The sequence below is a fragment of the Acinetobacter sp. TUM15071 genome, assembly GCF_008980925.1.
Taxonomy (GTDB): Bacteria; Pseudomonadota; Gammaproteobacteria; order Pseudomonadales; family Moraxellaceae; genus Acinetobacter; species Acinetobacter dispersus.
In genome coordinates, this window is record NZ_BKGB01000002.1 from 230,686 (window position 1) to 288,356 (window position 57,671).

General features: G+C 40.3%; 54 protein-coding genes and 1 riboswitch (1 of these 55 running past the window's edge). Of the genes, 26 read left to right on the top strand and 28 right to left on the bottom strand.

What is annotated here, in order from left to right:
• Window positions 1-211: 211 nt before the first annotated feature.
• Window positions 212-1,021, top strand: coding sequence for an MBL fold metallo-hydrolase (locus tag GBI66_RS03125; RefSeq protein ID WP_151715125.1), 810 nt, complete (start codon window positions 212-214; stop codon window positions 1,019-1,021).
• A 5-nt stretch (window positions 1,022-1,026) separates the two neighbouring features.
• Window positions 1,027-1,611 (top strand): dual specificity protein phosphatase family protein, encoded by a 585-nt coding sequence (locus GBI66_RS03130; protein WP_151715126.1) that lies wholly within the window; start codon window positions 1,027-1,029, stop codon window positions 1,609-1,611.
• A gap of 120 nt (window positions 1,612-1,731) precedes the next feature.
• Here GBI66_RS03130 and GBI66_RS03135 read toward each other — a convergent pair whose 3' ends face one another.
• The 5 genes from GBI66_RS03135 to trpA all read right to left on the bottom strand — a co-directional run bounded on the left by GBI66_RS03135 (window position 1,732) and on the right by trpA (window position 6,814).
• On the bottom strand, window positions 1,732-2,670 hold the full coding sequence (locus GBI66_RS03135) for a hypothetical protein (RefSeq protein ID WP_151715127.1): 939 nt from the start codon (window positions 2,668-2,670) through the stop codon (window positions 1,732-1,734).
• A gap of 94 nt (window positions 2,671-2,764) precedes the next feature.
• Entirely contained in the window at window positions 2,765-3,844 is a 1,080-nt protein-coding gene (locus GBI66_RS03140; RefSeq protein WP_151715128.1) for an SPOR domain-containing protein, read from the bottom strand.
• Window positions 3,835-5,121, bottom strand: a complete 1,287-nt coding sequence (gene folC, locus GBI66_RS03145) for a bifunctional tetrahydrofolate synthase/dihydrofolate synthase (protein ID WP_151715129.1) — start codon at window positions 5,119-5,121, stop codon at window positions 3,835-3,837. Before folC ends, GBI66_RS03140 begins: the two co-directional genes overlap by 10 nt.
• On the bottom strand, window positions 5,118-6,014 hold the full coding sequence (gene accD, locus GBI66_RS03150) for an acetyl-CoA carboxylase, carboxyltransferase subunit beta (protein ID WP_005192992.1): 897 nt from the start codon (window positions 6,012-6,014) through the stop codon (window positions 5,118-5,120). The genes folC and accD overlap by 4 nt, the downstream gene beginning before the upstream one ends.
• Window positions 6,011-6,814 carry a tryptophan synthase subunit alpha gene (gene trpA, locus GBI66_RS03155; protein ID WP_005192993.1) on the bottom strand — a complete coding sequence of 268 codons (804 nt, stop codon included), beginning with the start codon at window positions 6,812-6,814 and terminating at the stop codon, window positions 6,011-6,013. The genes accD and trpA overlap by 4 nt, the downstream gene beginning before the upstream one ends.
• A 275-nt stretch (window positions 6,815-7,089) precedes the next feature.
• On the opposite strand from trpA, the gene GBI66_RS03160 reads away from it, so the two are divergent.
• Complete coding sequence (locus tag GBI66_RS03160; protein WP_151715130.1) at window positions 7,090-8,421, top strand: Na+/H+ antiporter NhaC family protein; 1,332 nt, start codon at window positions 7,090-7,092, stop codon at window positions 8,419-8,421.
• A gap of 264 nt (window positions 8,422-8,685) precedes the next feature.
• On the opposite strand, the gene GBI66_RS03165 is transcribed toward GBI66_RS03160, so the two are convergent.
• Window positions 8,686-9,708: an AraC family transcriptional regulator gene (locus GBI66_RS03165; protein WP_151715131.1), complete on the bottom strand. Its 1,023-nt coding sequence runs from the start codon at window positions 9,706-9,708 to the stop codon at window positions 8,686-8,688.
• Window positions 9,709-9,824: 116 nt separating this feature from the next.
• Here GBI66_RS03165 and GBI66_RS03170 point away from each other — a divergent pair, with 116 nt between their 5' ends.
• The gene (locus GBI66_RS03170; RefSeq protein ID WP_005206151.1) at window positions 9,825-10,700 is read left to right on the top strand and encodes a metal-dependent hydrolase; all 876 of its coding nucleotides are present in this window, start codon (window positions 9,825-9,827) and stop codon (window positions 10,698-10,700) included.
• A gap of 58 nt (window positions 10,701-10,758) precedes the next feature.
• Here GBI66_RS03170 and GBI66_RS03175 read toward each other — a convergent pair whose 3' ends face one another.
• Together GBI66_RS03175 and GBI66_RS03180 are read right to left on the bottom strand one after the other, a co-directional pair.
• Window positions 10,759-11,154 carry a hypothetical protein gene (locus GBI66_RS03175; RefSeq protein ID WP_151715132.1) on the bottom strand — a complete coding sequence of 132 codons (396 nt, stop codon included), beginning with the start codon at window positions 11,152-11,154 and terminating at the stop codon, window positions 10,759-10,761.
• A 226-nt stretch (window positions 11,155-11,380) separates the two neighbouring features.
• Complete coding sequence (locus GBI66_RS03180; RefSeq protein WP_151715133.1) at window positions 11,381-12,376, bottom strand: DUF2804 domain-containing protein; 996 nt, start codon at window positions 12,374-12,376, stop codon at window positions 11,381-11,383.
• A gap of 214 nt (window positions 12,377-12,590) precedes the next feature.
• Here GBI66_RS03180 and GBI66_RS03185 point away from each other — a divergent pair, with 214 nt between their 5' ends.
• Window positions 12,591-14,369, top strand: a complete 1,779-nt coding sequence (locus GBI66_RS03185; protein ID WP_151715134.1) for a bifunctional metallophosphatase/5'-nucleotidase — start codon at window positions 12,591-12,593, stop codon at window positions 14,367-14,369.
• Between the two features lie 62 nt (window positions 14,370-14,431).
• Here the strand turns inward: GBI66_RS03185 and GBI66_RS03190 are convergent, their stop codons facing one another.
• The 3 genes from GBI66_RS03190 to GBI66_RS03200 are packed head-to-tail and all read right to left on the bottom strand — an operon-like array spanning window position 14,432 to window position 16,838.
• Window positions 14,432-14,944 carry a DUF1543 domain-containing protein gene (locus GBI66_RS03190; RefSeq protein WP_151715135.1) on the bottom strand — a complete coding sequence of 171 codons (513 nt, stop codon included), beginning with the start codon at window positions 14,942-14,944 and terminating at the stop codon, window positions 14,432-14,434.
• Between the two features lie 9 nt (window positions 14,945-14,953).
• Window positions 14,954-16,198: a tryptophan synthase subunit beta gene (trpB, locus tag GBI66_RS03195; RefSeq protein WP_005193001.1), complete on the bottom strand. Its 1,245-nt coding sequence runs from the start codon at window positions 16,196-16,198 to the stop codon at window positions 14,954-14,956.
• Complete coding sequence (locus GBI66_RS03200) at window positions 16,179-16,838, bottom strand: phosphoribosylanthranilate isomerase (RefSeq protein WP_151715136.1); 660 nt, start codon at window positions 16,836-16,838, stop codon at window positions 16,179-16,181. The genes trpB and GBI66_RS03200 overlap by 20 nt, the downstream gene beginning before the upstream one ends.
• Window positions 16,839-16,957: 119 nt before the next feature.
• A riboswitch (cobalamin riboswitch) is annotated at window positions 16,958-17,172 on the top strand.
• 36 nt (window positions 17,173-17,208) lie between these two features.
• On the opposite strand from GBI66_RS03200, the gene GBI66_RS03205 reads away from it, so the two are divergent.
• From GBI66_RS03205 to GBI66_RS03215, 3 genes are all read left to right on the top strand, one after another.
• A complete protein-coding gene (locus GBI66_RS03205; RefSeq protein ID WP_151715137.1) occupies window positions 17,209-19,032 on the top strand; it encodes a TonB-dependent siderophore receptor in 1,824 nt (607 codons plus the stop codon).
• Window positions 19,033-19,136: 104 nt separating this feature from the next.
• A complete protein-coding gene (locus tag GBI66_RS03210; protein ID WP_151715138.1) occupies window positions 19,137-19,724 on the top strand; it encodes a cob(I)yrinic acid a,c-diamide adenosyltransferase in 588 nt (195 codons plus the stop codon).
• 21 nt (window positions 19,725-19,745) lie between these two features.
• On the top strand, window positions 19,746-20,462 hold the full coding sequence (locus GBI66_RS03215) for a glycerophosphodiester phosphodiesterase (protein ID WP_151715139.1): 717 nt from the start codon (window positions 19,746-19,748) through the stop codon (window positions 20,460-20,462).
• A 34-nt stretch (window positions 20,463-20,496) separates the two neighbouring features.
• On the opposite strand, the gene GBI66_RS03220 is transcribed toward GBI66_RS03215, so the two are convergent.
• Window positions 20,497-21,024, bottom strand: coding sequence for an META domain-containing protein (locus GBI66_RS03220; protein ID WP_005208816.1), 528 nt, complete (start codon window positions 21,022-21,024; stop codon window positions 20,497-20,499).
• 211 nt (window positions 21,025-21,235) lie between these two features.
• Between GBI66_RS03220 and GBI66_RS03225 the strand changes: the two genes are divergently transcribed.
• The 3 genes from GBI66_RS03225 (at window position 21,236) to GBI66_RS03235 (ending at window position 24,640) form a co-directional block, all read left to right on the top strand.
• Window positions 21,236-22,405 carry an acyl-CoA desaturase gene (locus GBI66_RS03225; protein ID WP_005193015.1) on the top strand — a complete coding sequence of 390 codons (1,170 nt, stop codon included), beginning with the start codon at window positions 21,236-21,238 and terminating at the stop codon, window positions 22,403-22,405.
• 137 nt (window positions 22,406-22,542) lie between these two features.
• Complete coding sequence (locus GBI66_RS03230; protein WP_151715140.1) at window positions 22,543-23,985, top strand: YdiU family protein; 1,443 nt, start codon at window positions 22,543-22,545, stop codon at window positions 23,983-23,985.
• A gap of 73 nt (window positions 23,986-24,058) precedes the next feature.
• Entirely contained in the window at window positions 24,059-24,640 is a 582-nt protein-coding gene (locus GBI66_RS03235; protein ID WP_151715141.1) for a murein L,D-transpeptidase family protein, read from the top strand.
• A gap of 821 nt (window positions 24,641-25,461) precedes the next feature.
• Here GBI66_RS03235 and GBI66_RS03240 read toward each other — a convergent pair.
• Both GBI66_RS03240 and baeS read right to left on the bottom strand, forming a co-directional pair.
• The gene (locus GBI66_RS03240) at window positions 25,462-26,148 is read right to left on the bottom strand and encodes a response regulator (RefSeq protein WP_005193024.1); all 687 of its coding nucleotides are present in this window, start codon (window positions 26,146-26,148) and stop codon (window positions 25,462-25,464) included.
• A 45-nt stretch (window positions 26,149-26,193) separates the two neighbouring features.
• On the bottom strand, window positions 26,194-27,864 hold the full coding sequence (baeS, locus tag GBI66_RS03245) for a sensor histidine kinase efflux regulator BaeS (protein WP_005208824.1): 1,671 nt from the start codon (window positions 27,862-27,864) through the stop codon (window positions 26,194-26,196).
• Between the two features lie 131 nt (window positions 27,865-27,995).
• On the opposite strand from baeS, the gene GBI66_RS03250 reads away from it, so the two are divergent.
• The 3 genes from GBI66_RS03250 to GBI66_RS03260 all read left to right on the top strand — a co-directional run bounded on the left by GBI66_RS03250 (window position 27,996) and on the right by GBI66_RS03260 (window position 32,428).
• A complete protein-coding gene (locus tag GBI66_RS03250; RefSeq protein WP_151715142.1) occupies window positions 27,996-28,370 on the top strand; it encodes a heavy-metal resistance in 375 nt (124 codons plus the stop codon).
• Between the two features lie 311 nt (window positions 28,371-28,681).
• Window positions 28,682-30,484, top strand: coding sequence for an acyl-CoA dehydrogenase C-terminal domain-containing protein (locus tag GBI66_RS03255; RefSeq protein ID WP_005193034.1), 1,803 nt, complete (start codon window positions 28,682-28,684; stop codon window positions 30,482-30,484).
• A gap of 162 nt (window positions 30,485-30,646) precedes the next feature.
• On the top strand, window positions 30,647-32,428 hold the full coding sequence (locus tag GBI66_RS03260) for an acyl-CoA dehydrogenase C-terminal domain-containing protein (RefSeq protein WP_004652441.1): 1,782 nt from the start codon (window positions 30,647-30,649) through the stop codon (window positions 32,426-32,428).
• Window positions 32,429-32,495: 67 nt separating this feature from the next.
• On the opposite strand, the gene GBI66_RS03265 is transcribed toward GBI66_RS03260, so the two are convergent.
• Window positions 32,496-32,909 carry a hypothetical protein gene (locus tag GBI66_RS03265; protein WP_005193036.1) on the bottom strand — a complete coding sequence of 138 codons (414 nt, stop codon included), beginning with the start codon at window positions 32,907-32,909 and terminating at the stop codon, window positions 32,496-32,498.
• 173 nt (window positions 32,910-33,082) lie between these two features.
• Here GBI66_RS03265 and GBI66_RS03270 point away from each other — a divergent pair, with 173 nt between their 5' ends.
• The gene (locus GBI66_RS03270; protein WP_151715143.1) at window positions 33,083-33,580 is read left to right on the top strand and encodes a phosphate-starvation-inducible protein PsiE; all 498 of its coding nucleotides are present in this window, start codon (window positions 33,083-33,085) and stop codon (window positions 33,578-33,580) included.
• Window positions 33,581-33,621: 41 nt separating this feature from the next.
• Here the strand turns inward: GBI66_RS03270 and GBI66_RS03275 are convergent, their stop codons facing one another.
• Entirely contained in the window at window positions 33,622-33,993 is a 372-nt protein-coding gene (locus tag GBI66_RS03275) for an RcnB family protein (RefSeq protein WP_005322419.1), read from the bottom strand.
• A 153-nt stretch (window positions 33,994-34,146) separates the two neighbouring features.
• On the bottom strand, window positions 34,147-34,638 hold the full coding sequence (locus GBI66_RS03280) for an RcnB family protein (protein ID WP_005193043.1): 492 nt from the start codon (window positions 34,636-34,638) through the stop codon (window positions 34,147-34,149).
• Between the two features lie 179 nt (window positions 34,639-34,817).
• Here GBI66_RS03280 and GBI66_RS03285 point away from each other — a divergent pair, with 179 nt between their 5' ends.
• Window positions 34,818-35,255, top strand: a complete 438-nt coding sequence (locus GBI66_RS03285; RefSeq protein ID WP_151715168.1) for a hypothetical protein — start codon at window positions 34,818-34,820, stop codon at window positions 35,253-35,255.
• An 84-nt stretch (window positions 35,256-35,339) separates the two neighbouring features.
• Here GBI66_RS03285 and GBI66_RS03290 read toward each other — a convergent pair whose 3' ends face one another.
• From GBI66_RS03290 to znuD, 3 genes are all read right to left on the bottom strand, one after another.
• A complete protein-coding gene (locus tag GBI66_RS03290; RefSeq protein ID WP_151715144.1) occupies window positions 35,340-36,149 on the bottom strand; it encodes a hypothetical protein in 810 nt (269 codons plus the stop codon).
• Between the two features lie 25 nt (window positions 36,150-36,174).
• The gene (locus GBI66_RS03295) at window positions 36,175-37,638 is read right to left on the bottom strand and encodes a phospholipase D family protein (RefSeq protein WP_151715145.1); all 1,464 of its coding nucleotides are present in this window, start codon (window positions 37,636-37,638) and stop codon (window positions 36,175-36,177) included.
• A 79-nt stretch (window positions 37,639-37,717) separates the two neighbouring features.
• Window positions 37,718-39,796 (bottom strand): zinc piracy TonB-dependent receptor ZnuD, encoded by a 2,079-nt coding sequence (gene znuD / locus GBI66_RS03300; RefSeq protein ID WP_151715146.1) that lies wholly within the window; start codon window positions 39,794-39,796, stop codon window positions 37,718-37,720.
• 137 nt (window positions 39,797-39,933) lie between these two features.
• Between znuD and GBI66_RS03305 the strand changes: the two genes are divergently transcribed.
• The 6 genes from GBI66_RS03305 to GBI66_RS03330 all read left to right on the top strand — a co-directional run bounded on the left by GBI66_RS03305 (window position 39,934) and on the right by GBI66_RS03330 (window position 45,876).
• Window positions 39,934-40,704: a DUF4184 family protein gene (locus GBI66_RS03305; RefSeq protein ID WP_151715147.1), complete on the top strand. Its 771-nt coding sequence runs from the start codon at window positions 39,934-39,936 to the stop codon at window positions 40,702-40,704.
• 144 nt (window positions 40,705-40,848) lie between these two features.
• Window positions 40,849-42,630 (top strand): aspartate--tRNA ligase, encoded by a 1,782-nt coding sequence (gene aspS / locus GBI66_RS03310; protein WP_005193067.1) that lies wholly within the window; start codon window positions 40,849-40,851, stop codon window positions 42,628-42,630.
• A 160-nt stretch (window positions 42,631-42,790) separates the two neighbouring features.
• Complete coding sequence (locus GBI66_RS03315) at window positions 42,791-43,012, top strand: hypothetical protein (RefSeq protein ID WP_004802750.1); 222 nt, start codon at window positions 42,791-42,793, stop codon at window positions 43,010-43,012.
• A gap of 4 nt (window positions 43,013-43,016) precedes the next feature.
• Window positions 43,017-43,886 (top strand): lysophospholipid acyltransferase family protein, encoded by an 870-nt coding sequence (locus tag GBI66_RS03320; protein ID WP_151715148.1) that lies wholly within the window; start codon window positions 43,017-43,019, stop codon window positions 43,884-43,886.
• Window positions 43,887-44,015: 129 nt separating this feature from the next.
• A complete protein-coding gene (locus tag GBI66_RS03325) occupies window positions 44,016-44,795 on the top strand; it encodes a glycosyltransferase family 32 protein (RefSeq protein WP_151715149.1) in 780 nt (259 codons plus the stop codon).
• 304 nt (window positions 44,796-45,099) lie between these two features.
• Window positions 45,100-45,876 carry a glycosyltransferase family 32 protein gene (locus tag GBI66_RS03330; protein WP_151715150.1) on the top strand — a complete coding sequence of 259 codons (777 nt, stop codon included), beginning with the start codon at window positions 45,100-45,102 and terminating at the stop codon, window positions 45,874-45,876.
• A 6-nt stretch (window positions 45,877-45,882) separates the two neighbouring features.
• Here the strand turns inward: GBI66_RS03330 and GBI66_RS03335 are convergent, their stop codons facing one another.
• The gene (locus GBI66_RS03335) at window positions 45,883-46,671 is read right to left on the bottom strand and encodes a glycosyltransferase family 25 protein (protein ID WP_151715151.1); all 789 of its coding nucleotides are present in this window, start codon (window positions 46,669-46,671) and stop codon (window positions 45,883-45,885) included.
• A gap of 70 nt (window positions 46,672-46,741) precedes the next feature.
• Here GBI66_RS03335 and GBI66_RS03340 point away from each other — a divergent pair, with 70 nt between their 5' ends.
• Complete coding sequence (locus GBI66_RS03340; RefSeq protein WP_151715152.1) at window positions 46,742-47,752, top strand: glycosyltransferase; 1,011 nt, start codon at window positions 46,742-46,744, stop codon at window positions 47,750-47,752.
• 37 nt (window positions 47,753-47,789) lie between these two features.
• On the opposite strand, the gene GBI66_RS03345 is transcribed toward GBI66_RS03340, so the two are convergent.
• The 4 genes from GBI66_RS03345 to GBI66_RS03360 form a co-directional block, all read right to left on the bottom strand.
• Complete coding sequence (locus GBI66_RS03345) at window positions 47,790-48,569, bottom strand: glycosyltransferase family 25 protein (RefSeq protein ID WP_151715153.1); 780 nt, start codon at window positions 48,567-48,569, stop codon at window positions 47,790-47,792.
• A gap of 91 nt (window positions 48,570-48,660) precedes the next feature.
• Complete coding sequence (locus GBI66_RS03350; RefSeq protein WP_151715154.1) at window positions 48,661-49,575, bottom strand: glycosyltransferase family 32 protein; 915 nt, start codon at window positions 49,573-49,575, stop codon at window positions 48,661-48,663.
• 73 nt (window positions 49,576-49,648) lie between these two features.
• Window positions 49,649-50,407: a glycosyltransferase family 25 protein gene (locus tag GBI66_RS03355; protein ID WP_151715155.1), complete on the bottom strand. Its 759-nt coding sequence runs from the start codon at window positions 50,405-50,407 to the stop codon at window positions 49,649-49,651.
• Between the two features lie 3 nt (window positions 50,408-50,410).
• Complete coding sequence (locus GBI66_RS03360; protein ID WP_151715156.1) at window positions 50,411-51,409, bottom strand: Stealth CR1 domain-containing protein; 999 nt, start codon at window positions 51,407-51,409, stop codon at window positions 50,411-50,413.
• Window positions 51,410-51,784: 375 nt separating this feature from the next.
• Between GBI66_RS03360 and GBI66_RS03365 the strand changes: the two genes are divergently transcribed.
• Genes GBI66_RS03365 through GBI66_RS03375 form a run of 3 tightly spaced genes read left to right on the top strand, consistent with a single transcriptional unit; the run spans window position 51,785 to window position 54,896 of the window.
• Window positions 51,785-52,669, top strand: coding sequence for an ATP-grasp fold amidoligase family protein (locus GBI66_RS03365; protein WP_005193085.1), 885 nt, complete (start codon window positions 51,785-51,787; stop codon window positions 52,667-52,669).
• Between the two features lie 35 nt (window positions 52,670-52,704).
• Complete coding sequence (locus GBI66_RS03370) at window positions 52,705-53,874, top strand: nucleotide sugar dehydrogenase (RefSeq protein ID WP_151715157.1); 1,170 nt, start codon at window positions 52,705-52,707, stop codon at window positions 53,872-53,874.
• Window positions 53,871-54,896 (top strand): NAD-dependent epimerase, encoded by a 1,026-nt coding sequence (locus tag GBI66_RS03375; RefSeq protein ID WP_151715158.1) that lies wholly within the window; start codon window positions 53,871-53,873, stop codon window positions 54,894-54,896. Before GBI66_RS03370 ends, GBI66_RS03375 begins: the two co-directional genes overlap by 4 nt.
• Before the next feature lie 86 nt (window positions 54,897-54,982).
• Here GBI66_RS03375 and GBI66_RS03380 read toward each other — a convergent pair whose 3' ends face one another.
• The 3 genes from GBI66_RS03380 to glnE form a co-directional block, all read right to left on the bottom strand.
• Window positions 54,983-55,738 carry a glycosyltransferase gene (locus GBI66_RS03380; RefSeq protein ID WP_151715159.1) on the bottom strand — a complete coding sequence of 252 codons (756 nt, stop codon included), beginning with the start codon at window positions 55,736-55,738 and terminating at the stop codon, window positions 54,983-54,985.
• 177 nt (window positions 55,739-55,915) lie between these two features.
• Complete coding sequence (locus tag GBI66_RS03385; protein ID WP_005149867.1) at window positions 55,916-56,842, bottom strand: branched-chain amino acid transaminase; 927 nt, start codon at window positions 56,840-56,842, stop codon at window positions 55,916-55,918.
• A 29-nt stretch (window positions 56,843-56,871) separates the two neighbouring features.
• Window positions 56,872-57,671, bottom strand: the final stretch of a protein-coding gene (glnE, locus tag GBI66_RS03390) for a bifunctional [glutamate--ammonia ligase]-adenylyl-L-tyrosine phosphorylase/[glutamate--ammonia-ligase] adenylyltransferase (protein WP_151715160.1). Its footprint extends 1,948 nt past the window's final position; only the last 800 of its 2,748 coding nucleotides appear in the window; its start codon lies off the right edge, out of view — the gene reads right to left on this strand; it ends in the stop codon at window positions 56,872-56,874.

The following is a 57,671-nucleotide window of genomic DNA, read 5'->3' on the forward strand; positions in this document are numbered from 1 at the left end:
AAGCGTATGCTTTAATCGCAGTGCAAGACAAACGAAGTACGTAGTAGAGGATAAACCCAGGCAGTAATAAAATAATATTAAATCTGAATAACATGCATCTCAGCCTATCCTCTGGATAGGCTTTTTTATATATAAGCTAAAATTGTTTTGGTATTTCTGAATCAATCGGTTATAAAAATAGTTCGATCCGCTACACAATAAAAAAAGCATCATGATCTACAATATCCACCATCTACATTGCGGCAGCTTCTGCCCGACTTGTGCGCCATTATTTGGACAAAAAGGCTGGAAAGCACACCTCGTTTGTCATTGTCTATTGATTGAAACTGATCGCGGATTAGTGTTAATTGACACAGGTTTAGGGCTTCAAGACTATTTACATACCGAACAGCGTTTGGGCCGTTTACTGAAACAGTTTGGCTCAATTGTCCCGAATTTAAAACTCACCGCCATCCAACAAATTCAACAACTCGGTTTTAATGCGAATGATGTACAACATATTTTTGTGACCCATCTAGATTTCGACCATGCAGGCGGAATTTCCGATTTTCCTAATGCAACCGTACATCTCTTAGCTGCTGAATTTAATGCCACTCAATCACTCACAGCTAAAGGCAAGCTTCGTTATAAAATGGAGCAATTCAAACAACATCGTCATTGGAACTTTGCTGAACATAACGATGGAGAACCATGGTTTAATCTACAAAAAGTTAAAGGATTACCTTTCTTTAAAGATGAAATTTTGATGATTCCATTGATTGGGCATACTGCTGGACACTGTGGGATTGCGATTAAAAAGGCTGATGGCTGGGTCCTATTCTGTGGCGATGCCTATTACACCCATTTGGAGCTCAATCCGAAAAATAAACTGAGAGCCCTAAATCTTACCGAACGCTTACTGGCCGAAGATAACCAACAGCGTTTGCAAAATCTGAAACAGTTACAATATCTCGCTCAACATGAGCCAAGCATTGAGTTAATTTGTGCGCACGATCCAGTCGAATTCAGTCGTTATCAGTAAAGCATATGAAAAAAACACTCATTACCGTTGCTCTTGTTTCAACATTAACGCTCAGTGGGTGCATGAAACACCCAAGTTTGGATGATGAACAACGCCCTAAAAACTGGGGAACGCTAATCTCCCATACACATAATTTTTATCAAATTAGCAATGATGTATTTCGTAGTGATCAGCCCAGCAATGAGCTCATTCCAAGCCTAAAACAATATAATATTGATACGGTCATCAATCTCAGAGCTAGAAATGAAGATGCCAAAGTTTTAAAAGATCAGCCTTTTAATCTAGTGCATATTCCGATTTATACATGGGCCATCAATCGTCAAGATTTATTGCAGACCATGCAAGCGATTCAAACGGCCAAGCAAAACAATCATAAAATTTTAGTGCATTGTTATCATGGCTCAGACCGTACTGGTGCAACGATTGCCATGTATCGGATTATTTTTGAAAACTGGTCAATTGAAGATGCAGTCAAAGAAATGAAACAAGGTGGATATGGCTTTCATGTGATCTGGAAAAACATTGATCATTTATTTACGCCTGAAAATGTAAAATGGATTCAACAACAACGGTCTAATCCATCTCGCTAAACATTGGAATTATTTTGGACCAAGCTCTATTTATTTAATAGATAGAGCTTATTAAGGGAACTGGCTTGTCCAGTCAATAGAAATCAATCTGCTCAAAATTGCATGATCACCAAGCAAGTTTTACTTCCCCTTCTGGTTTTCAAAAACTGAATGAGCCAACCAGACCTTTAAAATTTCAGAATCACCGCCATCACTATCCGTGACCAATAAGAATACTTCTCCATCGGATCTCGACTCTAACCAAGTAATCCCTTCAACTTTAATCGCAAGCGTTTTACCGTCTTCATCTTGAATCAAATGACTGAATAACGCCTTACCATCTGGCGAGAACAGCAAAATAAAACTACCCAGCACATCACCATCGTCATAGGTATTTAATGTTTGCTCAACCGCTGCCGTGGCGGCAATTAGATTTTTATCCACAAAGAAATAGGCATCAGAAATCCCACTTGCAGCACCCTCAATCTCAGGCAAGTTGAGATTAAGCGAGTTGATAAACGCATTTTCTAACGATTTTCCTGCTTGAATTTCAGCTAAATCAAAAACTAAAACACCGTGATGGCGATTAATATTGCCACGTTGAAAGATATAGAGATGATGATGGTCTGAACAGATTGCTTCTATATTCAGTTCAGCTCCACCCGTTAATTCAACACTGTTCTCTAAAAAGTGATAATCGACTGCATCCAGAAAAATGCTGATTTGATTGTTAGATGGATTATAAAGTAATGCTTGTTTCCGATTTTCGGTAGAACCAGATCCCATCACCAGTAGTTGCTGTTGCCCATCCAAGGTTATGCAACTTAGTGCTTCAAAATCAGGCTTTTTTGCTTTGCTCAATACGCTAAATGATATTTGTTCAGACGACTCAGATAACGGAACTTTTTCAAAAACTGTTGCACCATCTATATTGTTGTTTCGATTGGTTTTTAATAAGTAACGAACATCATCACCAACAAAATAAACATCGTCCCCTATACAGGCGACACCAGACAGTGCACTAACATCAGAATCTTGTGAAAAAACAAATCGTTCTAATATTCTGATCGCTGTATTCATGATCGCAAGTCCCCTATTTAATTTTGCTGGAACACTCACAGCATAAATAAAGCCTGTGATGTGTTCCTGATTTAATCTAGGGGATGGTCAAGGTTTATCGTTGGTCAAGCGGAACCCAATCAATCACCCAAGCAGATTTCATATTTAAGCTTTCATCAGTTGTGATTTTCTTACGCGTGTTATCCGCAGTATCACGATCCTTAGCAGGACCAACCATAATACGGATTCCTTTAGAGGTCTGGCTGGTCGTTACCTTGTAGCCTTTAGCACGTAATTTCGACACAACAGCATCTGCATTGGCTTGGTTTGCAGCCAAAGCCACTTGTACCATCCACTTTTTATCGCCATTTTCCATCAGATCGCGTGCTTTCTCAGCCTCAGCTTTCTTCTTGCTATCTTCGTCAGCTTTACGTTTTTTCTCATCAGCAGCTTTTTTCTCTGCTTCTGCCTTCCGTTTATCTTCTGCTGCTTTCTTGTCAGCTTCTGCTTTGCGTTTATCTTCAGCGGCTTTCTTGTCTGCTGCTTCAGCTTTACGCTTATCTTCCGCAGCTTTCTTGTCTGCTTCTGCTTTACGTTTATCTTCAGCAGCTTTCTTGTCTGCTGCTTCAGCTTTACGCTTATCTTCCGCTAACTTCTTATCAGCATCAGACTTTTGTTGATCTGTTTTCTGTTGTTCAGCGCGCTTCTTTTCATCCGCTTTACGTTTTTCATCCGCAAGTCGTTGAGCCTTGGCTTTTTCATCTTCAACCAATTCAGGTGGAATATTATCCGAGCTTTCTTGAGCTGCAGTACGACGTGCATTAATCGCTGCATATTCTTCTGCAGCTTTACGTGCTGCTGCGGCTTCAGCCTGTTGCTGCATCTTTAAGAATTCAGCTGCACGCGCTTCTTGTTCAGCCACCGCTTTTTCACGTGAACGACGCTGCTCTTCCAGCAACCGCTTTTCTGTTTCCACATCGACCGCCAATGGTTGCAATGACACCATTTCGCTGTCTTGAGCTGGCTGTGCCGTTTTCGGCTTAGACTCAGTTTTGGGAATCGGATGAGTAACTGGAGCTTGCGTGTGATCTTGCTCAATTTCATCATTGCCCTTTAACAGCAATGCAGCTAATAAAACACCACCACCGAGTAGAACAACGCCGCCCATCCAACGTTGTTTGTTATTCATCGACATTCTTCTAAATACTCCCAGACCGCTTCTAAGGTATGAAACGAACCACAGACTAAAATCAGCTGATTGTTATTACTTTGTTTCAGCACAGTTTCAAACGCTTGCTGGATACTGCCGAACTCGTATACCTGTTGCCCTTGCAATGCATCATGGATCTGTTGCACTAGTGCGGCTCTAGGCACATCTAAATTAGCAATAAACCAATCTTTTACTGTTGTTTTTAGTAAATCGGTGACAGAAGCAATGTCTTTATCTGCCAGCATTGAAAATACTGCAACAACATCTGTGTACTGTTTATTGTATTTTAAGAATTTTCGCAACTGCTTCAATAAAAATTCGACGCCATGCGCATTATGCCCAGCATCAAAAATCACGGTTTTATCTTGGATTTGTCGTATTTCAAAACGACCTTGTAAACGTGCTTGTTGAATACCTGTTGCAATCGCTGCTTGCGAAACTTCAACACCACTCACCAATATAACGGCAACTGCAGTAGAAATATTATCGAGCGCTAGTTGTCCAACAGGAAGCTGTAAGGTTGTGCCTGAAGACGCAAACGACCAAGTTTGGCCATCATCATTCTGCTGGTAAAAATAATCTCGATTCAAGGCATATAGCTGAGCTTGGGTTTCAACGACTTTATCTTGAATGGCTTGTGGCAGTTGTTGCTGACCTGCGAACACCACTGGAATATTCGGACGAATAATCCCTGCTTTTTCAAATGCGATTTTTTCTACGGTGTCTCCGAGCCAATCTACATGATCTAGACCAATATTGGTAATCACAGCAATATCAGGATCGATCACATTGACCACATCAAGACGACCGCCTAGACCGACTTCAAGCACCCAAACATCACATTGTTGCTGTTTAAAAATCAAAAAAGCAGCCAAAGTGGTTGCTTCAAAAAAAGATAAACTTAAACCACATTCGCGTCGTGCTTGATCGACTAAAACAAAAGCATCAACCAGACTTTGATCATCAACTTCAGCACCCGCCAGCTTTACCCTTTCATTAAAACGATAAATATGCGGTGATTGATACAGGCCAACCTTGTAACCTTGCGCATTTAAAATCGCAGCCAAGGTTGTGGTGGTTGAACCTTTACCATTGGTTCCAGCGACGGTAAACACCTTCGCTTGAGGTTGCATCACACCGAGCTTTTCAGCAACGGGAATGACGCGTTCTAAACCTAAATCAATGCCTGTAACATGAACATGGCCCCAATAATCGAGCCATGTTGTTAATGTGTCTGTTGAATGTGGAGCGAGTGGTTTCAAGGTAAATTCATCAGCTTAGCGACAAGTCTGTATACAGTATCACGTAATGCATGACGATGAACGATCTGATCGACCACACCATGATCAAGCAAATATTCTGCACGTTGGAAAGGTTCTTCCAGTTTTTCACGTACTGTTTGTTCAATCACGCGTTTACCTGCAAAACCAATCATCGCTTTCGGTTCAGCAATATGGACATCACCGAGCATCGCCAATGAAGCGGTCACACCACCATAAACTGGATGAGTGAGTACCACCAAGTATGGAACACGCGCTTCTTTCATTTTTTGGATTGCCGCAGCAGTACGCGCCATCTGCATCAAAGACAACATGCCTTCTTGCATACGTGCGCCGCCAGAAGCAGCAAAACAGATCATTGGTTGATGCAATGCGATTGCACGTTCAGCCGCTTGTACAAAACGGTCTCCGACCACGGTTCCCATTGAACCGCCCATAAAGTCGAAGTCAAATGCACACGCAACCAAGTCCAAACCTTTGAGTGAACCTTGCATAACAACAAGTGCTTCGGTTTCGCCAGTTTTGTCTTGTGCTTCACGCATACGATCTGGATAAGGTTTGCTATCCACAAATTTTAATGGGTCTTTGGCACTAAACTCCTGCCCCAACTCGCCATTCACTTGATCAAAGAACCAGTTCAAACGATCACGTGCACGCATCCGTAAGTGCTCATCACACTGAGGACACACATAGGCATTAAATGACATTGCAGTACGTGTTACCAGCGCATGGCACTCAGGACACTCAATCGTAGGCTCAGTAAAGGTCGCTTTAAATATCTGCTGTTGATCTGCAACCTGAATACCAGGGACATGACGCTCAGTCCAAGGTGTTGAAGGGTTAAGAACCTTCCCTGATGTTAACTCTTGACTCATACTAACTCATCGAGCGCAGCTCGAAGCTCCTTCACTTTATTCACCGTCTGTTGCGCAGCTTCATCCGCTGGCAATGTCGCAAAAGATTTAACGAAAGCACTTCCTACAATCACGGCATCGGCAACTTGACCCATCGCTTTTGCAGACGCAGCATCACTAATCCCGAAACCGACGCCTACTGGCACATTGGTCTTAGACTTAATTTTTGCAATACGCGCTGCTGCTTCAGAAGTATCTAAAGTTGCTGCACCTGTCACACCTTTGAGTGACACATAGTAAACAAAGCCGCTCGCCTGATTGACCACATGTTGGATACGTTGGTCGGTTGAGGTAGGTGCAAGCAAGAAGATCTGATCCATTCCATTTTGTTGAAGAACTTCACCTAATTGCTTAGACTCTTCTGGCGGTAAGTCCACCAAAAGTACCCCATCCACACCACAGTCTTTCGCATAAGCAACAAACTTTTCATAGCCAATGACTTCAACAGGATTTAAATATCCCATCAATACCACTGGTGTGGTTTGATCCTTTTCACGAAAGGCTTTCACCATATCCAATGCATCTAAAGTATTGGTTCCACCAGCCAAAGCACGCTCAGCGGCTAAAGCAATCACAGGGCCATCTGCCATTGGGTCAGAGAATGGTAGACCCAGTTCAATGACATCGACACCCGCTTCAACCATTTGGTGAAGCAATGGAACGGTTACCTGTGGATGCGGGTCACCTGCCATAACATAAGAAACAAGCGCTTTACGTTGCTGAGATTTAAGCTGTTCAAAACGAGTGGCAAGACGTGACATAGGATTATGCTTTCCTGATTTATATAAATTAAGGAGTTGTTTGTAGTCATACAAAAACACTGCATTGTAACGCTATTTTTTGTTCATTGAACAGAGTTTGACGTGAATGCGACAGTGAATCTTGCTACTTACAACAGCCTTGCTACATTTATCTATATTTTGAGTTTTTTCTCAATGATCAAAGCTTCCTAATTTTGGACTGTTCGCATTGCATTTTAGAAATCAGCCAAGCTCCTTTATACTAGCCGCAATTTTTAAGTTTTCTTTTTATTTTTATGTCTGCCCACTCTCAGGAAAAAGTACAAAGCAATGCCCTTGCTTTGCTACCTCTATTGGTATTTTTGATCATCTTTCTCGGGAGTGGTATCTATCATTCAATGATTGGGACAGAATTTGCCTTCTATCAAGTCAAAGCACCTGTTGCAGCTATTCCAGCCGTGATTTTGGCTTTGTTGTTATATAAACAAAAACTAAATGCAGCAATTGAAGAGTTTTTGCAAGGCGCCAGTCACCCCAATCTGATTCTAATGTTTATGGTGTTCATGCTGGCCGGAGCTTTTGCCAGTGTCTCCAGTGCGATTGGCAGTGTCGATGCAACAGTACAGTTAGGGCTTTCGCTTATTTCACCAGAATTTGTCTTGCCGATGCTGTTTATCATTGCCGCGTTTATTGCAACAGCAATGGGAACATCGATGGGCACCATTGCGGCCTGTGCACCAATCGCCTTTGGTTTTGCCCAAGCTACTGATATTGCGCCAGTCTATGCCATAGGTGCTGTAGTTGGTGGTGCCATGTTTGGCGACAATTTATCGATGATCTCAGATACTACCATTGCTGCAACGCGTAGCCAAAATGTTGAGCTGAGAGATAAGTTTAGAGTCAATGTCTGGATTGCACTTCCTGCGGCTATTATTACCTTATTGGTTTACATTTCGATGAGCCATGAGGCGGAAGCAATTCAATCAACCCCTTATGATCTCTGGCTGATTTTGCCTTATCTGGCTGTGTTTTTCCTCGCTTTTACCCGCCTGCATGTCCTCGCAGTGCTAATGATCGGAGTGATTTTATCAGGGCTAATGGGCTTAATTGAAAAGCCAGATTTTGATGTACTGAAACTGAATAGTGCGATTTATGATGGCTTTGTCAGCATGTTTGAGGTGGCATTACTTTCCATGTTACTCGGTGGGTTATCCACCTTGATGCAAAAAGAAGGTGGTTTGCAGTGGTTGATCCAACGTATCTATGCCATTACAAGGCTATTCAAATTCGGTAAACAACGTGCTGGTGAATTAGGGATTAGTTTCCTAGTCGTATTCTCGAATCTCTTTGTGGCCAATAACACCGTAGCAATTATCTTATCAGGTGATATGGCACGTGAAGTGGCAAGAGAATATGGGGTTGATCCTAAACGCAGTGCGGCTTTACTGGATATTTTTTCTTGTGTAATTCAAGGGATTATCCCCTACGGTGCGCAACTACTGTTGGCCTGTTCGATTGCCAAACTTTCGCCCGTTGAATTGATTGGCAATATCTACTATTGCTGGATTCTTGCGATTTGCGCAGTCCTTGCCATTGTCTTTAATTATCCACGTTTAAAACTGCGCTAAAAAATTTAGATTAATCATTGAATATAGCAACGATTCTTGCATTTTTAATAATTTTTTAATTTAAGCGACAATTTACTATCGTGGCAGGCGACATGGATGTCGCCCGTTGGACTGCGGTAACAAGGATGTACCGTCAGTCCAACAAAGGATTTTTGTTACTTTTCATCCATGAAAAGTAAAGAAGATATTAAAATGATCCGATAATTCAAAAATTAAGTTACCGTAGCCAAAACCCATTTATTAAAAGTTGGTTAGCCATAAAATCTAAAGAGATTTTAAAAACTGCTTGGGAGTAACTCCTGTCCAACGCTTAAATGCCCGCCCAAACGCACTCTGATCAGCATAATTCAGCCGCTCCGCAATCTCAGAAAAAGATTTACCTTGCTGCAAATATAGCTTGCTCTGCTCCAAACGATATTGATCCAGCACATCCTGAAAATTTAACTCATAGGCTTTAAGCTGACGTTGTAGCGTCCGTTCCGAACAATGCAAACGCTTCGCCACATAACTTTGCAACACCTCTTCCTGCTGCAATAAACCTTGCTCGATAAAGCCATGTATTTTTTGACGAAATTTCTGCTGGTGTACCTCAAAAGAACTAACGCTATTCAATGAATGCTGCGCTTGAGTGGATAACACTTGATTCAGTTGCAGATCGGCAGCAATACTTTTTGCCTTCAAAATTTGATTGGAAAAGCAGATGGCATACTGCCCCTGCTGAATCTGAATCGGACAACCATAGAATTTTTCAAAATGATAGAGCGCGGTATGCGGTGCATAGCCAAATTGGATCATCTGCGGTGGCACTAAAGCATCTTGCACAATCGATTGTGAAATTTTAAAGATCAAGGCCAGATTGAGCTCATACATTTCTCGATAATCGCTATAGGATGCACTCCAAACAATTTGAATATATTCAGAAAACTGCTGTACATCGAGTTGTTCTAAATTGGTTTGTTTAAACACTAGAGAATAATAGCGTTGTAATAATTGAAGTGCTTGTTGTAGATCAATACTGGTCGATGCTAAATAGCCCATCAGACCCAAATCTTGTAAATTGGCATGCTCTGCCAAGACCAAAGTAATCGGACGGGTAAAGTGTGCTTGAGCAGCCTGTAACAACAAGGCATAGCGTTCGACATCAAAGTCACGCTCATCGGGATTTTCCAAACAGGCCTGAAAGGATTGCCAAAGTTCAGGTGCAACAACTTTAGACAAATCAATTTGTTCCTGTTGTAAAACACGATTAAACAAACGCAAATATCCAATGATTATTTTAACTGACATACGCCAATCTCATCCTGATCTGTCGTTATTTGTATAAAACTTGGCTGTAACTGTCAAAACATTTCATCGGAGTTTTTCCATACTGAGTGCATGAAGAAAAACAAGGAATCGTCAAAATGAATGCACATGTTTCCTATCAAGTTGATCCCGTGGTCAGAACCAAACTGGACTTCCACCTCGACCAAGCGCCACGCTTCTGGTTTGGGGGTGATCCATTCCGTACTCGTATGTTTGATGCTTTAAGTCTTACCTTCCCTGATGGCGAGCGCTACTTTATTGAATGTGTCCGTTTATTCCGTGACAAAATTGATGATCCAGACTTGCAGGAACGTGTTGCTGATTTTATCCGTCAGGAAGCACAACATGGTATTGCCCATGACAAAATGAACCAAGTCATGAAAGATCAAGGGATGCCTGTAGATCAGTTCACCACGCGTTTAAAGAAAATTTTTAGATTTGAGCTCAAGAATCGCTCTCCACAATACAACATTGCCATGACCGCAGCTGCCGAGCATTTAACTGCACTGATGGCTGATACCTTCTATAGTAAAAAAGAAACTTTGGCTGAGGCTGATCCGTTTGTACGTGCACTCTTTGCTTGGCATGCGATTGAAGAAATGGAGCATCGCGATGTGGCTTTTGATGTGATGCGAGAAGTCGGTGAAGTGCCTGAAGCAACCCGTCGCTTTGCCCTAGTGTTCACAACTGTCATGATGTTTGGCTTTACCTTGTATCGTACTGATGTAATGCTCAAAACCGATGGTTTTAACCTAAGACAACGTTTTGATATGGCACGTAAAGGTTTACCGTGGTTCTTTGGTCGTAATGGTATTTTGACTGCGAAAAGAGCGCAATATAGCGACTGGTTTAAAAAGGATTTCCATCCAAATCAACACCCAGTGATTCGCCAGTATGATGTCTGGATTGATACTTTGGCTAAAACCAATGATCCAATTGCTGCGGGTGAAGCATTCTGGCAAGCAGGACTTTAGTCGATTTGAAATAAAAATTACCTTGCTCTGCTACAAGGTGGTAGAGCAAGGTAATTTGTTAATTTACAAAACGTTTTAAAGCAGCTTCACGAACAAACATTATTGGATCATTGGTAAGCATTTTCAGAATATAAGTTGGCGTTTTTTTATTACATGCTATTCTATGACGAACTTCTTCACTATTGTCTCGGGATAATAAATCAAACAACTCTGGGCTAAGCTTTCTCTTCATCGCAACTGTCGCTCGAACAGATTCATTTTCATCTCTTGCTAGAGTTTCCAATATATTTAATGGAACAGTTTTATTATATGCAACCCATTCTCTCATTTCTGGAAATCTGGAAATGACTTCTATCCAAACAAGGTCAGAAGCATTTTCATAGGCTGCACGCATATATTCATCACGTGTTTCACTATTTCGAAGTAAAATAAATTCCTCTGCTGATTTAATCATTTAAAAATTACTACCCTTCAGCTCTTTCTATGAAATAAAAATCTCAATATTATCTTTATACCTTTCAAACTATGAATAATAAAAAAACATAACTGAATATTACCCCTTTCTAATGTTGTATTATGAAGTCTTGTGAAACAATGCTCCACATGATTAATATTTATACCTACCACCTCATTTCACTATGGCATATTTAATATAAGAAACAGACACATAGTTTAAAACATCACCACTTCGCATAATGCTGTTCTAAAAGACCATATTCATTATCTAATGACACCACTTCAACCTGCTCATGGGCAATGGTGCCACTGACTTTGGCTTGCCATTGATTGAACTGGCTGCCGATCAACCGTAAATTAATATTTTCAAAACGGCACCAGCCTGTTTCCACCATCAAATTCAAACATCCACCCAAAGAACGAATCGACCAAGTGTTTTCATTTTGCTGTTCAAATAAAACATCAGTCAGTGGAAATAAACGACCATTCACCCATAAGGCATTTTCATTACCAAAACTTTCATTGACTCCTGAAGCCAGGTTAAGGCCAATCCGACGGTCCTGCGCATCACGGAACTGACAAGACAACCAAAACCAAGCTGTTTCAGGACGTAGAAAACCACAGGTATCATCCAAAGCCGCAAGGCTATGGGCATTAAATTCAATCTGTTGTCGATCTGGGCTGATAAAGAATCCCTCAACTGCCAATGTGGTTTGCTTCTGGGTATAAGTCCAGCCATTAATTCCCGTCGGGCTACACAAACTTAAGGCATCCGTACCTGCACAAAAAATTCGGGCTTTCAATTGTACTTCACCATGTTTGGTCACTTGAATGTAGCGCACCCCATTGGCATGCTGCATATCGAATTGATAAGCGGATTTTTTAAACGAACTTTGGCTAAATAAGGGTTGCTCATCGAGTTGTGTTTTTAACGCTAAAGGTTGAATCGCATTCCACTCAATCACTTTTTTAGATTGATGGTCGTAGACATAGAAAAAACCATGACCTGCCCAAGATAAATCGACAATCGCAACCCCAATACTGTAATGCTCATGCTGCAAACCACAGAATTTAAATTTTTTATATTTAAGTTGTTTGCGCCAGCCTGTTAGCACCTGCCCATAAGGCGTTTTATAAATATAGTCGTCCAGATTAATCCGCGAAGGGACTTGCTCAAAACGTCCGTAACGCGGTTGACCATTGGCTTGTATCAAATCCATTTTATATTCCATGATTGCTAGGTCGCATCTACGCCCATAATAGACTGTAAGTGATCAAATTTACTACTATTTTTGTGTTGGAAAATTCTACTTACTGCACATTCTTCCACCCAAACTCAAGTTCTGAACAATACTTTTTAGCTCACTATTTCATCAAATATTCATACAGAAGTTTTATTTTAAAAAACAATCTTATACCACTCGATCAAAAACCATGATGACTCAAAGACTATTAAAAGCAAACGTACTCTGTCTCATGATGCTGGCTTTAACAGCTTGTAATGACAATGACGATAATAACGGAACGCCAACAGTTGAACGCAAAAATCAAAATATCAACATCCTTGCGTTCAACGACTTTCACGGTAATTTAGAACCACCAAAACGTTTTATTGAAGCAGATGATCCAAGTGATAACAGTAAAACAGTGCGTATTCCTGTTGGTGGGGTCAGTTATTTTGCCGATGCCATTAAAAAACTACGTGCGCAATATCCAAACAATGCTGTCGTTTCAGCGGGTGACTTAATTAGCGCCTCTCCACTCACTTCATCGCTGTTCTTGGATGAGCCAACCATTGAAACCATGAATGACATTCAGATTGATTTCAACGCGGTTGGTAATCATGAATTTGACCGTGGAACCGATGAATTACGTCGTTTGCAAAATGGTGGCTGTCAGCAATATACCAGCGCCAAACCTTGTCAAATCAATCCAAAGTTTGAGGGGGCCAAATTTAATTTTCTGGCCGCCAATGTCTCGATGAAGGCTGATCCAAACAAAACCTTATTCCCTGCTTATAAAGTCAAAACCTACGGCGGCATTCCTGTTGCCTTTATTGGGATGACCCTAAAAGCGACACCAAGCATCGTATCCGCGGCGGGCATCAAAGATGTCGATTTCCATGATGAAGCGGATACGGTCAATGCCTTGATTCCTGAGTTAAAAAAACAAGGCATTGAAGCGATTGTGGTGGTGGTGCATGAAGGTGTTGCACCAAGTACTAAATTTAATAAGAAAACTTGTGATGGTCTCAGTGGCCCATTACTCGGTATCCTCGATCGTTTAGATCCTGCGGTTGATGTGGTGGTTTCTGGTCATACGCACCAATCTTATATTTGTGATTACTCAACCAAGAATCCACAAAAACCGTTCTTACTGACTTCTGCGGGACAATATGGCACTGCGATTACCAACATCCAATTAGAACTGGATGGCAAAACGGGTAATGTCATTAAAAAGGATGCCAAACAAGTTCCGATTCAAAGTGAAGCATATACATCTGGCTCAACCACAGTGAACTTAACTGATCTATATGAGAAGTTTAATAAAACGCCAAGCATTGAAGCGATCCTTGATAAATATCGCCAAGCTGTCACCACCATTTCCGCCCGTGTCGTCGGTACAGCCAATGCTGTGATTAATCGTAATGCCACCGAAAGCGGTGAAAGCCCACTTGGTAATTTAATTGCCGATGCGCAACAAGCCATGGCACTAGCAGCAAGTAATCAAGGCTCTGACTTTACCCTGATGAATCCAGGTGGTGTTCGTGCCGATTTATTGGTGAATAGCAGCAATCAGATCACCTTTGGTGATGTCTTTACCGTACAGCCTTTTGGCAACTCAATTGTGACGCTAAGCCTAACGGGTAAACAAATTCGTGATGTCTTGGAACAACAATGGTCGGGCGCAAACGCAGCTACAGTTCGTATCTTACAGCCATCCAAAGAGTTCAGTTATTCGTATAAGAAAGACAACTCGACTTCACTACGCGCCAGTAATATCTTGGTGGCAGGACAAGCATTGGATGAAAGCAAGGTTTACCGTGTGACGGTAAACAGCTTCCTTGCTGACGGCGGTGATAACTTCACTGTATTAAAAGAAGGTAAAAATCCAATCGGTGGTGGTCAAGACATTGATGCTTTAGAAAAATATGTCGTACAGCATTCACCACTCAATGCACCTAAAACCGATCGAATCAAACTGGTTCCTTAACTACTATACGCAATAAAAAAACAGGGAAGCAATTGCTTCCCTGTTTTCATTTTATCTGTCGACTAATCCAAAGTCAGATAAGTATTTTCCCAAATAGTAGGGCTAAACTCACCTTGAATTAAATGGATATAACGTCCTGCAACATGATCAATTGGAATACAATCATCGACATCGACCACACGATCGGTATGCGGTTTATGCCAATCTTGTTCGATAAATTGTTTACCCAACTGTTTTGCAATCCCTACATCTGGTGCAAGCACCAAATGGTAGCTATGTAATTCACCAAAAGTGTTAAGTGAATATCCACCTAGGTTAATCAAATATAATTTTTCATCCAAAGCCGACGGTGCGGCATCGGAAAACTGAATTTGATAATTCACGCCTTGTGATTGAACACCTGAAATCTGTGCCCAAGCATCGATATGTAAGCCTTTCGACTCACCAAACCAAGTCTGTTTGAGCTGAGGGATGACTTCAGACAATGATTCACCTATTGCCATTACCACATCATGAACTTCGGTATTGGCTCTAGCATGCCGGCCACCCAACATCACCATAAACAAACTTGGCATTTTGAAAACTTACATCTCAACCATTTCAACGCCATCAATACGCGCAACCGTCATCAAGTCTTTATCACCACGACCTGAAACCGTTGCAATAATGATTTGATCTTTCGACATGGTTGGCGCGAGTTTAGTGACGTAAGCCATCGCATGCGAGCTTTCAAGCGCAGGAATAATCCCTTCGATTTGAGTGAGATCACGGAAACCCTGTAATGCTTCATCATCATTGATTGGCACATATTCAACACGGTTCATGTCTTTCAGGAAACTATGCTCAGGACCAACACCTGGATAGTCCAAACCAGCAGAAATACTATGAGTTTCGATGATCTGGCCTTGTTCATCCGACATCAAATAAGTACGGTTACCATGTAATACACCCACATGACCTGCATTTAAGGGCGCAGAGTGTTTACCTGTTTCAATGCCATAGCCTGCGGCTTCGACACCGTACATTTTCACATCTTGATCATTCAGGAATGGATAGAACAAGCCCATCGCATTTGAACCACCGCCTACACAAGCCACTAAAGCATCTGGCAAACGCCCTGCTTGTTGTTGGATTTGTTGGCGAGCTTCGCGACCAATAATCGACTGGAAATCACGAACCAACTGCGGATATGGATGTGGACCTGCAACAGTACCAATCACATAATAGGTGCTATCAACATTAGTCACCCAATCACGCATCGCTTCGTTCATGGCATCTTTCAATGTTTTTGAACCACTTTGCACAGGCACTACTGTTGCACCCAACAAACGCATACGGTAGACATTCATAGCCTGACGTTTCACGTCTTCAGCACCCATGTACACCACACATTCCATACCCAGACGTGCTGCAATGGTAGCCGTCGCCACACCATGCTGACCCGCGCCTGTTTCGGCGATAATACGCTTTTTACCCGACAGCTTTGCCAATAAAGCCTGACCAATGGTGTTGTTCACTTTATGCGAACCAGTGTGGTTTAAGTCTTCGCGTTTCAGGTAAATTTGCGCACCGCCGAGGTGCTGAGACCATCGTTCGGCATAATAAAGTGGGCTAGGACGACCAACATAGAACGCAAGATCACGATCAAACTCTGCTAAAAACTGTGCATCATTTTTCATACGACCATAAAGACTTTCGAGGTCTTCAAGTGCAGCCATCAGCGTTTCTGATACAAAACGTCCACCATGAATACCGAAATGCCCTTGAGCATCCGGAAACTGGGTGTAGTCAATCACTTGATTTTTTTGACTAGGGCTTTGCTGATCCACGTTGGACTCCTTGCATAAATTTTTCAATCAGTTGTTGGTCTTTTATACCTTTTGCGGACTCAACGCCTCCGCTGACATCTACAGCAAATGCCGCTGTAGTATCAATAGCTTCACTGACATTTTCAGGGGTCAAGCCACCTGCCAAAATGAGTGGAATATCTAGTTGGGGAAATTGGGTCCAGTCAAAACTATGTCCTGTACCGCCTTTCAGTTCAGGATGCCATGCATCCAACAGCACTGCACTGGCTCCCGCTGCTTGATAACGCTGGATTTCAGTCACAACATCTAAATCGGGTTTGACTTGAATGGCCTTATACCAACGGCGTTTACAGTGTGTTGCAATTAATTGACATTGTTCTGGCGTTTCATCGCCATGTAGTTGTAATACATCTAAAGGAACGGAATCAAGCACCGTTTGAATTTCTTCAGCATTGGCATTTACAAATAAGCCGACCAACTGCACATAAGGTGGTACCAGCTTTGCCAAGCTTTCGGCCTGCTCAATACTGACATGTCGTGGGCTGGGTGGGAAAAATACAAAACCAATCGCATCTGCACCTGATTCTACAACGGCGTGGATATCTTGTGCTCGGGTAATTCCACAAATCTTGGCACGAGTTCGCATTTGGCTTTGACGCATGAGCTGTCCAATTTAAACTGAATATTTTTGAAACTCTCGCATTGTAATGCAATTTGACTTGCTTTGGGCAAAGTTCATTCGGAAATGCAATTGTTTAAAAAACGTTAACACTTTATACTTTGCGTAATCTTGCAACAAGTCTAAAGCAAATTCTTTTGTTTATAGGGAAGTTGGTGTAAGTCCAACACTGCCCTCGCAACGGTAACACCGAATCACTCATCTCAGCTCAACGCCAAATCACTGCATCGGTATGATGTGGGAAGATGATGAGTAACATCATTCATTTGATGATTATAGTGAAGTCCGGAGACCTGCTTGTTGTTTATTTCCACATTATCATTCACGACGGGTGAATGTCTGGAGCGACATCATGTCTACTGTTTTTCAACCGACTCGTTTAGTTGGTGCTATCGCTATTGCGATGGGGTTTTCTTCACCTGCTTTTGCTCAAGATCAATCCAGCGATAAAACTGCGACGCTAGATACGATTGTTGTGACGGCATCTCGTACTGAACAAAAAATCAATGAAGTTCCTGCGCGAATCAATATTATTGAACCGAAAATTCTTGAGCAGTCACCAATCGCTTCGTTACCCCAATTATTACAAACCGATGCTTCTATCAATATGGTACAAAGCGGTGGCTATGGCCAGACAGCTTCTATCTTCCTGCGTGGCGGTAATTCAAACCAAACGCTTGTTTTAAGAGACGGTGTCCGCCTCAATTCAGCAACTTCTGGTACAGCCTCTTTACCATTTATTGATACAACTGATATTAAGCAGATCGAAGTATTAAAAGGTCCTGCATCAGTTTTATATGGGACTGATGCAATCTCAGGCGTAGTTCAACTTATTTCTAAAACACCAGAAAAAACCTCTGCATTTGTAACAGGTGAAATAGGTGAAAATAAAACCTATAAATCTGTAGTCGGTGCAGATCTGGCTGAAAATGGTTTCTATGCACAAATTCGTGGGCAACGCCTTGAAACGGATGGGACACCTGTAAAAGAGATAAAAAATGCAGCCGATGCCTCATTTGATCAAAAGGGCTATAGTGCAAAATTTGGCGTTGATAAAGAGCAATATGCGGCTTCGGTTGATTATAGTGAGAACCAAGGTTCTAGCGATTACGATAGCTCTGGCAAATTCGTTTCTCAAGATTTTAAAAATGAAATCATTAACGTCAAAGGACGTTTAAATATTCTTGATAATTTAGCTGTACATGCCCGTTTCTCTCAATTTAAAGATGAATTAGATCAAAATAATTCAATAGATTTTGTGCATAGTAAAACGCAAGAATCTGAAATCTATGGTCAATGGGGCTTTACACCAAGTCAAAAGCTTCTCGTTGGTGTAACACACCGAAATATTGATGGTGATGTGATTTCCTATGGCACACCATATCAAGAGGATATTGATTCAACAGGTTATTATATCCAGCACAAATATGATCAAGCAGGATTAAACACCCAAGTTGGTATCCGTGTAGAAGACAATGAAAAATTCGGTACACATACCGTTGCTCAAGGATCTGTTCGTTATCAATTGCTACCTTTAACTAGTATTTATGCAAATATTGGTTCAGCTTTTAAAGCTCCAACACTCAATGATATGTATGCTTATGGTGGCAACCCAGACCTTAAACCAGAAGAAAGCTTGTCTTATGAAATCGGCCTAGACCAAAAACTGGCTTACAATATTTCAACTGGTTTATCTCTCTATACTACAGAAGTAGATAATCTCATTGCTTTTGATGGCGTTCTGAATCAAATGAGTAACGTTGAAAAAGCTAAAATGGAAGGTAGTGAGCTGTATGTGAAATGGCAAGGTGAAAACCTGTTTACTAATTTAAGTTATAACTATGTTCGCGCTAAAGACAAGAAAAATGACGAAGATTTAAGTCGTCGTCCTCGTCAAAATATTGCTTTGACTGCAGGTTGGACCGATGAACAATATACCTTCTCGACTACAATGTTAGCGAATGGTGATTACGACAACAGTGCTTTTGACAATGTTCAAATCCCTGGACACTTCCGTGTAGACATGCATGGACAATACAAAGTGAATAAAAATGTAGATGTTTTTGCGAACATCCAAAATGTAGGTGATTCAAAATATCGTACCGCTTATGGTAGTGGTAGTTACTACATCAACGGTGGTCGCCTAGCCTCTGCAGGTGTCACATTCCGTTATTAATCGCGTGATAAAATAATAAAAAATATTTTCTTAACTCCAGTTTCGGGGTAATGTTCTGACCGACATTATCCCCTTTTTATTTTCAGGATCAGAGAAACAGAACTATGGGACATCGTTTAAGTAAAATCTATACACGTACAGGTGACTCAGGCACAACAGGTCTGGGAGATGGCTCACGTGTTGCTAAAGATGATTTACGTATTGCCGCTTTGGGTGATGTCGATGAACTCAATGCAACCATTGGCTTACTTCGTGCACAAATCAGTGCCAGCACAGTTGAAAATAAAGCACACTGGGATAAAAGCTTAAGTCTGATTCAACACTGGTTGTTCGATTTAGGGGGTGAAGTGTGTATTCCAAATTATCACCTACTACAACCTGTATGCATCGAGTTCCTCGAAAAAGAAATCGATCACATGAATGAATCTTTGCCGATGTTAAAAGATTTTATTTTGCCATCAGGCACTTTAGCTTGTAGTTATGCACATCAAGCTCGTGCAGTCTGTCGTCGTGCAGAACGTGCTTTATTGTCAGTACATAATCGTGACCGAAACATCCAAGCAACCGCATTACAATTACTGAATCGCTTATCGGACTGGTTATTCGTTGCTTCACGTGCATTACAACGTGCTGAAGGTGGTAGCGAAGTGCTGTGGCAAAAAAATATTAACGACAGTATCGATCAAGCATAACTTTTCAATAGGCAGAGAAAAATGCGAATTATTGGTCATCGTGGTGCGCGTGGTGAAGCCCCTGAAAATACCTTAGGCGGTTTTCGTTATCTGCATGATTTAGGCGTACGTGGTGTTGAATTTGATGTCCGCCAACTGAAAGATGATCAACTGGTCGTGATCCATGATGATGATTTTGTGCGCACTGCTGGTCGTTCACAACAGGTTGAAAGCTGCAATTTATTAGAAGCTCAGCAATTCGATCATCGCCATCAATGGCAGGCATGGGCATTTGAAGAATACACACCAAGCCTACCGCATGTTTTGGATTGTTTAACCGATTTTGAGCATATCGAAGTTGAAATTAAGGCTGTTGCAGATGAAACTGCGGCTGAGCGTTTGGTCTATCAACTGCATCAAGATTTAAAAGGGTTTGAGAAGAGCGCAACCATTACCAGTTTTGATGTCAAAATTTTGGCAGCCTTACAACAACATCAGAGTTCATTTAAACGTGGGCTGTTGGTGGAAATCCCAATTGGTGAATATGCAATAGAACTTGCCCAGCAATATGGCTGCAGTCAAATTGGCTGGGGAGATGCCTTGGCGACAGATGAAATTATTCAACGGACTCAACAAGCGAATATTGAGATTAGTGTCTGGACGGTGAATGAAGTTGAACGTGCCAAGCATCTTCAACAGTTGGGCATCCAAGGTTTGATTACCGATGTACCCACCACGATGTTGCAGCATTTGATGTAAGCAAAAGGCGGAATAAATTCCGCCTTTTTTTATTTTACTTTTTACGTTGCGCCTGAATAAGACGTTGCCCTTTTGCATCTAATAAATATAAGTTTGCGCCATCCAACTGGAAGCGCTCAACCCGTTGAATCGAATCCATCAAGTCAGCTTCTTGCGCTAACGCGCGGTTACAGCTCTGATGTTGTGCCATTACATCAAAATCCAGTTTACGTTGGGTGAAATCGTATTTATAACGACCATAAATATTGTTGCACCCAGTATGCCCTGTCACCATTTTTGAAACAGAGTTAAGCAAGAAGCTTGGATACTGGTTAAAGAACAATGCCCGCTTGCCTTGAATCGTTGTAATCTGCCATTCGATATCCTGAACGCCATCTGTACTCTTACGTACTTGCATTGCCGGTGGCTGAGTTACTCGCTTGGGCTGCAAGGTGTTTTTTTGCACAGGTTTTGGCTGACTTTGGCATGCTGCAAGCATAACTGCAGCAGAGAATATTAAAGTTTTGTTAAAAAATGCCTTCAAAGAAAAAATGGGATTTTTCATGGTAATTTGCTCAGACATTGATTTATTTCACCTTTTAATTCATTGATTAATTTTACAAATGAATTCTGTTACTGTTCTTTCGATACAACTGTAGAATAATGCTAGTGCTAATTGATTTGGACATGCTAATATCAGTGATAAAATAGCAATATATCGTCATGATTGGTTTTGCTATCTCGTTTAGTTTTATTATCTTGTGCAAACAAGGTTTTTAGGAGCGCTGACGGATATGACTTCCGCCCCACTCAAAAAAGCACCCATTAACTGGACTGCTAGCATTACCTTAATTGGAACACCAATTCTTGCTGCTATATTAATTCCTTTGTACGCCTATTATTATGATTTTAGTGTAAGTGCATGGGTGAGTATGATTTTCCTATTGGCACTCAGTAGCCTAGGAATTACAGCAGGTTATCACCGTCTATGGGCACATCGTGCTTATGAAGCGGCATTACCGCTTAAAATCTTACTCATGATTGGCGGCACCTTTGCTGTTCAAAACAGTATTTTATTCTGGGCTTCAGGTCACCGTACCCATCACCGCCATGTCGATGATGTTGATGAAGATCCGTATTCAATCAAACGTGGCTTTTGGTATGCCCATCTAGGTTGGATGATTCGCGATCATTCCCCATCTAAACCAGATTTTAAAAATGCTCCTGATTTGCTCAATGACAAATTAGTGATGTTTCAACACAACTACTATGTGCCAATGGTGATCGCAGTTCACGTTGGTGTATTAGGCTTGATTGGTTGGGCGACAGGCGATATCTGGGGTGTAATTTTACTTGGTGGTTTATTACGTTTGATCATCAGCCATCATGTCACCTTCTTTATCAACTCACTGTGTCATATGTGGGGTAAACGTCCTTATACTGATGAAAATACGGCGCGAGACAACTTCGTGTTAGCTATTTTCACTTGGGGTGAGGGTTATCATAACTACCACCACATTTTCCAATACGATTACCGTAATGGTGTGAAATGGTGGCAATATGACCCAACCAAATGGTTGATCTGGACCAGCTCTAAACTTGGTTTAGCAAAAAACCTACGTCGTATTCCTAGCTTTAATATCAAAAAAGCAGAGCTTGCGATGAAGTTCAAATATGCGGAACGTGACTTGGCGATTTATGGTCATGATGTCAATACTGACATCGTGCAAATGAAACAACGTATTGCACAAGAATATGAAGCTTTCACCCATACTTTAAATGATTGGGCTAAGCTAAAAGAACAAGAGCTTCAAGCGAAAAAAGCAGCGATGGCTGAGAAAATTCATCAGATGGATCACAAACTGAAAGTTGATTTCCAACTGCTTGAACATCGCTTAAGTCACCATCGTGAATGTTTAGAAACCTTGATGCGTAATATCAAAAAAGCGCCAGTTTCTGAATAACGAAATACCTACCGAAAATGGTCTCAAGAGAGGCCATTTTTTATGCCTGTTCATCTACCTTTCCCCTTCCTTAGGATTCCCCATTTCACACTAATTTTTGCTATAGTCATGATTCAGCTCTCTCTGATGTTTCAGTTATGCAATTCAATCCCCGCTATGCTTCCCTCAATCCTAAGCTCTATCACCAACAGCAGCCAAGTCCATTGCGTGGTGCCAAAGCAGGTCATTTCAATGAAGCTTTAGCAGATGAATTGCAATGGAGCGAAGAAGATAAAGCCAACTGGGTTGAAATTTGTAGCGGACAAAAAACCTTTGCTGAATTCACCCCACTCGCTATGGTTTATGCAGGCCATCAGTTTGGACAATGGGCTGGACAACTCGGTGATGGCCGCGGTTTGTTGATCGGGCAAATCCTAAATAAACAAGGTGAAACGATTGATCTACATCTCAAAGGTGCAGGTTCAACCCCCTACTCGCGCATGGGCGATGGACGTGCAGTCCTACGTTCAGTGATTCGTGAATATTTGGCGGGTCATGCATTGAATGCCCTTGGTGTTGCATCGAGTCATGCTGTTGGTTTTACCAGCTCAACTCAAGGCGTACAGCGTGAAACCTTAGAGCTAGGTGCGATGCTGTTGCGTACTTCCGAATGCCATATTCGTTTAGGGCATTTCGAGTGGATCAATCAATATGCACCTGAACTTTTATCAAAATTCACCCAGAAATGTATTGAATGGCATTATCCAGAATGCCTGAAAGCTGAAAATCCAATTCTGGCTTTTGCAGAAGCGGTGATTGAGAGAACCGCGATTATGATTGCTAAATGGCAATTGGTTGGCTTTGCGCATGGGGTGATGAATACCGATAATTTAAATATTACTGGTTCAACACTCGACTTCGGACCTTACGGTTTTATGGAACGTTTCCGCCCGAATTGGATTAACAACCACTCAGACTATCAAGGGCGTTATACCTATCAAAATCAGCCGAGTATTGGTCATTGGAATCTTTGGACATGGCTGAATAATTTAATTCCATTAGCAAACGCAGAAAATAAAGAACAGTTCAAACTCGATCTAGCAGCATGTTTAGAAAAATTTGAGCCGACCTTCTTACAATACTATGGTCAGGGCTTATGTCAAAAAATGGGACTGCCGCATTTCCATAAAGATAGTCTGGATTGCAGCTTTGCCTTTCTTGGTATTTTGCAAACAGAGCAGCTAGATTACACACAAAGTTTTCTTCGTTTGCAGCAACAAGATTACAAAGCATTAAGAGATGACTGTATTCATATACAACAGTTTGATGACTTCCTAACACGCTATCAAAATATCCGACAACATCAAGATACTGATGCCTTGGATGAGATCATGCAGCAGGTCAATCCACAGTATATTCTGCGCAATCATATGGCGCAGAAAGCCATTGAACTTGCGGAACGTGGTGACTTTAATGAGGTTGATCGTTTGTTTAAACTTCTGAATCAACCCTATCAAAAACAATCTGATTTAGAAACTGAACAGGATACTGGGCCATTACCAAGTGATGTACCAGAGGTAATGGTGAGCTGTTCATCTTAATTTTGAGTCGTTATGATTCACTTGTGTCGCTATTGCGGCTCAAGTGAGTTACTTATTTTAAAAGAAGAAAATAATGAAAACTGGATTGATTGCTGGATGTGTTGTTTTAATCATTTTATTGGCACTGGCTTATTTCCAGTATGGTAAGTTCATCCCAACATTAGGATCGACACATCAGCCTCTATCAGCCCGTGAAATACAACAGCTTCAACAAAACAAACCTGTGACTTCAATTGAAGTGTTTAAAAGCCAGCGTATTCTGCAATTAAAACATCAACAAGAGGTCATTCGCAGCTATCCGATGCGCTTAGGCTTTGATCCAATCGGACACAAACAGTTTGAAGGTGATGGTAAAACACCTGAGGGAACTTATTCTATTGATTGGCGGAATCCTCAAAGTGCTTACTATAAGTCTTTGCACATCTCCTACCCCAATAAAACTGATACGACCTATGCCCAACAGCATAATCGTTCTGCGGGTGGCGATGTGATGATTCATGGCACTGTACCAACACGGGCAACATCCCTTCCTGCAAGCGCAAGCTATATGCCACGTAAGGACTGGACACTGGGTTGTATTGCAGTAACCAACTCAGATATGGATGAGATATGGCAATTGGTCACGGATCATACGCCTATTATCATTCACCCATAACGGGATAGCACTCAAGCGTGTTTGCGGATAAAGGCGGTGATCAAACCGAGCAAGGCTTATTCAGGGGATAGGTTTCCAATCCAGAAACAATCTCATTACCGCAATCTAGCTCATCACAAGTTATTGTAAAGTAATGTAATCTTATTTTTCGCAGAATCTAGTGATGGTTCACTTAAAACTAGAAAAGAAGATAATTTCTACAAAACCGTTAAGAAACTATCCACATTTTCTGTGGATAACGCTGTGGTTATCCACAGGATAAAACTTTTTGCAGTGCTCCACCCCTTACCATCATCAAAACTCATCTCATGCCAGCCTCTCTATCCGAAGGAAAAGAGACGAACTCATCTGTAGAAACTGTTCCATATTTTCTTGGATATGAGCTGCGACTAAAGCAGCGCAAGGGGTAGCCACAGGATAACAGTTTTTGTAATACGTCATCCCTTATCATCATCAAGATCCATCTAATTTCAGCTTCTCTATCTGAAGGAAAAGAGAGGAGTAATCTAAGTTCGACGAGAAATATGATACTCGGAAACGTCATCTACAACCTGCGCGATGTTAGCATGGTAATGTTTTTGCAATATATTTTAATAATTCCAAGAACAGAACAGGTTTTGTAGATGCCAATGGTTTTGCCTACTTTTGCCAAAACAAAAGTAGGGCGAGCCTGAACAAATTAAAGCGATTGAAGCTTTATAACCTGCAAGACATAGTGGCTGATCCTGAAATTAGTTAAAAGCCTAGTAAGACTCCACCAAGATAATTATTTTTCAATAAGTAAGAGGCATACTTACTTAAATTAAAATCAGATCAATGATTTACTCATCTGGATATTCAAACCTATAACCCACACCATAAACTGCCTGAATCCACTCATGACGATTACCTGTATCTGCCGCTTCTGTAATCTTACGGCGCAGGTTTTTAATATGACTATCAATCACACGATCGGCAACATCGAAGCTATCAGGATTAATGTGATCAAGTAATTGTGCACGAGAATAAACTTGACCTAAGTGCTCCAAGAACAACTCTAATAACCGAAACTCAGTCGGTGTCAAAGTCAATGCTTTTTGTTGATACCAAATCCGTTGCTGTGCTTTATCAATACGGAATAAATCATTCTGTTCAGGCTCAGCCTTACGTTCCAAACGACGCAAAACAGCTTGTACACGGGCAACCAGTTCTTTTGGACTAAACGGCTTACAGATATAGTCATCTGCACCCATGTTCAAACCTAACACACGGTCAATTTCTTCAGTCCGTGCCGTCACCATAATGATCGGTAGGTCAGACTGTTCACGAACTTTACGGCAAATGGTCAAACCATCCATACGCGGAACCATCAAGTCCAAAATCATCAAACTTGGTTTACGTTGCTGAAACTGGGTATATGCATCTTGACCATCATGAAACATACTGACTTCAAACCCAGCCGCTTCTAAATAGTCACGAACCAACTGTGCGAGTTCAACTTCATCTTCAACCAACATAATATGTTTCATGGTCTTCATCCTATCCATCATCCCCCACCAAAGAGGATTTAAAAGTTATTTAATCTGTTTTGGGAAAGTCAGTACACAACGCAACCCACCTAATGGTGAATGGTCGAAAGTCAGTGAACCACCTAAAGCTTGTGCCAGTTTACATGATAAGGCTAAGCCTAAACCTGTACCGCCAGTACTACGTGTACGCGAATCATCGACACGATAGAAGCGTTCACCTAAACGTGCCAGTTGCTCATCATTTACACCCAATGGACTATCATCCACATACATTATCCATTGTTGCTCATTTTGTTGAGTGTGAATCTGTATTTTTCCGCCTTGCTCGGTATAACGAACACAGTTACCCAGCAAATTGACAATAATCTGTTTAAAGCGATCCCGATCTAAAGATAGGATTGCCCCTTCTCCAGACAATGTCACCTCAAGCTGGTTTTGCTCAAATGTAGATCTAAAGTTTTCAACTTCTTGTAGGACGACATCCCACGGATTAACATCTGCAAAATAGCATTTCAACTGTTGTGCATCTGCCTGTGCTAAATCAGCCAAATCCTGTGTCAACTTCTTCAAACTACTCACTTGACGCATCATGGCATCAAGATGCTCTGGTGTCGCTTTACGAATTCCATCCTGCATCGCCTCAATCTGAGCCTGTAATACAGCCAATGGTGTTTTCAATTCATGCGAGGTGTCAGATACCCATTGACGGCGTGATTCTTCATGGTGATGCAAGATATCAGCCAAATGGTTGAGCTGATTGGACAAATCACCAAGTTCATCGTTACGACGGATCTTCACTTGATGCTGGTAATTACCACGCGTGAGTTCGCGAGTTGCATTCAGCAAACGTTGAATTGGTTTTTTAAAATAAGTTGCCATCAACAAAGCTGCAACTAGACTCGAAAGTACCGTTAACGCATAGACCAAAAGTAAATAACGTTTTTGATTACTAAAGAAATTAATACTAGATGCATCATCCTGATCTAAAACAGGTTTTAATCCTAAATAGCCAACCACCTTTTGCCCTACAATAATGGGGCGGAAAGCAATTTGATCTGTTGCAGGTTCACCTACAATAAACTGCTGCTTTTCATCATACAAAGATAAACGCGAGCTTAGACCTAAACGGTCAGGGATCGAAACAAAACGCTTTTTACCATGCTCAGCAGGTGTATTCAGTTTGGTTTCCTGCTTACCGTCATTACTCTCTTTCTTTAAACGGAATTGACTTTGACTTAAGGGAAAACGTAAACCTTCAAATGGTTGGTATTCTGAAGGTAAATTCTGTTTAAGAATTTTTAATTCTTCATCATTAAAGATTTGGCGATTTTTGATTTCGACATTATTTTGCGCCAATGTTGGAGATAAACTTAACAGGGTATGGTCATTAAAATAACGTTGCTGTAAAGCAATATCATACTGACGACGCAACCACCATTGTGACAATCGATCATAGTCATCAGGAGCTGCACTGCCCTCAATTTGTAAAATTTGTGCCTGAATCGCATTACCCCAGTCATGGTAAACCGTATAGACATTGCCTAAGTTGGCAATCAAACGGTCCAATTTCTGCATTTCTACATCGGCCACATAACGTGCAAAGTTCTTTTGCATGGTCCAATGCAAGACCCCCAGGCTAATCGTAGCGATCAACAAGGTCGTGAGTAATACCGTTAAAAACAAGCGTAAAGCTAAAGGCACGCGACGAACATTCAAAAGCTGAGTCTCAATAGTGTTCTATTTGTGGATTGTAACCAACATGGTCGAAAAAAACTCTCCATTGTTTCTTCATCTTTATTATCTAATCTTTAACCATCAAATCAACACTGATCATGCTGGATAAAACAATGAACAAGACAAAAATCGCAATGATGACCACACTACTCGGTTCTGTTTTAGGTTTAGCTGCCTGTCAATCGACAACGCCAGCAGAACAGTCGATGAACCGTGACCACCACCGTCATAATATGCAACGTGCGCCACTAACACCAGAGCAACGTGCTGAATGGCAGGCCAAACGAGAACAACGTTTAGAGCAGCGCGAACAAATGCGTCAGGAACATCAAGCGCAACGTGCTCAGATTGAACAAGCTTGCCAAGGGAAACGTATTGGTGATCGTGTGAATATTCAGTGGAATAAGCGTGTAATTGAAGGCACTTGTGAAGTTCGCTTTACCCCAGACAAATCACAACTCAAGCGTCAAGCTAACGCAACTACTTAATTCCCCTCTTCCTCATCGGCGCTTCTAAAGCGCCTTTTTTTATGGCCAAGGAGTGTTCATTTTAAATTACACAGCTGCTTACGATTTTAGATCGGCAGTTTAACTCAAAAGTCTGAAAACCACCTACAATCTATACGCTTAAGCAGATTGAACCATAAACTTTGACTTAGCAGTCACTAAGAAATGACCTGCAAAAGCTTGTACCGAACTATAACTTGTTGCACGATTAGCAGTACAAAATGGTGCTGTTGGGCACATTTATCATTGACTAAGATTATAACTCTGGTTTAACCAGTATTGAGGAACCCGCTATGCCACAATACAAAGCACCCTTACGTGATATGCAGTTCGTATTGCACGAATTATTAAATGCTGAAGCACATTACGCGAAACTTCCTGCATTTCAAGACACTGTAAGCCGTGAATTGGTTGATCAATATTTAGAAGCAGCGGCTGATTTCTGCGAAAACGAACTTTCTCCTTTAAACCAAGTCGGCGACCGTGAAGGTTGTACTTGGAATGACGGTGTTGTAACAACGCCTACAGGCTTTAAAGAAGCGTATCAAAAATATATCGAACTTGGCTTCCCATCTCTTTCTGCTGATGAAGAATTTGGCGGTCAAGCATTACCAAACTCTTTAGGGATTTCTATCTCTGAAATGGTCGGTACTGCAAACTGGTCATGGGGCATGTACCCTGGTCTTTCTCACGGTGCTGTTCGTACTTTAGAACATCACGGTTCTGATGAGCAAAAGAACACTTACTTGCCAAACCTTGTTTCAGGTGTTTGGACAGGTACGATGTGCTTAACTGAATCTCATGCAGGTTCTGACTTAGGTATCATCCGTTCTAAAGCAGAACCAAATGCTGACGGTAGTTACGCGATCTCTGGCGAGAAAATCTTTATCTCTGCTGGTGAACATGACATGGCTGAGAACATCATCCATATCGTACTTGCGCGTTTACCAGGTGCACCAAAAGGCACTAAAGGGATCTCTTTATTCATCGTACCTAAGTTCCACGTCAATGCTGATGGTTCAGTTGGCGAGCGTAATGCAGTGCGTTGTGGTTCAATCGAGCACAAAATGGGTATCCATGGTAACGCAACTTGTGTCATTAACTTTGACCAAGCAAAAGGTTACTTGATCGGACCTGAAAACCGTGGCTTAAACTGCATGTTCACATTCATGAACACAGCACGTATTGGTACAGCGGTTCAAGGTTTATCTGCATCTGAATCTTCTTTCCAAGGCGCTTTAGCGTATGCGAAAGATCGTTTGGCCATGCGTTCTCTTTCTGGTCCTAAAGCACCTGAAAAAGAAGCAGACCCAATTATTGTTCACCCTGCTGTTCGTAACATGCTTTTAACGCAAAAATCATTTGCTGAAGGCGGTCGTGCGTTGGTTTACTTATTGGCTCAATATGCAGATATCGTTGAAAAAGGCGAAACTGAAGAAGAGCGTAAGTTTGCTGATAACATCTTGTCTTTGTTAACACCAATTGCAAAAGCATTCTTAACTGAAACAGGTTCTGAATCTGCGAAGCACGGTGTACAAGTATTTGGTGGTCACGGCTTTATTTCTGAACACGGTATGGAACAAATCGTACGTGATACACGTATTGCTTGCTTATACGAAGGTACAACTGAGATTCAAGCACTTGACTTGTTAGGTCGTAAAGTCTTGCAAACTCAAGGTGCAATGTTGAAAGACTTCACCAAGATTATCCATAAATTTGTTGAAGCAAACAAAGACAATGCTGCAATGCAAGAGTTCATTGCGCCATTGGCTGCTGCAAACAAAGAATGGGGCGATATCACCATGCAAATCGGTATGCGTGCAATGCAAAACCCAGATGAAGTTGGTGCAGCTGCGGTTGACTACTTATACTTCTCTGGTTATGTAACGCTTGCTTACTTATGGGCACGTATGGCGCTTGTTGCTCAAGAGAAATTAGCTGAAGGTTCAACTGAAGTTGACTTCTACAATGCAAAAGTGACCACTGCTCGCTTCTACTTCAAGAAGATCTTGCCACGTGTTCGCTCACATGTAGACGTACTTTCAACTGGCGTTGCGCCATTGTTTGAACTTGATGCGGAACACTTCGCTTTCTAAACATAGTTTAGAATGAGATGCAACGTTCATCACAGAAAAAGGACTGGTCAGTTTTGACCGTCCTTTTTTTGTTTAATCAATGCTAAATTTACACTATTCAATTTATTTGTTCGTTTTATTTGATCACTTTGCACATGAAACTGTGCGTAGAAGGGAACGATTATGCCAATTTACAATGCTCCTCTAGCAGACATGAAATTCATCTTAAATGATGTATTTAAAGCAGAACAATTTTGGCAGTCTAATGAGAAACTGGCTCATGTAGATGCTGCAACAGCTGAAGCAATTTTAGAAGAAATGGCGAAGTTTGCCCAAAACGTGACACATCCGTTAAACCGTACGGGTGATGAAGAAGGCGCACGTTGGGAAAATGGCGAAGTTTTCACTCCAGCAGGTTTCAAAGAAGCATTCCGTCAATACGCTGATGGCGGTTGGATCGGCTTAGGTGCTGATGAAGAATGGGGCGGTCAGGCAATGCCAAAAATGCTGACTGTATTGTCTGATGAAATGTTATTCGCGACAAATCCATCATTCATGCTCTACCCGCTTCTTTCTGTGGGTGCTGGTATGGCGTTAAACAGCTATGCATCACAAGAGCAAAAAGAAACCTATTTACCTAAAATCTACTCTGGCGAATGGTCAGGCACCATGTGCTTAACTGAACCACATGCAGGTACAGATTTAGGTATTATCAAAACCAAAGCTGAACGCAATGAAGATGGTACTTATAACATTACGGGTACTAAAATCTTCATCACAGGTGGTGATAACGACCTAGCTGAAAACATCATTCATCTTGTGCTTGCGAAGACACCTGATGCTCCTGCGGGTTCACGTGGTATCTCGTTATTCATCGTTCCAAAGTTCCTGTTAAATGAAGACGGTTCTTTAGGTGAGCGCAACCCCGTTGGCCCTGGTTCAATCGAACACAAGATGGGTATCAAGGCATCTGCTACTTGCGTGATGAACTTTGATGGTGCCAAAGGCTACCTCGTGGGTAAAGAAAACGAAGGCCTTGCTGCAATGTTCGTGATGATGAACTACGAACGTTTGTCGATGGGTATCCAAGGTCTTGGTGCTTCTGAATTTGCTTATCAAAATGCAGCACAATACGCGACTGACCGTTTGCAAGGCCGTAGCGCAGCAGGGGTTCAATCACCAAACAAACCAGCAGACAGCATTTTAGTGCATGGTGATGTCCGTCGTATGTTACTCAACGTACGTGCCAATAATGAAGCATCACGTGCATTTGCAGTCTATGTAGGTCAACAACTGGATATCACCAAGTTCTCGACTGATGCAGAAGCTGTGAAGCAAGCGAATAACCGTGTTGCACTGTTAACACCAATCGCAAAAGCTTACCTCACTGATACTGCTTTCCAAGCAACCTTAGATGCACAAATGGTGTTTGGTGGTCACGGTTATATCCGTGAATGGGGTATGGAACAATGCATCCGTGATCTTCGTATTGCTCAAATTTACGAAGGGACTAACGGTGTTCAGTCTCAAGATTTAATTGGTCGTAAAACCATTAAATGTGGCGGCGCATTCATCGCTGAGTACATCACTGAAATCCGTGACTTTGCCAATGATCTAGACACTGATTTGAACTTCATTAAAGATGCAACTTTAGACGCTGCAACTGAAATTGAAGCAATCACGCAGTTCATTATCGAGCAAGCAGCTGAAAATGTTGACTTCCCGAACTCAGCTGCGGTTGACTATTTACATGCAGTAGGCTTACTCAGCTTTGCATATATGTTTGCAAAAATCGCGGCTGCTGCAAAAGACAAGTCTGGTGATTTCTACCAAAACAAAATTGCATTAGCACAGTACTTTGTAGACCGTATCTTGCCTGAATTAGATGCACGTTTAGCGAAAATCAAAGCAGGTTCTGACTTGATCATGAACTTCAGCGAAGATTACTTCACCAATCAAGCTTAATTGATTCAGCATAAAAAAAGCGTCTGAATATTCAGGCGCTTTTTTCTTTCAAGCAACAGCGAATAATCTAATATTCAGACGCTCCATCAGGGCTATTTTTAAATACATCAGGAAGCTGAGCATTTTCATCAAACAGATCTCCCTTAAATATCTTTACGACCTCAATTTGTCCAATAATTTGCTGATTAAATTCATCTAATCGCTCTGCTGGAATCCAAAGTTCCTGACAAAAATCATCTCCAACCACATGTACCTCAAACTGTGCTAAATATGCATCATTGAGTTCAAAACGAGTTACATATCCAACATATCCACTGGCTTGATCTTTAGTATTCCAATCTAGTGCTATTTTTTCTGCATATTTTTGATTCAATACAGGATAAAAAATAGGTTGCCAATACAGTCTTGGAGGAAACTCTTTAAAGTGACTTTTTTCAATGAGCTGATATTCAAACAACCCAATCGGTCGATATAAGTACATATCTTATCCTTATTATTTTATGATGAGAAAGCTGCTTTCGTTTCAATCGTCCTTTTATCAACAATTGCAATGAAAAGCGTATCTAGCGAAAAGATAGACACATTATTTTAATGCTTATTGTGCATGAAATTTGCTGTATATTCTATTTATTACTCTGCAACATTGTCCTAGCCATGTCTAATTCAAGAGAGAAACTTGAAGGCTTACCTCGCCTACTTGATCGCTTTGGTCACTACGCGGTTGAAGCCTTTCATTATTTAGCCTTATTTATTATCGGCTGTATGATTGCATGGTCAGCCGTGCATACCGTGATTGAAATTCTGACCGTAAAACAGTACGCCACCATTGATGACATCTTGCTGCTGTTTATCTATTTAGAATTAGGTGCCATGGTGGGGATTTATTTCAAGACCAATCACATGCCAGTGCGCTTTTTGATTTATGTTGCGATTACTGCACTCACCCGTCTGTTGATTGCCGATATTCAGCACAATCATAAAGCATCCATGGATTTGGTGATTATCACAGGTTCGATCTTGATTTTAGCGGTAGCGATTTTGGTGGTCCGATTTGCTTCATGGAACTACCCTTCTGTGATTCGGGGCAAGGATCAAGAACAACAATTACCTTCCAACAAAACACCTCGACCACAAGATGACGAACTGGCATAAATAAAAAAGCAGGCACATGGCCTGCTTTTTTATTGCATCTATTATGCAACTCGGAAAACACGATATTTCGAGTCCACCAACACATATTTACCCTGTACCTGCATCCAGTTATAGCCGCGAGGTGGTTCATATAAACGGTGAGTACGATAGTTCGAAACTACATAACGGTTACTACGGAATTCTGATGGTAACCGCTCACCACGCTTGAAGTTAATACGTTGGCCATAATGATTACCACGGTCGCCATTCGACCAGCGCGGCTGTTCACGATGATCGTAACGGTGGTCATAACGATCATAGCGGTTATCATAGCGATCTCTATGATCATGATTCCAACGATTTGAATCTGCCATGGCTGAGGCAGAAACACCCAACATAAGTGTTGATACCAGTAATACTGCGGTCTTCTTCATTCTTTAATCCTCTGTTTTTTCGATCTGAAATCAGATTAAGAAAAACTCTAGGAGAAAGCATGAATAAAACTCGCGACATTGCAAAGCTTTGTAATGAATAGCGAGAAATTGTGGAGAATACTCTCTATTCAAAATTTAAAAACAGATGTCAAATCAGCGAATAATCTCAATAGTAAAATTATCATCAGTCACCAAAAGATAACGTCCATCGACGACCACCCAATGTCTGCCACGTGGCGGTTCACGTAAGGAGTAATAGTCCCAGTCCCGAATCACATAGCGCTCACTCCGAAACTCACCCGGTAATTCATTGCCCACCACAAAGGACTCACGGCGATAGCTGCGGTCATATTGCGTATCTGGATAATATTCGACACGAACACCCGGTCGATGATTCGGATGAGGATAATAGTTATTTTGATTCGGCTGATAATAATAGCCCTTCGGTGGTGCAGTTGGTGTCGCACGCTGATTCGAGAACGCAAATGGGTCTTGCGCAGGCGGCTGATAGGCAGGTGTATTTTGATGATAAGAACGACGCTCTACTCCACTATATCCACCCCATGCATTATCGGCATAGCTCATTACAGGGAGACCGCTGAGAAGGCTGATCAAGCCATAGATATAAAGTTTAGATTGCTTCATCGTGATCTCCCTAAAAGCAGAGTATCTTTCTATTTTAGAATAAAAAATAAGCACCACTGTTGTAATAATATTTTTTCAGATTAGCTGTTGAATTCCCAAGATAAACAGCAACGAGCTACAGCCCGACCTAGATATGCTAAAATCATTTTTTTGGTTTTAAGGCAACATCTGTGGCTGAAATGAATTTTGATCGTCTCTATCAATTCTTTTGCAAAGTTCCAAGTGTGCAAGAAGCGCGTATCGTTGCGCACGGTGCAGATGGTCAACATGCATGGTGGTTTAAATTCAATATTGATGTTGAACATCCGTTGGCATGGCAAACAGTTCAAGAACTTGGGCATGTACTCAATTATTTATCCACCAATGAACGTTTACCGACCCAGTTCTTCCCAGTGTCTCCACCACCCTATATGAACGGTGAGGCTAAAGATTTCTTGGCTTGGGTAATTCAGTGCAATCATCCAGAATTCACTCCTGATGTGGTCTGTGACTGGCTAGAAGCCCGCTTACCCAACCCTGTCGATGATGAAAGTCAGTGGAAAATCAAAACCGATTTAAGTGAACTGGATCAGTTAGCGGATAAAGATTTAGATCAATTGATTCCACCAAGCCCTTAATTTTTTTATTGATGATGTAGGTCTTTCAACAAGCTGAATAGCAAATAAACACCCACATTCAGTTTGTTGAACTCACGATCTAAATCACGATAAGTCGTAACCTAGATATTCTTGTGGTGATTCTGAATAAGGTAAAATCAGATAATTATTTTCTAAAATCAGGCCTTTCATTGCCTTTTGATGAACGGAATCTAAAGGATAAATCAAAGCGAGATCCTGAACTAAATCTTCAATTTTTTCTGCTTTAAAATCTGGGGTTTTAATCCATCCCAATAACGCTGCCCCAAGTCCGATAAATTCAAAGCCATAGTGCTGCATTTTCTGAATCAGTGCATAATTCTCGAAGGGATCAAAATCACAAGAAAAATAGCCATTCGGTAGCATCGCCAGTTTTAATGCTTCGGTTTCAATATCAGCCACTTTTACTTCAATGACACTGTCTAATGAAATCAATAGATTTTGATTGAAATAAAGCAATGCTTCTAAGTCATTGTCATCATAATGCTGCATTTTTTCAGCTAGGCTTTCAAAACGCTGCTGCTGTGCGGGATCATTCAATTGCTGAAGATAATGCTGCAATTGTTTTGGAACACAAACATTTTGATAGCTTTGCTCCCATCGTGGATCATCGACTTCAATCCCCTTGAGATCGTCACTAAAATCAACATACAGACGGTCATCCTCGACCGCATGCATCGAGGTATATTCTGCCTGTGCCCTATCATCCAAAACCAGAAACACTTTTTTAGGATAAACATCCTCTTTAAGTGATCGATAGCATTCCAAGAGTTCTGCCCAACTTTGAATTTCAACAATATCTGCAAAATGATTGAATTGATGTACATCTAAATCAATCTCATCATCCTGTCTAATATTCAGTTTAATTTTCGCCATTGTGCAGAACTCTATTTATGCTGAATTAAAAAGTGGATAAGCCTGACCATTCCATAAAACGATAGATCCAGTATTTCACTTTTGACTCATCGGCATATTTTGCATAATCCACTGTGATTTGACGTGCATTGGCATTGGTCCATGCTGCATCAAAGTATTGCCCCGCATCTTTAAACACAGGTGCTTGCGCTGTACCAATCACGCGCATGTCGGTTTCAAGATTATAATTTTTTAGATTACGCGCGGTTAAGTTGGCTGAACCGAGAATGATCTCTGCTTGCTGTGCATTGTATTTGAGCAGCATTTTGCTATGACATTGTTCACCACGGGTATCACACCAACGGATTGGAATACCGACTGCATTTAGTTCCGAAGCCACTTGGCGATTGGGAATACCATTCTTTTGACGACCAAACGCATCTTTATTCGGGTCGATCATAATACGAATGTTAACACCACGTTGCTGTGCCTGCTTGAGTGCATCAATGATATTGCGTTCTGATAAATAGAACATCGCCATATCCAAATGCTCTTTACTTTTTGCAGTCTGAATCATTTTCAGAACAGCGTCATAAATCGCTTTTTCAGTCAGCACTTGCACTTGTGGTAATGTTTTATCTTCGGCTAGCCCGCCCATAATCACAAATGGGCTCGAACCTTTTGACATATTGGCCACAGCTTGTTCGGTTTGTAACACATCAATCGCTGTTGGCCCATCTACCACCAAAGCCACATTACTATGATGCGAACTACCATCATGTGGATTGGCCGAAGTCACCAAGCTTTTCCAGCCGTCAACCGTATCAACCACCAAGGTTTTACGGTGATTGGCTTTGAAATTGAATAATTCTAGATAACTGCGCAAGGTAATTTTATCATTGCCAAATGGGCTACTTAACCAACCACCTTCTGGGTTATTACCTAAGTTCTGACAACAGATATACCAAAAACCTGACCAAAGCGGATTCGAAGCACGCAATGGCTTTAAATCAGTTTCGATGACATCCACACCTGCTTGGCGTAGTTGTAGATAATGCTTTGGAGTTAACCCGCCATAAACCGAATTAATCGGATCAGTAATCACCACCACTTCAACATTGGGATGCAAACGGCGCTTCACGATTAAGGCATCGGTTAGCTCTTGCATCAAAGGAAACTGTTTGACTGTCGACTTACCCACTTCCTGATTAAATAGGAACATATCCAGCACAATGGTACTCTGTGCCTGATCAATCAACTGAAACACTTCTTTGAAAATATGCTGATCAACCTGTTGTTGACCTTGCGCATCGATATAGGTTTGATCTGCTAAGAATTTCACATTGGCATGACGTAATTGCCCAGTAAAATCCAATCCCTTTGGGAGTGGTTTTACGGTGTGATAGATTGCCGAAGCAATGTATCCAATCGCAAAAATACTCAATATGACTGCCATGTAACGTCGACCTGACCAGTTTAATTTTCGATGGATTCGTTGGAAGATACGCATATAAACAAAAAAAGCCCTAGCCTAATGGTCTAAGGCTAGAGCTTATACTTTGATTTTTCAATAAGATTTAAGTGAAAAATTAGAAGTTAAAATTCACCCCAACAGTAAAGTTACGTCCCACTTGTGGAATCGTTGATAAGAACGATGCATGTTGATACACCTGATCATCGAGCAAGTTATTGGCATTTAGATAAACACGATAATCTGTAGCTTTACTATATTTACCTGTGTATGCCACACCTAAATTCAGCATGTTATAGCTTTGCGTATCAGTTTCATAAGCCGCAATCTTGTCTTGCTGGAACACATGATAGTATTCAGCTGAACCGCTAAAGCCATCACCAAAGTCCGCATTTACTTTTGTTCCTAAGCGTCCAGCAGGCACACGTGGTGCATTTTCATTGTCGATCTTGCCACGCACATAGTCACCAAACACGCCCACTTTATACATGTCCGAGATTTGGTAACCCGCTTCTGCCTCTGCACCATAGAAACGTGCCTGATCTTGGGTATATTCCACTAAACGGAAATCTTTATAACGATCTAGAGTTTGCGCATAGATATAGTCATCAAACCAATTGTGATAGACATGGACATGGTAATCAAACTTGTTATTGTCATAATGGAAACCGAGTTCCACATTATTAGATTTTTCTTTCTTCAATTGATCATTACCTAGCTCATAGGTATTGGTCGCGAAATGTCCACCATTTGCATATAGCTCTTGCGCTAATGGTAAACGTTCCTGATGAGAGGTTACGAAAGAAAGTTTATAGTTCGGTGCAAACTCCCAATTGGCCGCACCAGAAACAGAAAAGGCTGAACCGTCGAAATCTTTTTTAGTTGAGTCATCAATATCAATTTTTTGTTTTTCTGCACGTGCCGCCAGCTCAACATGTACATCATTAAATTGCGCATGCTCTAAGGCAAAAACACTCCACTTCTTCGTGGTATTTGGTGCTAAGAACGCTTCTTCACCTGTGAGTTCTAATTTTTGTTGCCCATATTGAGTTCCAATCACCCCTTCCCATGGCCCAATTGGATTATGTACCAACTCTAAACGACCATCATAACCTTTGTTTTTAAAGCGAGTCGCGATGGTATCTTCTTCAATTTCAGCGTGTTTATAATCAGTATAGCTGGCTTGTGCACGTAGCTTTTTAAACCCAGCAAACGGATCATTCAATTCGGTACGAACATCATAACGCTCAGATTTCAGATCAATCCAAGGTCCTGCCTCATGTGCATGATCGTGGTCGTGATCGTGATCGTCATGGCCATGATCATCGCCATCCTCGTGATCATGATCGCCACAGTGTAAATGAGGACGTCCTGAAAGATGAGCACTACAGCTCTCGTATTCATGGCTATGTCCAGGCAGACCATATTTATCTTGGCGATTGCTATATGAAATTCCGGTAAAACCACGATCATAAATCCAAGACAAACCGACATTCACCGTTTCACCTTTGGCAAAGGTATTACCGACACGACGCTCTTTCTCACCTTCGTGCACATAGTTTGGCGTGATATAGTCATTGGCTTCACGATTTAAGCCTTCAACTCGTAAGGCCACTTGATCACCCAAAGCAACCGTTACCCCAGCCGTTGCCAGTTTTTCATCACTACCTGTGTTGTAACGTAAACCCACATTACCTTCATAACCATTTTCAGGCATTTTGGTTGGAATCTTACTATCCGTCACATTTACCAAACCACCTACCGTGCCAGCACCAAATAATAAAGTAGATGGACCACGAATTACTTCAACTTGCTGAGCCAAAGCTGGGTCTACAGTAACTGCATGGTCAGGAGATAAAGTTGATACGTCAATATTTTCAGAGGAGTTTTGTAAGACTTTTACCCGTGGCCCATCTTGACCACGGATCACAGGGCGGCTTGAGCCCGCTCCAAATTGATTGGAATAAATTCCAGGTTCACTGCTCAATGCTTCACCAATGGTGACAGCGCCCTGTTGTAAGCGTTTTTGATCTACGACGGTATCGGCAACCGCAAAATCTTTCGATGTTTGCTCTAATGGATGTGCTTTAATTCGTATAGTATCTAAGCTTGTTACTTGCTCATTTTCTGCTGCAAAAGTAGATACAGATACAACAGCTAAAATAGATAAGGTCAAAATATTCTGTGGAAATGACATATCGGGTCTCGAATCAGTCGATCGTTGTTTTTGTTATATTATAACATTTCATTTATTTTGCAATAAAAAACAGTGCAACAATGAACATTTGCTACACTGCTTCTCCATGATTCAATGAATGGTCGTTTTTCAACGATATGCCTTTTACACTTTCACATGCCGTACTTGCCCCACCTTTAGCTAAATTAAGTCAGGGACATTTGCCTGTCGCAGCATTAGCGATTGGATGTATGACACCCGATCTTTATCGATTATTTACCCAAGAAAATATCGCTTTAACACACCAATGGTCAGGTATCTTATTTCCGAACCTTCCGATTGGATTATTCTTTTGCCTCTTGTGGTATTTAATTTATCGTCCTGTAACCTATCGCTGTCTTGAAATCCGACATCCTTTAAATATCCACTCTCTGGATGATTTTATTTCTTTCAGCTTTCTCAGTTGTCTAGCACTTATAGTCGGGATCAGCACGCACTTAATCTGGGATGGACTCACCCATCTTGATTTTCGAACTTTTGCTTTTAAAGAGATTCTGGCTCAGAACATTTCACTGTTGGGTTTTAGTTATCCATTACATTTTATATTACAGATCGGGTCATCTATTATTGCTTTACCTTTCCTAATGAAAATGTGCTGGCATTATTATAAGACCCATAAATATCACCATCCCGTTCCAGCTAGACTCAAAGGATTTGCACTCATCAGTGCCATCCTCTCCATCTTATATGGACTGTTCTCAGTTTTAGACTATAGCCGTCATATCAGATCTGATCTTTGGAACAGTGAACGCTATTTTTTTATTGGTAAATCGATCAATGAATTTACCCAAGCTGGCCTAACTGTCTTTACCATGGCTTGTCTATTATTCTTATTTTTGGATCGAACAGAGCGTCTAAAATCATTTTAACAAAAAGCGTCTGTTTAAAATTCGCTTGAAAACATTAAGACTTGAGACTAAACGTTCAACAAGGCATAATCTCCCCTTCATTGGTGGTGCGCTGTTTACGCATTCACCGTCTACAGCCAATATAGTTTGGATACATAATTCAATATGATGCGCACTCATTACTGTGGCTCTTTAACAGAAGCCCAAATCGATCAAACAGTTACTTTATGCGGATGGGTTCATCGTCGCCGTGACCATGGCGGTGTGATTTTCCTTGATATGCGTGACCGTGATGGTCTCGTACAGGTGGTGATCGATCCAGATACCCCTGAAGCATTCGCAACAGCAGATAAAGCACGTTCAGAATTTGTATTAAAAATTACAGGTCGTGTTCGTCGTCGCTATGAAGGTACTGAAAATGCCAACATGGTGAGTGGTCAGATTGAAGTTTTAGGTAAAGAGATCGAAGTTCTTGCCACTTCTGATACTCCGCCATTCCCATTGAATGACGAAAACACCAATATTTCAGAAGAAATTCGTTTGAAATACCGTTTCTTGGACATCCGTCGTCCAGAAATGTTAGAGCGCTTACGTTTCCGCTCTAAAGTGACCAACTTGATCCGTAACTATTTTGAAGATCATGGTTTCTTAGACGTTGAAACACCAATCTTGACACGCGCAACCCCAGAAGGTGCACGTGACTATTTAGTGCCAAGCCGTGTTTCAAATGGTAGCTTCTACGCACTTCCACAATCACCACAATTATTCAAACAGTTGTTGATGGTGGGTGGTATCGATCGTTATTACCAAATTGCGAAATGTTTCCGTGACGAAGATTTACGTGCGGATCGTCAGCCTGAATTTACCCAAATCGACGTTGAAACATCGTTCATGAGTGACGATGACATCATGGATTTAATGGAAGGCTTAACAGTTAAAATGTTCAACGAATTATTGAATGTAAAATTCGATAAATTTGAACGTATGACTTACGCTGACGCAATGCGTGACTATGCATCTGACAAACCAGATATGCGTATTCCATTGAAACTTGTTGACGTTGCAGACTTAATGCAAGATGTTGAGTTCAAAGTATTCGCTGGTCCTGCAAAAGATCCTAAAGGCCGTATCGTTGCTTTACGAGTTCCTGGTGCTGGTTCATTACCACGTAGTGCGATTGATGAATACACCAAATTCGTAGGCATCTACGGTGCAAAAGGCTTAGCTTACATCAAAGTCAACGAACTTGAAAAAGGCATCGAAGGTCTTCAATCTCCAATCGTTAAATTCATCGAGCCAATCGTACTTGATTTATTAAAACGTGTTGGCGCTGAAAATGGCGACATCGTGTTCTTTGGTGCGGATAAAGCTAAAGTTGTAAATGATGCGATGGGCGCACTTCGTGTGAAAATCGGTCATGACTTGAAACTGACAACTTGTGAGTGGGCGCCACTTTGGGTTGTTGACTTCCCAATGTTCGAAGAAACTGATGATGGCAAATGGACTTCTGTTCACCACCCATTCACACTACCAAAATCAAGTGTTGAAGAAGTGAAGAGCAATCCAGGTGAAGCATTGTCTGTTGCATACGATATGGTACTGAACGGTACTGAAATCGGTGGTGGTTCACTTCGTATCTATACTTTAGAAATGCAAAAAGCAATTTTTGAAGCTTTAGGTATTGGTGAAGAAGAAGCAGAAGAGAAATTCAGCTTCTTATTGAATGCATTACGTTATGGTGCGCCTCCGCACGGTGGTTTGGCATTTGGTCTTGACCGCTTGATCATGTTAATGACAGGTGCTTCTTCTATTCGTGATGTAATTGCATTCCCGAAAACCAAGACAGCTGAATGTCCATTAACACAAGCACCTGCACCAGTTGAAGCAAATCAATTGCGCGACTTAGGTATTCGTTTACGCGAAAAGCCAAAAGCTGAAGAAAAATAAACCTTGAGTTTATGTTTCAACAAAAACCCTGCTTCATGCAGGGTTTTTTATATCTATACAATCCCTCTCCTTTTAGGAGAGGTTAGGTGAGGTAATTTATACTTTGCGAACAAGTCCTCTAGTGGCATAATAGGCTGCTTTTTATTGAGAGGTCAGTCTTATGGCAATGCGTCCTGATGTACGTCGACATGCAATTGTACTTATTGTATTTTCACTTGCTCAATGGTTTTTCATGCGTTACATCTTGGCAAATGAACTCTTCAATATGGATACCAATCAACGCATTTTATACTTCTGTGTAAGTAGCTTGGCAGGTGCCTTACTTATTTTTGTCGCATTAATCTATATGGTCCTTAAAGGCAACGTAGATAAACAAGACTAAGATCATGTCGTTTTACATTACTCTGCTTCGTATTCTCCCTTTGGCATTTTTGCGTAGTATCGCAAAAGTGGCAGCTTACTTTATCAATCAAAAACCCAATAAAAGTATGCTGTGGAAAACCAGAGTCAATTTAGAACTCGCCTACCCTCAACTTAGTTTAGAACAAAAAGAACAGCTCGCTAGAGAAAGCGTCACCAAACAATGCCTCAGCTATATTGAATCTGGAAAATGCTGGGCGATGCCACCTGAATGGAGCATCCAACAGATTCATACGGTTCATCATTTGGAAGTCCTGACAGATGCTCTTAGCGACCCTCGTGGCGCGCTGATTATTACCCCGCATTTGGGCACATGGGAAATGATGAATGCTTGGGTGCATCAATATGGCATTCCAACGATTATGTATAAACCAATGAAGGATTCTGGTTTTAATGCATTTGCCTTACATGCACGTCAACGCCTCAACGCAACCTTAGTGCCGACAGATGCTTCGGGTGTAAAAGCGCTATTTAAGAATCTAAAACAAGGTGGTTTCAGTGTAATTCTGCCTGATCATGTTCCTGATCCTTCTGGCGGTGTTGTGGTTCCTTTTTTCGGAATTCCCTGTCTGACCAGTACACTTGCCAGTAAAATGGCACAAAAAACTCAATGTCGCCTAGTCGGCTTAAGCTGTTTCCGCCGTGAAGATGGTGAAGGTTTTGATGTGTATTGTGATGATCTGAATGATCCACAACTCTATGATCGAGATATCACAGTTGCCACAACAGCACTCAATCAAGCAGTTGAACAGATGATCAACCGCTTTCCTGCTGAATATATGTGGGGTTATAAACGGTTTAGAGGGGAATCAACTGATAAAGATTATTATAAATAATTAAAACTTATTTTTATGAATACCATCGTCAACTTAATTCAAAACAATTCACACTAAAACGCTAGAACTACAAAAACTTGATAAAACAATGATATATTATCATTCTGTTTTGACTTACTCTTTGCCTAAATGATTCCTAAAATTATTCATTATTGCTGGTTTGGAAATAAGAATATTCCAGAACCATTACAACACTATATCAATAGTTGGAAAGAAAAATGTCCAGATTGGGAAATTAAGCTATGGAATGAAGAAAATTTCGATATTAATAGTCATCCATTTACGCAATCTGCATATCAGCAAAAAAAATATGCTTTTGTTTCAGATTATGTACGAGCATGGGCATTATATGAATTTGGTGGTGTTTACTTAGATACAGATGTCGAAATTAAGTTACCAATTGATAATTTCTTAAATTATGAAGCATTTAGCGGCTTTGAAGGAATTAATTTACCTTTTACGGCAGTATGGGGGTCAATACCAAAACACAGTTTTTCAAAAAAAATCTTAGACTACTATCATAATAAAACTTATTCTCATCGAGTTCCTCCTAACACTCTATTTATTTCAGATATTCTCGTTACTGATTTCCATATAGATAAAAAAACAGATTCTTATCAAATTGGTAGTGACAATATCAATGTTATTCATATTTTCCCATCAAACTATTTCTGTTTAGATCTCCCTATAAACTATACGACACACCATTTTATTGGTTCATGGATAGAGGATCACAATAATCGAAAACCATATAAGCAGCAACTACATAATAAATACTACTCAAATAGAATAGAAAGTGATTTTTTTTTGGAAAAAGATCAATTAAAGCAAATAGCCAAAAATATAAACCTAACCCAACTATTAATAATAGTACGCTATTACATCCGCTCAAAATTCAAAAAACAATAAAAATCAAATGAGGTTGTATATCAAAACACATACAACCTCTTGATATAAAAAATTGAAGGCATATGGACTATTTTTAGTAAAATACAGAAGCTATAGGGTCCCGCCATTTTAACTTCTATAATTACTCACTCAGGAACCTAAGAAGTTTGATCTGACATCTTTTGCCCCCTAAAAGAGCATCACGTTAATGCATAAAAAATAGGTAAATTGAATATAAAATTATGTACTAAAAATGCTATGGCAATCATAATTGTAAAAAAATAATGCTATATTATGAAGACATCTTAGACTTAAATTCTGTTCCATGATTCCCAAGATTATTCATTACTGTTGGTTTGGGGGGAAAAAAATTCCCGAGCCATTACAACACTATATCAACGGTTGGCAAGAAAAATGCCCTGACTGGGAAATCAAGCTATGGAATGAAGAAAATTTCGACATCAATAGCCACCCCTTTACCCAAAAAGCATATGAACAAAAAAAGTATGCCTTTGTCTCAGATTACGTTAGAGCATCTGCCTTATATGAATTTGGTGGGGTTTATCTAGATACAGATGTTGAAATTAAACACGCTATAGATGAGTTTTTGACACTAGAAGCTTTTAGCAGTTTTGAAATCGACACGATACCATTTACTTCTGCGGTCTGGGGAAGTATGCCTAAGCATTCGTTAGCCAAAAGAATGCTAGATTATTATGACTCAAAGACTTACAGCAATGATGAGCCACCTAATACGGTCACAATTAGCAATTTTTTAACTCGCTTTTATGGGATTGACCCGCATAAAGATGAAAATCAAATTGGAGATGATGGATCTAATAAAATTCATATTTTCTCTTCTTCTTATTTTTGTTTAGATCTTCCCCAAAACTATACCACACATCATTTTATTGGCTCATGGTTAGATAAAGAAAAAAAGGAAAGCTATAAAGAAAAAGTACATACAGTACATTATACCAATAAAATTTTAACCCCAAATGTGGCAACAGATAAACTTTTCTTAAAAGAGTTGGCAAAGAAAATTAATATTTCAAGTTTATTTAATTTGATTCGTTATTATCTAAAATATAAGTTCAAGTAGCCTAGCCTACTTGAACTCTATTTTCTTTTCAAAAATCTTATAATGTAGATTATAAATTTGAATAAAAAAACGATAAATTTCTCTTTTTATTTTCAAGCTTATTCTATTTATTTTCACAGGAGCAATCATTTCACTCTGGTGTCTTTGAGACCGATCTGATTGAAGACAACTTACAAACTTAACTTCTTTATTATAAATAAAGTCTTGCACACACAGTGCTGGTTGCATTTGATACACCATTTTCTTCGCAATATAGCTATCAAACATAATATCATCAATTGGTTTCAAAACATCCAGATCACTTATATAATTAAATAAGTTCCTAGCTCCTGCGTTAGAAATAATATAACCTGCCGTACCCAAATGTCGCCCTTTTAAAAGAAATAACGACCGATCATTAATAAGATTTTTTTTAGAAAAAAGCTCCACCTGAACTGAATCTGAAAATGCTTCTAGTTTAATAACTTCTACATTCTCAGGTATCCAAGAATTATCTTTTAGAAATGATTTTGCTTCTGAACCTAAATAAATATCATCTTCAAAAATTGCCATATAGGGTAAATTATTATCAATTATTTTTTTCCACAAAGAGAGATGGCTTAAAAAGCACCCTATCTCACCTTTTGTTAAAGAACAATTTTTAAGTTCGATTCCTGTATTTTTAAGTGCCTCATCAATCTGATGAGGTTCAATAGCATCAAAATATTGAAATTCAATTTGTTGAGTCATAAATTGCTTATTTATATGCATCCTTCTTTCAAGTGCATTTTTTAAGCTAACGACAGAAATATCCATTCAATGCTCTCTTCTCAGGATCGTGCTAACAACGTACTGTTATTTGGGTAATTATAGGATAAAATAGATTATGACTCAAATTAGCCATATCCCTTCGATGATCTGTTTAAGTATTATTATTCCTGTATACAATGTTGAAAAGTACATTCATGAATGTCTGCTAAGTGTATGCAATCAAATAAAAAATAATATCGAAGTTATTATTGTCAATGATGGCTCAACAGACCAATCTGCACAGGTTGTTGATGAATTTATACACAACTTACCAAACTCGCTCAAACAGAATTTTATTGTAATTGACCAAGAAAATCAGGGCGTAAGTCAGGCAAGAAATAATGGGATACAGAGCGCTAATGGTAACTATATAACCTTTATAGACTCCGATGACATCATAGCAGATGATTATATTTCTAAGATCCTGTCTGCAATACAGACATCTCCAGATCTAATTCAGTTTAATGCCTATTGTTTTTTCGAAAGTGCACCTGAGAAAAATTATCATCTGTCTCAACCGTCACTATTATCTGGTCTACATAAAGTGAATGATGAAGTACTTCGAAATATTTTCAATGAAAACAATTGGTTCTCTTGGTTAAGAGTATATAAACGAGAATTACTTCTCAATAATCTATTCCCAACAAATATGACCCACTTTGAAGATGCATTTATTGTATCGAAGATACTTACTGAAATTGAAAATATATTTATAATTAAAGACAGCATTTATAATTACAGGATCTTAGAAAACAGCGCTACGCGTGAGAATAATCTGGCAATAAAGAACAAATTATTAAACAGCTGTGCTCTTTTAATTAAAGAGCTCATTAAAAACACTAAAAAGAAGGATATATTTGCAATCCCACTACTTCACTTCTCTTATATCTACTTAGATGAATCAAAGAAAAGTAGAGATTATTTTACCACGAATAAAAACTGGAAAAAAATTACAAAAGAAATGAAGGGTTTAAAGTTTGATCTCAGCATTATACAAACAAAAAGAGAAAAACTTTTCTTTATATTCCGAGACTTTGGCACCTTCGGCCACTATTTAGCCAGAAAACTGAGTAAACTTATAAAATAAATACCCAAGAGTACCAATATAATCTTGGGAAAATCCCCTATTTGAATCCAACAGTCTTAAAGAAAATAAGATTTCTGATTTGTTGAAAAATTCGACTTAACTCTAAAAGGATCTTATCCAGTCCCGTCTTTTTATCATAATGTCTTCTGGTTAGGCGCTCTTTATACAAATGACTAGCAAAACGGACACTATCCTTTGTAGAGAAGAGCGTCACGTCTTGGATACACAAGGCTGGTTTCATCTGAGATACAGATAAAATCTTATCTTGAATAAGTTTTTCAAACATCAAATGATCCAAGGCAATCAACTTATCCAATGACTGGATGTAACTGATTAATTGCTTAGCGCCATGTAAAGAAAGAATATAACCTGCAGTTCCGAGGTTCTTACTTTTAAGCTCAAAAAGCGCCCTATCAGGCTCACTATGAAACGTTTTAATCTTTTGCCCGAGTGCAACTTTGGAGGTAAACTCTTCAATCTTGATCAGATGCCAATTAGAATCAATCCACGCGTTATCGGTCAGGAATGCTTTAACATTCTCACCTAAATAAATATCATCTTCGAAAATAGCCATATGTGGAATATTCTCGCTAATCATTTTATTCCACAAGAACACATGACTCATAAAGCATGCAACTTCACCTTTTGTTAAAGACTGTCCATCAACGTTTAAGTTAAGTTCTTCCGCAAAAAGAGCTGCAGGCTCAGGAGTCAAAGCATCAAAAAAGTCAAAACTTATACTTTTTTTACCAAACTCACTACAAATATGTTCTCTACGTTCACTGGCCGTCGAGAGACTAATTACAAATTTTTTCATAGTAGTAAAAAACTGAAGATTAGTTATATTTTACTACCTTTTTGAATAAGCTTCACCACCAATTCATATCGGTAGCGAAGTTGTCTAAAAGTTAAGAGAGATCGAGCAGAGAACCTTCCAGATACATCCCTTTTTCATAATAATGACTTAGTGTTTTTCTTTCCTTACCCGCAAGCTTAATCAATCTTGGCATTTCCGCAGGTGGATAATTCACAGCCATATCAATCAGTACTTTTTCTTTGACCCATTGATGTTTGACTTGAAAGAACAAGGCATTTTTATCACAGTTAATCAAACTCATACTTGGTAAATGCTTACGCATCACCTTCTGACAAGCCACATAGGCAACCAAATATTCTAAACGACCAATCTGTTGAAACAAGTCGTGATATTGTGGCTCTGTTTGCTTGAGTTGCTGCAAATAGGCTTTAGGGCTCATTTCAATGGCTTTTGCCAGCTCATTGAACCACTCTTTAAAGAAGATATTTTTCTCTGCACTGGCCAGTAACCAGTTCTCTAATACGGGGAACTCTTTAAGCGTTGTGTTCTTCGCACGATAGTAGGCAAAGCTATTAGTTTGATTCCTCACCACTAACGCTTGAATCCAGTCTAAGCTTTCATAAACGATCGTACTGGCATCTAACCAAATGCCGCCATGTTGATAAATCAATTCAAAACGAAGCAAATCGGCCTTTTGTTGCGGTGTTGCCTTGGGGAAGCGACCAAAATCAATATCACTAAAGCTTTTCACTGTATCTGGGGTTAAAAAATTAACCTCATAGTCAGGATTGGTCTTTCTCACTTGCTCGACACATTGTTCAACAAAGCCTGAAAGTGTCCCCTCCCAATACATCCAAATTTTTTTAGGAATCACCGCATTTTGCACAATCGGGTTAAGAACAATTAAATCCGCTTCATTGTCTATTGCTTCGTTAATCCCTCTCTTTTTATTCGAATACATCGTATAAAATTTTAAGAGATAGAATATTTTTTTAAATATTTTCATAGAGGGAACTCAGCAAAAACCAAATCATTTATGCTTTTCATTTCACGGCAATGATTTATACAGACCATTTCCATTAGAAGAACAAATGCTTAAAAGCATAAAAACGGTCACGCCACATGCGTTTCTGCTTCTTAAGACCATGAGACGAATCGCGATTTTCCAAGTCCTTACGCTGAATCCCCTGCGTTGCAACAGTACCTAAAATATCACTGTCCAACCCTGCCGGTTTTACAAAAGGTTGCCAAACACCTAGGCCTTTGCCATTTTTACTCAGCCAGCCTTGGAAGAAGATATCGACAGGGACATGTATTTGTTTGCCAAGTTTGACAAACTCTTCAGCACCTTTACGCGACCAAACCAAACCAACGCCACGAATCGGGAAATAATAAGCATGCCAAAGGGTAAATTGTTCCAATTGAATAATATCTTTGGCTAATTTTTTCTTTTTAGCCGCCATATTCACCACATACCAATCCAGTTCTTTATGCTGATCTAGATAATTCAGCAGTGAATCAAGATTGTGCTTAAAGTTGGGTAGAACCTGAATATCATCCTCTAACACCACCAAATAATCGGCATCTGTTTCAAGAAATTTTTCAGCACAACCATAGTGGCTCAGATAACAACCTAATTCTGAATTAATCAGACTACGTCCTAAAATTTTCTGCGCTTCTGTATCATCATAATTTGTAAACTCTGATAAAGCCTTACCACGACCATCGTAGGCAGCAAAGCGTGTAAATGGCCAACCCTCGTGCTGTAACTGAGCCGTTGCATTTGCTAAACGCTGATCACTGCCATCGAGGTTAATCAGATAAGTTACTACTTTCATCATTTATCCTTCGGCTGTCTGAGCCAATAAAACTTGTGGTAAATAGCCAGCCAGCTTTTGATTTAAAGCTGTATAAATTTGATCTGCTGCACTAGTGCTCAACTGATCCAGACTTTGCATGCACCCATACTTAATCTGTTCATTGCCCAAACTGTGCAAAAAGCTGCTTAGACTCGATTCATTTTTCAAATAAGCAATTTCTAGGTCTGGTTTTAACAGTGCTTCATTGTTCTTAATCTTTAGATGATTCATCAGTGAAATTGGATTAATTTGCGCTACGCTGCGAAATTTATATTGAATCTGTTTTTGCAAAAACTCAGGATGTGCGAGTAAATAATCTCGTAGGATGTTGCGGTCAACCGCATGCGGATAATGGTGAATTTCAAAAAACTTTTTAAATCCAAGCATATCAGCACCTAACATTTGAGCAATCATATGCTTAGGCTGAATCGGCTTATTAAAATATTGATTTAACAATTGGCGGTACCAAAGCTTGGCTTTAAGCGCAAAACTGCTCTGCCAATGCCCGTAAATCACCATTTTCTGATCGACGAGAATATCTTCCAACCGCGCAGGTGCGTTGAAAAAGAAATCATCGTTCAAGTAGAAAAAATAATCGGATAAGCCCTGAATATTCCAAAGCATCGTTTCAATTGATCGAGTATTAAATGTGGGCAAATATTGTTCATAACCTGCAAAAATTTCGCGGTGATCAACGATTCGTATTTTCCCTGCTTCGCAGATGCCATCCGTTACGAAATCATCAATCCATTGTGGTTGTTGACCATCGGTTACAATATAAATATGTCGGCAAAATGAAACATATTTCAGAATTGATGCAACGTTATAATAAATTTCATGGTTGCTGGCAAAGCGAGTATCGCTAACCGCATCAGAAGCTTGTGTCTTGCCCTGATATTGCATGCGTTTCTGCTTTAACTTTGGATCATTGCCATCCACCCAAGCAATCACCACATCAACCGGTTGCATCATTTCACTCATCAATTCACTCTTAAACGATTAAAAAGCCATAAAATACGGCCAAGCATGTTTAATTTAACGCTATATGATAACACCACTGATCTGCCGACAGACAGTCTCTTTTGGTAATGCCTTTCTGGCTTGAAAAAGCAATCATTGCATATAAATCAATATATTATAATTACTTAAATTTTCACACTTTCCAATCGCCCTTTCATAATACGATTTTCCCATTTAAATAATTTGCTTAACACCAACTTAAGCCCTGACAATCCTTAACAAAATCAAACCTTTTGGAATCATTTTTAAAAAATATTTACGACATTTTTATTAGACGAATTTATGCCTTTTTATTATAATTACTGGTTACTTTGACGGGATTTAACCTTTTGACTGATGATTGACTATAACTACTTTGAGTATCAAGCAAAAATAATTAGAACTAAATTTGTCTCAGATAAAACCTATCTCACTAAACGGTTTATCTGCAAATTAGGTTATACCCCTAATTTTTGCTCACCAAAAAGCTTTAATGAAAAAGTAACTGCCCGAATGATTTTCGAGCGAAGTCCGTTATTTACAAAATTAGCCGATAAATGTGCAGTAAGAGAATTGGTCTCTGCAAAAATTGGTGATTCATATTTTGTTCCGCTGATTGGAATTTACAAATGTTTTGATGAAATTGATTTTGAGCAAATTCCAGATCAATTTGTTTTAAAGTGCACGCATGACAGTGGTAGTGCAACAGTCTGTCGAGACAAGAAAAATTTTGATATCGCAGCGATCAGAGCGAAAATTAAAAATCACCTCAAAATGAACATGTATTTTAGAAAACGTGAGTGGCACTATAAAGATATTTGCCCTCAAGTTCTGATTGAGCAGTATGTTGATTTATATGTTGATCCAGAGAGCCAATCAACCATTACCACTTGTCGTGTGCACTGTTTTGAAGGTAAACCTGAGTATCTCGAAATTGATGTACAAGATTCTCAAGGCAAGGACTACTCAAATATGTATGATACCGAGTGGGAGCTACAACCATTTCGGGTCGATCTGAAAGAGAACTCCCCCATCGCTTTAGCAAAGCCTCAGCAATTCAAAGATATCCTTGAATTGTCAGAAAAACTTTGTTTCGCCTATGGTTATAGTCGGGTAGACTTCCTATTATCACAAGACCACGTTTACTTCAGTGAAATTACACTCACCCCAAATGCAGGGCGAATGGTCATTACCCCAGTGGAATGGGATTTAAAATTAGGCGCGCTATGGCGTTCGTATTAACTGTACATCATGTATTTAGAGTCTGTTAGGTATTTATGAAAATAGCGATTGCTGGAACTGGATATGTCGGGTTGTCAAATGCAATGCTATTTGCACAACACCATGAAACCATTGCGCTTGATATATTACAAAGCAAAGTTGACTTATTAAACAACAAAATATCACCGATTCAGGATCATGATATTTCAATCTTTTTAAAAGAAAAAAATCTCAATTTTACAGCGACAACCGATCAGCAACTGGCGTTTCAAGATGCTGATTTTATTATTATTGCCACCCCAACCGATTACGATCCTCAGACCAATTACTTTAATACCCAAAGTGTGGAAAGCGTCATTCAGGATGTCCTAACCATTAATCCCAATGCGACCATGATCGTCAAATCAACAGTTCCCGTTGGTTTTACTGAACAAGTCAAACAGAAATATCAAACCCAGAATATTATTTTCTCTCCGGAATTTCTGCGCGAAGGCAAAGCATTACACGACAATCTCTATCCTTCTCGTATTATTGTGGGGGAACAGTCTGAACGTGCGCAACAATTTGCAGATCTACTGGTAGAAGGTGCTGTAAAACAAGATATTCCTGTCTTACTGACCCACTCAACCGAAGCTGAAGCAATTAAATTATTTGCCAATACTTATCTTGCAATGCGTGTCGCATTCTTCAATGAGTTAGATACTTATGCACAAAGCTTCGGCCTAGACACCAAACAAGTAATTGACGGCGTTTGTCTTGACCCACGTATCGGTAGCCACTACAACAACCCATCTTTTGGTTACGGCGGTTATTGTCTACCAAAAGATACTAAGCAATTATTGGCAAATTACAACAATGTCCCAAGTAATTTGATTCAAGCGATTGTCGATGCAAATCGAACACGTAAAGATTTTATTGCCGATTCGATTCTTGCTCGAAACCCAACCACAGTCGGTATCTACCGTCTCGTGATGAAAAGTGGCTCAGACAATTACCGTGCCTCAGCAATTCAAGGTGTCATGAAGCGACTGAAGGCGAAAGGCGTTGAAGTTATTATTTACGAGCCAACCTTTCATGAAGATACCTTCTTTAAGTCAAAAGTGACGCAAGACCTGAATGAATTCAAGCAATCTAGTGATGTGATTATTGCCAATCGCCTCTCAAATGATTTGCTAGATGTACAAGATAAAGTTTATACACGAGATATTTTTGGAGGCGATGAATGAAAGTTCTAGTCACAGGTGCTGCGGGATTCATCGGCTTTAGTGTTGCAAAAAAACTACTTGAACGTGGTGATGATGTGGTCGGTTTTGATAATTTTAATGATTATTATGACCCTTCGCTAAAGGAAGCTCGTGCAAAGCAATTACAACTATTGACTGAAAGTACAGATACTGGCAACTTTAGTTTAATTCGTGAAAACCTTGCTAATAAAGCCGTAGTGGATCAGTGTTTTAAAGATCATAGCTTTGATCGCGTGATTCACTTAGCAGCACAAGCTGGTGTACGCTACTCGCTTGAGAATCCACATAGCTATGTGGAAAGCAACCTGATTGCGTTTACCAATATCTTAGAAGCCTGCCGCTATGCAGAAACACCGCACTTGACCTATGCCAGTACCAGTAGTGTGTATGGAGCCAATACCACCATGCCTTTTAGTGAACAGCATGGCGTTGATCATCCATTACAATTCTATGCTGCGACTAAACGCGCCAATGAGTTAATGGCACACAGCTACAGCCACTTATTTAAATTACCGACCACTGGCTTACGTTTCTTCACCGTGTATGGTCCGTGGACACGTCCAGATATGGCCTTATTTAAATTCACCAAAAATATCTTTGAAGGCAAACCAATTCCTGTGTTCAATCACGGTAATCACACGCGTGACTTTACCTATATCGATGATATTGTTGAAGGGATTATCCGTACCAGCGATAAAATTGCGACTCCTGATGAAACTTGGGACAGCAACCATCCAAACCCTGCAACCAGCAATGCCCCGTTTAGAATCTTTAATATTGGCAATAACCGTACGGTGAAATTGATTGAATATATTCAGGCCATTGAGAAAGCAGCAGGCAAAGAAGCGATTTTAGACTTACTTCCGTTACAACCTGGCGATGTGCCTGATACTTTTGCCGATAGCTCCGCTCTGGAAAATTATGTGGACTATAAACCTGCGACATCGGTGGTCGATGGGGTCAAAAACTTTGTCGATTGGTATCGTGAATATCACAAGCTCTAAATCGGTTAAAAATAAAAAAATCAGGCTCTTCGCCTGATTTTTTTATTGCACCAATCACATTATTAGCGCGCTTGGCAGTGTTTCAATTATTGCCAAGACTCTTTAATCCAGTCCGATGGTAAGACATAACGATACCACTTACCACCACCACCACTAATCGCATCTGGTGGATTGATCTCGCCATGGAAAATAATGATTTTTGCGCCTTTCGGTTTAACAGGTGGCTGGAAATAAGCAAATGGCACTCGTCTTAAACAGTGATATTTATAGCTCTTACACCACTCTTTATTCCAGTAGCTCAGCTTACCTTCGTTATGCACAAACCAAGACAGATATTCTTGTTCATTGCGGAACTTTTGACTGATCTCATTAAAGTTTGCACGGAAATACGGCAGGATTTTAGGAAAAGCCCCCAATTTAAAACGATATACCGAGCTATTCCCAGTAATACGCCATGGACGTTTCCAATCGTGGATCACCAAGAACTCGCCTTCCGCTTGGAAAAAACAGTCAATATTATCAATAATGACCACATCTAGATCGAGAAACAATGCATTGCCTTTTAGGCCATACAAATCAGGCTCAAAGGTTGAAAGTTTATTCCAACCACGTTCAGGACTACCTGCAGGTAAATCCAAAGAAGGTATTGGAAAGCACTGGATATTCGGGTCAATCCCCTCAGTACGATCTGTCAGACACACCATTTTAAAAGGTAGGGTCAAATGACGTTTGACCATGTTGTATAGACGGTTTACGTACTCAGCACCATATTTGGTTCCCCACTTCATGCACAAAATCACATTGTCTTCATGAGTTGCCGAATTTTGTTGAATATCTACCATCTGATAACCTTAAATGCTTGAGATATGGAAGTTCGCGTTGTCATAAAAAATCCAAGAGCGTTCAATCATATGCACTGAATATATTCTCATCTTAGCATAGAGCTGATCATTTTTTTTAGTATTAATTCGTCAATAAAAAAGCGAAGCCTAAGCTTCGCCCTTGCATACGATTACAGCTTATTTAATATAAGTTAACCAGTGTGCATATTTGTCATTGCGACCTTGTACTGCATCAAAGAAGGTCTTTTGGATCACAGTGGTAATCGGGCCACGTGAACCACAACCGATTTCACGGTCATCATATTCACGAATTGGGGTTACTTCTGCAGCAGTACCAGTAAAGAATGCTTCATCTGCAATGTAGAATTCATCACGGGTAATACGACGTTCAACTACTTCATAACCAAGGTCTTTGGCAATGGTAATCACAGTTTGACGGGTAATTCCTTCTAATGCGCCACCTGCCAAATCTGGGGTATGTAATACACCATCTTTGATCAGGAATACATTCTCGCCCGCGCCTTGGCAAACAAAGCCTTGTGGATCAAGTAGCATCGCTTCGTCATAACCTGAACGTGCGACTTCCTGATGCGCCAAGATCGACACGGTATAGTTACCGCATGCCTTAGCTTTACACATGGTCACGTTTGGATGGTGATGCGTGAATGAAGAGGTTTTTACACGAATACCATGTGCCATTGCTTCTTCACCAAGGTATGCACCCCAACCCCATGCTGCAACTGCGGCATGAATGGTGTTGTCTGTTGCTGCAATACCGAGTTTCTCAGAACCAATCCAAATCAATGGACGTAAATAGCAAGAAGCCAGTTTATTTTCACGAACCACATCGATTTGTGCTTGTTCTAGTGTCGCTTGATCAAATGGAACATTCATTTGATAAATTTTTGCTGAATTTAATAAGCGTTTAGTATGATCTTGCAAACGGAAGATTGCTGTACCATTCGGTGTTTCGTAAGCTCTGACGCCTTCAAAGACACCCATGCTGTAGTGTAGTGTGTGAGTTAAGACGTGAATTTTTGCATCACGCCAATCAACTAACTTTCCATCTTGCCAAATAAAACCATCACGATCAGCCAAACTCATCGCACATACTCCATTTTCTTTTTACACAATTATTCACTTTCCACTGCTTGCGCAGTTGGATCAATTAATCTTTGCCATAACTTGCAAACGATCTCGCGGGTATCGTGCCAATCCGCAGCATTGACTTGCATAGATTGATTTGCAAGCGCTAGACGGTGGCTCTCAGCTCGTTCACGGAGATAAGCGTGTATTAATGCTGTGGCATCTTCACTGGATAAGCAGCCTGCTTTAGCAGCATCTTCTAGAATTCTTACATTGTCGGAAAAATGGGCGAGATCTGTATTCGTCCCACTCCATGCAAGCACAGCATACTGTGCCATAAATTCGATATCAACGATACCACCTGAGTCCTGTTTTAAATGAAAAATCCCATGTTTTTTTTGCTCAGAAGATGATCCCAAATGATCTTTCATCTTTTGGCGCATTTTCAACACTTCTTCGCGCACCACATTTTCATCACGAACTTGGGTCAGGATCTGACAGCGAATCTGTTCAAATTGCGTGCATAATCCAGCATCTCCCGCGATCGATCGAGCACGCACCAAGGCTTGATGTTCCCATAACCAGGCACTTTTTTGTTGATATTGCTCATAAGCTTTTAAACTGGTGACCAACATCCCTGCTTCACCAGATGGTCGCAGACGGGTATCAATTTCATAGACACGCCCATCTAGCGTTTGGGTAGTCATGAGTGACATAAATTTTTGCGCCACACGAATGGCAAACTCAGCACCGCTAATGCCCTTGCGACCATCAGTTTCACTTTGCTCCTCAAAGGCGTGGATAAACACCAAATCTAAATCTGAGCCATAGCCCAGCTCAATACCAC

Coding starts and splice junctions, on each gene's coding strand:
- GBI66_RS03125 (WP_151715125.1), top strand. CDS start 212: ATGATCTACAATATCCACCATCTACATTGCGGCAGCTTCTGCCCGACT.
- GBI66_RS03130 (WP_151715126.1), top strand. CDS start 1,027: ATGAAAAAAACACTCATTACCGTTGCTCTTGTTTCAACATTAACGCTC.
- GBI66_RS03135 (WP_151715127.1), bottom strand. CDS start 2,670: ATGAATACAGCGATCAGAATATTAGAACGATTTGTTTTTTCACAAGAT.
- GBI66_RS03140 (WP_151715128.1), bottom strand. CDS start 3,844: ATGTCGATGAATAACAAACAACGTTGGATGGGCGGCGTTGTTCTACTC.
- accD (WP_005192992.1), bottom strand. CDS start 6,014: ATGAGTCAAGAGTTAACATCAGGGAAGGTTCTTAACCCTTCAACACCT.
- trpA (WP_005192993.1), bottom strand. CDS start 6,814: ATGTCACGTCTTGCCACTCGTTTTGAACAGCTTAAATCTCAGCAACGT.
- GBI66_RS03160 (WP_151715130.1), top strand. CDS start 7,090: ATGTCTGCCCACTCTCAGGAAAAAGTACAAAGCAATGCCCTTGCTTTG.
- GBI66_RS03165 (WP_151715131.1), bottom strand. CDS start 9,708: ATGTCAGTTAAAATAATCATTGGATATTTGCGTTTGTTTAATCGTGTT.
- GBI66_RS03170 (WP_005206151.1), top strand. CDS start 9,825: ATGAATGCACATGTTTCCTATCAAGTTGATCCCGTGGTCAGAACCAAA.
- GBI66_RS03175 (WP_151715132.1), bottom strand. CDS start 11,154: ATGATTAAATCAGCAGAGGAATTTATTTTACTTCGAAATAGTGAAACA.
- GBI66_RS03180 (WP_151715133.1), bottom strand. CDS start 12,376: ATGGATTTGATACAAGCCAATGGTCAACCGCGTTACGGACGTTTTGAG.
- GBI66_RS03185 (WP_151715134.1), top strand. CDS start 12,591: ATGATGACTCAAAGACTATTAAAAGCAAACGTACTCTGTCTCATGATG.
- GBI66_RS03190 (WP_151715135.1), bottom strand. CDS start 14,944: ATGCCAAGTTTGTTTATGGTGATGTTGGGTGGCCGGCATGCTAGAGCC.
- GBI66_RS03200 (WP_151715136.1), bottom strand. CDS start 16,838: ATGCGTCAAAGCCAAATGCGAACTCGTGCCAAGATTTGTGGAATTACC.
- GBI66_RS03205 (WP_151715137.1), top strand. CDS start 17,209: ATGTCTACTGTTTTTCAACCGACTCGTTTAGTTGGTGCTATCGCTATT.
- GBI66_RS03210 (WP_151715138.1), top strand. CDS start 19,137: ATGGGACATCGTTTAAGTAAAATCTATACACGTACAGGTGACTCAGGC.
- GBI66_RS03215 (WP_151715139.1), top strand. CDS start 19,746: ATGCGAATTATTGGTCATCGTGGTGCGCGTGGTGAAGCCCCTGAAAAT.
- GBI66_RS03220 (WP_005208816.1), bottom strand. CDS start 21,024: ATGTCTGAGCAAATTACCATGAAAAATCCCATTTTTTCTTTGAAGGCA.
- GBI66_RS03225 (WP_005193015.1), top strand. CDS start 21,236: ATGACTTCCGCCCCACTCAAAAAAGCACCCATTAACTGGACTGCTAGC.
- GBI66_RS03230 (WP_151715140.1), top strand. CDS start 22,543: ATGCAATTCAATCCCCGCTATGCTTCCCTCAATCCTAAGCTCTATCAC.
- GBI66_RS03235 (WP_151715141.1), top strand. CDS start 24,059: ATGAAAACTGGATTGATTGCTGGATGTGTTGTTTTAATCATTTTATTG.
- GBI66_RS03240 (WP_005193024.1), bottom strand. CDS start 26,148: ATGAAACATATTATGTTGGTTGAAGATGAAGTTGAACTCGCACAGTTG.
- GBI66_RS03250 (WP_151715142.1), top strand. CDS start 27,996: ATGAACAAGACAAAAATCGCAATGATGACCACACTACTCGGTTCTGTT.
- GBI66_RS03255 (WP_005193034.1), top strand. CDS start 28,682: ATGCCACAATACAAAGCACCCTTACGTGATATGCAGTTCGTATTGCAC.
- GBI66_RS03260 (WP_004652441.1), top strand. CDS start 30,647: ATGCCAATTTACAATGCTCCTCTAGCAGACATGAAATTCATCTTAAAT.
- GBI66_RS03265 (WP_005193036.1), bottom strand. CDS start 32,909: ATGTACTTATATCGACCGATTGGGTTGTTTGAATATCAGCTCATTGAA.
- GBI66_RS03270 (WP_151715143.1), top strand. CDS start 33,083: ATGTCTAATTCAAGAGAGAAACTTGAAGGCTTACCTCGCCTACTTGAT.
- GBI66_RS03275 (WP_005322419.1), bottom strand. CDS start 33,993: ATGAAGAAGACCGCAGTATTACTGGTATCAACACTTATGTTGGGTGTT.
- GBI66_RS03280 (WP_005193043.1), bottom strand. CDS start 34,638: ATGAAGCAATCTAAACTTTATATCTATGGCTTGATCAGCCTTCTCAGC.
- GBI66_RS03285 (WP_151715168.1), top strand. CDS start 34,818: ATGAATTTTGATCGTCTCTATCAATTCTTTTGCAAAGTTCCAAGTGTG.
- GBI66_RS03290 (WP_151715144.1), bottom strand. CDS start 36,149: ATGGCGAAAATTAAACTGAATATTAGACAGGATGATGAGATTGATTTA.
- GBI66_RS03295 (WP_151715145.1), bottom strand. CDS start 37,638: ATGCGTATCTTCCAACGAATCCATCGAAAATTAAACTGGTCAGGTCGA.
- znuD (WP_151715146.1), bottom strand. CDS start 39,796: ATGTCATTTCCACAGAATATTTTGACCTTATCTATTTTAGCTGTTGTA.
- GBI66_RS03305 (WP_151715147.1), top strand. CDS start 39,934: ATGCCTTTTACACTTTCACATGCCGTACTTGCCCCACCTTTAGCTAAA.
- aspS (WP_005193067.1), top strand. CDS start 40,849: ATGATGCGCACTCATTACTGTGGCTCTTTAACAGAAGCCCAAATCGAT.
- GBI66_RS03315 (WP_004802750.1), top strand. CDS start 42,791: ATGGCAATGCGTCCTGATGTACGTCGACATGCAATTGTACTTATTGTA.
- GBI66_RS03320 (WP_151715148.1), top strand. CDS start 43,017: ATGTCGTTTTACATTACTCTGCTTCGTATTCTCCCTTTGGCATTTTTG.
- GBI66_RS03325 (WP_151715149.1), top strand. CDS start 44,016: ATGATTCCTAAAATTATTCATTATTGCTGGTTTGGAAATAAGAATATT.
- GBI66_RS03330 (WP_151715150.1), top strand. CDS start 45,100: ATGATTCCCAAGATTATTCATTACTGTTGGTTTGGGGGGAAAAAAATT.
- GBI66_RS03335 (WP_151715151.1), bottom strand. CDS start 46,671: ATGGATATTTCTGTCGTTAGCTTAAAAAATGCACTTGAAAGAAGGATG.
- GBI66_RS03340 (WP_151715152.1), top strand. CDS start 46,742: ATGACTCAAATTAGCCATATCCCTTCGATGATCTGTTTAAGTATTATT.
- GBI66_RS03345 (WP_151715153.1), bottom strand. CDS start 48,569: ATGAAAAAATTTGTAATTAGTCTCTCGACGGCCAGTGAACGTAGAGAA.
- GBI66_RS03350 (WP_151715154.1), bottom strand. CDS start 49,575: ATGAAAATATTTAAAAAAATATTCTATCTCTTAAAATTTTATACGATG.
- GBI66_RS03355 (WP_151715155.1), bottom strand. CDS start 50,407: ATGAAAGTAGTAACTTATCTGATTAACCTCGATGGCAGTGATCAGCGT.
- GBI66_RS03360 (WP_151715156.1), bottom strand. CDS start 51,409: ATGAGTGAAATGATGCAACCGGTTGATGTGGTGATTGCTTGGGTGGAT.
- GBI66_RS03365 (WP_005193085.1), top strand. CDS start 51,785: ATGATTGACTATAACTACTTTGAGTATCAAGCAAAAATAATTAGAACT.
- GBI66_RS03370 (WP_151715157.1), top strand. CDS start 52,705: ATGAAAATAGCGATTGCTGGAACTGGATATGTCGGGTTGTCAAATGCA.
- GBI66_RS03375 (WP_151715158.1), top strand. CDS start 53,871: ATGAAAGTTCTAGTCACAGGTGCTGCGGGATTCATCGGCTTTAGTGTT.
- GBI66_RS03380 (WP_151715159.1), bottom strand. CDS start 55,738: ATGGTAGATATTCAACAAAATTCGGCAACTCATGAAGACAATGTGATT.
- GBI66_RS03385 (WP_005149867.1), bottom strand. CDS start 56,842: ATGAGTTTGGCTGATCGTGATGGTTTTATTTGGCAAGATGGAAAGTTA.